At 66.7% G+C, this 55,090-nt stretch carries 52 protein-coding genes and 4 tRNA genes (2 of these 56 cut by a window edge); 34 read left to right on the top strand and 22 right to left on the bottom strand.

Annotated features, from left to right (window positions below; all coding sequences use genetic code 11):
- From AC1DP9_RS06535 to AC1DP9_RS06525, 3 genes are all read right to left on the bottom strand, one after another.
- Nucleotides 1-1,085, bottom strand: the 5' portion of a protein-coding gene (locus AC1DP9_RS06535; protein WP_092292207.1) for an ABC transporter permease. 10 nt of this gene lie to the left of the window's left edge; the window shows 1,085 of its 1,095 coding nt (coding positions 1-1,085); it begins with the start codon at nt 1,083-1,085; its stop codon lies off the left edge, out of view.
- A complete protein-coding gene (locus tag AC1DP9_RS06530; RefSeq protein ID WP_477106883.1) occupies nt 1,078-2,646 on the bottom strand; it encodes an ABC transporter ATP-binding protein in 1,569 nt (522 codons plus the stop codon). Before AC1DP9_RS06530 ends, AC1DP9_RS06535 begins: the two co-directional genes overlap by 8 nt.
- Nucleotides 2,647-2,967: 321 nt before the next feature.
- Nucleotides 2,968-3,873, bottom strand: coding sequence for a pirin family protein (locus AC1DP9_RS06525; RefSeq protein WP_441593624.1), 906 nt, complete (start codon nt 3,871-3,873; stop codon nt 2,968-2,970).
- Nucleotides 3,874-4,552: 679 nt separating this feature from the next.
- Here AC1DP9_RS06525 and AC1DP9_RS06520 point away from each other — a divergent pair.
- From AC1DP9_RS06520 to AC1DP9_RS06505, 4 genes are read left to right on the top strand one after another with little or no spacing between them, the layout of a single operon-like run.
- Complete coding sequence (locus AC1DP9_RS06520; protein WP_092292213.1) at nt 4,553-5,269, top strand: ABC transporter permease; 717 nt, start codon at nt 4,553-4,555, stop codon at nt 5,267-5,269.
- A gap of 13 nt (nt 5,270-5,282) precedes the next feature.
- On the top strand, nt 5,283-6,224 hold the full coding sequence (locus tag AC1DP9_RS06515) for a glycine betaine ABC transporter substrate-binding protein (RefSeq protein ID WP_092292215.1): 942 nt from the start codon (nt 5,283-5,285) through the stop codon (nt 6,222-6,224).
- Nucleotides 6,225-6,234: 10 nt separating this feature from the next.
- Entirely contained in the window at nt 6,235-6,888 is a 654-nt protein-coding gene (locus AC1DP9_RS06510; protein ID WP_092292217.1) for an ABC transporter permease, read from the top strand.
- Entirely contained in the window at nt 6,885-8,087 is a 1,203-nt protein-coding gene (locus tag AC1DP9_RS06505) for an osmoprotectant ABC transporter ATP-binding protein OsmV (RefSeq protein WP_092292219.1), read from the top strand. Before AC1DP9_RS06510 ends, AC1DP9_RS06505 begins: the two co-directional genes overlap by 4 nt.
- An 87-nt stretch (nt 8,088-8,174) precedes the next feature.
- Here AC1DP9_RS06505 and AC1DP9_RS06500 read toward each other — a convergent pair whose 3' ends face one another.
- Together AC1DP9_RS06500 and AC1DP9_RS06495 are read right to left on the bottom strand one after the other, a co-directional pair.
- Nucleotides 8,175-9,752 (bottom strand): aldehyde dehydrogenase (NADP(+)), encoded by a 1,578-nt coding sequence (locus AC1DP9_RS06500; RefSeq protein WP_477106882.1) that lies wholly within the window; start codon nt 9,750-9,752, stop codon nt 8,175-8,177.
- A gap of 112 nt (nt 9,753-9,864) precedes the next feature.
- Nucleotides 9,865-10,623, bottom strand: coding sequence for a FadR/GntR family transcriptional regulator (locus tag AC1DP9_RS06495; RefSeq protein ID WP_477105070.1), 759 nt, complete (start codon nt 10,621-10,623; stop codon nt 9,865-9,867).
- Between the two features lie 219 nt (nt 10,624-10,842).
- Between AC1DP9_RS06495 and gudD the strand changes: the two genes are divergently transcribed.
- Together gudD and AC1DP9_RS06485 are read left to right on the top strand one after the other, a co-directional pair.
- Nucleotides 10,843-12,195 (top strand): glucarate dehydratase, encoded by a 1,353-nt coding sequence (gene gudD, locus AC1DP9_RS06490; RefSeq protein ID WP_092292225.1) that lies wholly within the window; start codon nt 10,843-10,845, stop codon nt 12,193-12,195.
- Nucleotides 12,196-12,253: 58 nt separating this feature from the next.
- Nucleotides 12,254-13,252 carry a Bug family tripartite tricarboxylate transporter substrate binding protein gene (locus AC1DP9_RS06485; RefSeq protein ID WP_092292227.1) on the top strand — a complete coding sequence of 333 codons (999 nt, stop codon included), beginning with the start codon at nt 12,254-12,256 and terminating at the stop codon, nt 13,250-13,252.
- Between the two features lie 81 nt (nt 13,253-13,333).
- Here the strand turns inward: AC1DP9_RS06485 and AC1DP9_RS06480 are convergent.
- A tRNA-Ser gene (locus AC1DP9_RS06480) sits at nt 13,334-13,423 on the bottom strand.
- A gap of 192 nt (nt 13,424-13,615) precedes the next feature.
- Here AC1DP9_RS06480 and AC1DP9_RS06475 point away from each other — a divergent pair.
- A complete protein-coding gene (locus AC1DP9_RS06475; RefSeq protein ID WP_477106881.1) occupies nt 13,616-14,128 on the top strand; it encodes an outer membrane lipoprotein in 513 nt (170 codons plus the stop codon).
- A 76-nt stretch (nt 14,129-14,204) separates the two neighbouring features.
- On the opposite strand, the gene hemW is transcribed toward AC1DP9_RS06475, so the two are convergent.
- The 5 genes from hemW to AC1DP9_RS06450 all read right to left on the bottom strand — a co-directional run bounded on the left by hemW (nt 14,205) and on the right by AC1DP9_RS06450 (nt 18,942).
- The gene (gene hemW / locus AC1DP9_RS06470) at nt 14,205-15,473 is read right to left on the bottom strand and encodes a radical SAM family heme chaperone HemW (protein WP_477106880.1); all 1,269 of its coding nucleotides are present in this window, start codon (nt 15,471-15,473) and stop codon (nt 14,205-14,207) included.
- Nucleotides 15,470-16,084: an RdgB/HAM1 family non-canonical purine NTP pyrophosphatase gene (rdgB, locus tag AC1DP9_RS06465; RefSeq protein WP_092293271.1), complete on the bottom strand. Its 615-nt coding sequence runs from the start codon at nt 16,082-16,084 to the stop codon at nt 15,470-15,472. Before rdgB ends, hemW begins: the two co-directional genes overlap by 4 nt.
- 35 nt (nt 16,085-16,119) lie before the next feature.
- A complete protein-coding gene (gene rph, locus AC1DP9_RS06460; RefSeq protein WP_477106879.1) occupies nt 16,120-16,836 on the bottom strand; it encodes a ribonuclease PH in 717 nt (238 codons plus the stop codon).
- A gap of 85 nt (nt 16,837-16,921) precedes the next feature.
- Entirely contained in the window at nt 16,922-17,836 is a 915-nt protein-coding gene (locus tag AC1DP9_RS06455; RefSeq protein ID WP_092292235.1) for a PP2C family protein-serine/threonine phosphatase, read from the bottom strand.
- A gap of 59 nt (nt 17,837-17,895) precedes the next feature.
- Nucleotides 17,896-18,942: a serine/threonine protein kinase gene (locus AC1DP9_RS06450; protein WP_092292237.1), complete on the bottom strand. Its 1,047-nt coding sequence runs from the start codon at nt 18,940-18,942 to the stop codon at nt 17,896-17,898.
- A gap of 248 nt (nt 18,943-19,190) precedes the next feature.
- On the opposite strand from AC1DP9_RS06450, the gene AC1DP9_RS06445 reads away from it, so the two are divergent.
- The 4 genes from AC1DP9_RS06445 to AC1DP9_RS06430 all read left to right on the top strand — a co-directional run bounded on the left by AC1DP9_RS06445 (nt 19,191) and on the right by AC1DP9_RS06430 (nt 23,846).
- Nucleotides 19,191-20,126 carry a YicC/YloC family endoribonuclease gene (locus tag AC1DP9_RS06445; RefSeq protein ID WP_092292239.1) on the top strand — a complete coding sequence of 312 codons (936 nt, stop codon included), beginning with the start codon at nt 19,191-19,193 and terminating at the stop codon, nt 20,124-20,126.
- Nucleotides 20,127-20,136: 10 nt separating this feature from the next.
- Nucleotides 20,137-20,811 (top strand): guanylate kinase, encoded by a 675-nt coding sequence (gene gmk, locus AC1DP9_RS06440; protein ID WP_477106878.1) that lies wholly within the window; start codon nt 20,137-20,139, stop codon nt 20,809-20,811.
- A 97-nt stretch (nt 20,812-20,908) separates the two neighbouring features.
- Nucleotides 20,909-21,112: a DNA-directed RNA polymerase subunit omega gene (gene rpoZ / locus AC1DP9_RS06435; protein ID WP_006578656.1), complete on the top strand. Its 204-nt coding sequence runs from the start codon at nt 20,909-20,911 to the stop codon at nt 21,110-21,112.
- A gap of 316 nt (nt 21,113-21,428) precedes the next feature.
- On the top strand, nt 21,429-23,846 hold the full coding sequence (locus tag AC1DP9_RS06430) for a RelA/SpoT family protein (protein WP_477106877.1): 2,418 nt from the start codon (nt 21,429-21,431) through the stop codon (nt 23,844-23,846).
- Nucleotides 23,847-23,849: 3 nt separating this feature from the next.
- On the opposite strand, the gene greB is transcribed toward AC1DP9_RS06430, so the two are convergent.
- The gene (gene greB, locus AC1DP9_RS06425) at nt 23,850-24,419 is read right to left on the bottom strand and encodes a transcription elongation factor GreB (RefSeq protein ID WP_092292243.1); all 570 of its coding nucleotides are present in this window, start codon (nt 24,417-24,419) and stop codon (nt 23,850-23,852) included.
- Between the two features lie 125 nt (nt 24,420-24,544).
- Here greB and AC1DP9_RS06420 point away from each other — a divergent pair.
- From AC1DP9_RS06420 to AC1DP9_RS06405, 4 genes are all read left to right on the top strand, one after another.
- A tRNA-Arg gene (locus tag AC1DP9_RS06420) sits at nt 24,545-24,621 on the top strand.
- 140 nt (nt 24,622-24,761) lie between these two features.
- Nucleotides 24,762-25,040, top strand: a complete 279-nt coding sequence (locus tag AC1DP9_RS06415) for a hypothetical protein (protein ID WP_092292245.1) — start codon at nt 24,762-24,764, stop codon at nt 25,038-25,040.
- Between the two features lie 160 nt (nt 25,041-25,200).
- On the top strand, nt 25,201-25,440 hold the full coding sequence (locus tag AC1DP9_RS06410; RefSeq protein ID WP_477106876.1) for a hypothetical protein: 240 nt from the start codon (nt 25,201-25,203) through the stop codon (nt 25,438-25,440).
- 122 nt (nt 25,441-25,562) lie between these two features.
- Nucleotides 25,563-25,638 (top strand) — tRNA-Met (locus AC1DP9_RS06405).
- Between the two features lie 93 nt (nt 25,639-25,731).
- Here AC1DP9_RS06405 and AC1DP9_RS06400 read toward each other — a convergent pair.
- Nucleotides 25,732-25,995, bottom strand: a complete 264-nt coding sequence (locus AC1DP9_RS06400) for a hypothetical protein (protein WP_092292249.1) — start codon at nt 25,993-25,995, stop codon at nt 25,732-25,734.
- A 56-nt stretch (nt 25,996-26,051) separates the two neighbouring features.
- Complete coding sequence (locus AC1DP9_RS06395; protein ID WP_092292251.1) at nt 26,052-26,333, bottom strand: hypothetical protein; 282 nt, start codon at nt 26,331-26,333, stop codon at nt 26,052-26,054.
- A gap of 228 nt (nt 26,334-26,561) precedes the next feature.
- On the opposite strand from AC1DP9_RS06395, the gene AC1DP9_RS06390 reads away from it, so the two are divergent.
- The 3 genes from AC1DP9_RS06390 to lpxO all read left to right on the top strand — a co-directional run bounded on the left by AC1DP9_RS06390 (nt 26,562) and on the right by lpxO (nt 29,342).
- Nucleotides 26,562-27,977: a DUF2252 domain-containing protein gene (locus AC1DP9_RS06390; protein ID WP_477106875.1), complete on the top strand. Its 1,416-nt coding sequence runs from the start codon at nt 26,562-26,564 to the stop codon at nt 27,975-27,977.
- 39 nt (nt 27,978-28,016) lie between these two features.
- Nucleotides 28,017-28,328 carry a hypothetical protein gene (locus AC1DP9_RS06385; RefSeq protein WP_092292255.1) on the top strand — a complete coding sequence of 104 codons (312 nt, stop codon included), beginning with the start codon at nt 28,017-28,019 and terminating at the stop codon, nt 28,326-28,328.
- A gap of 111 nt (nt 28,329-28,439) precedes the next feature.
- Nucleotides 28,440-29,342, top strand: a complete 903-nt coding sequence (lpxO, locus tag AC1DP9_RS06380; RefSeq protein WP_092292257.1) for a lipid A hydroxylase LpxO — start codon at nt 28,440-28,442, stop codon at nt 29,340-29,342.
- Nucleotides 29,343-29,366: 24 nt separating this feature from the next.
- Here lpxO and AC1DP9_RS06375 read toward each other — a convergent pair whose 3' ends face one another.
- Together AC1DP9_RS06375 and AC1DP9_RS06370 are read right to left on the bottom strand one after the other, a co-directional pair.
- A complete protein-coding gene (locus AC1DP9_RS06375; protein WP_477106874.1) occupies nt 29,367-30,854 on the bottom strand; it encodes a sensor domain-containing diguanylate cyclase in 1,488 nt (495 codons plus the stop codon).
- A gap of 135 nt (nt 30,855-30,989) precedes the next feature.
- Entirely contained in the window at nt 30,990-32,438 is a 1,449-nt protein-coding gene (locus AC1DP9_RS06370) for an aminotransferase-like domain-containing protein (RefSeq protein WP_092292261.1), read from the bottom strand.
- A 176-nt stretch (nt 32,439-32,614) separates the two neighbouring features.
- Here AC1DP9_RS06370 and AC1DP9_RS06365 point away from each other — a divergent pair, with 176 nt between their 5' ends.
- Nucleotides 32,615-32,998: a hypothetical protein gene (locus AC1DP9_RS06365; protein ID WP_441591917.1), complete on the top strand. Its 384-nt coding sequence runs from the start codon at nt 32,615-32,617 to the stop codon at nt 32,996-32,998.
- A complete protein-coding gene (locus AC1DP9_RS06360) occupies nt 32,982-34,598 on the top strand; it encodes an NAD(P)/FAD-dependent oxidoreductase (RefSeq protein WP_477106873.1) in 1,617 nt (538 codons plus the stop codon). Before AC1DP9_RS06365 ends, AC1DP9_RS06360 begins: the two co-directional genes overlap by 17 nt.
- A 4-nt stretch (nt 34,599-34,602) precedes the next feature.
- On the opposite strand, the gene AC1DP9_RS06355 is transcribed toward AC1DP9_RS06360, so the two are convergent.
- On the bottom strand, nt 34,603-35,865 hold the full coding sequence (locus AC1DP9_RS06355) for a TIGR03862 family flavoprotein (RefSeq protein ID WP_477106872.1): 1,263 nt from the start codon (nt 35,863-35,865) through the stop codon (nt 34,603-34,605).
- A gap of 157 nt (nt 35,866-36,022) precedes the next feature.
- On the opposite strand from AC1DP9_RS06355, the gene AC1DP9_RS06350 reads away from it, so the two are divergent.
- Together AC1DP9_RS06350 and AC1DP9_RS06345 are read left to right on the top strand one after the other, a co-directional pair.
- Nucleotides 36,023-37,132: an acyltransferase family protein gene (locus AC1DP9_RS06350; protein WP_477106871.1), complete on the top strand. Its 1,110-nt coding sequence runs from the start codon at nt 36,023-36,025 to the stop codon at nt 37,130-37,132.
- A gap of 55 nt (nt 37,133-37,187) precedes the next feature.
- The gene (locus tag AC1DP9_RS06345; RefSeq protein WP_477106870.1) at nt 37,188-37,790 is read left to right on the top strand and encodes a DUF1415 domain-containing protein; all 603 of its coding nucleotides are present in this window, start codon (nt 37,188-37,190) and stop codon (nt 37,788-37,790) included.
- Nucleotides 37,791-37,814: 24 nt separating this feature from the next.
- On the opposite strand, the gene AC1DP9_RS06340 is transcribed toward AC1DP9_RS06345, so the two are convergent.
- The gene (locus AC1DP9_RS06340) at nt 37,815-38,657 is read right to left on the bottom strand and encodes a class I SAM-dependent methyltransferase (protein WP_092292273.1); all 843 of its coding nucleotides are present in this window, start codon (nt 38,655-38,657) and stop codon (nt 37,815-37,817) included.
- A 262-nt stretch (nt 38,658-38,919) separates the two neighbouring features.
- Here AC1DP9_RS06340 and AC1DP9_RS06335 point away from each other — a divergent pair, with 262 nt between their 5' ends.
- From AC1DP9_RS06335 to AC1DP9_RS06320, 4 genes are all read left to right on the top strand, one after another.
- Entirely contained in the window at nt 38,920-40,533 is a 1,614-nt protein-coding gene (locus tag AC1DP9_RS06335) for a DUF342 domain-containing protein (RefSeq protein ID WP_477106869.1), read from the top strand.
- Between the two features lie 196 nt (nt 40,534-40,729).
- A complete protein-coding gene (locus AC1DP9_RS06330; protein WP_477106868.1) occupies nt 40,730-41,029 on the top strand; it encodes a hypothetical protein in 300 nt (99 codons plus the stop codon).
- Nucleotides 41,030-41,408: 379 nt separating this feature from the next.
- Nucleotides 41,409-41,687 (top strand): type II toxin-antitoxin system RelE/ParE family toxin, encoded by a 279-nt coding sequence (locus AC1DP9_RS06325; protein WP_477106867.1) that lies wholly within the window; start codon nt 41,409-41,411, stop codon nt 41,685-41,687.
- A 19-nt stretch (nt 41,688-41,706) separates the two neighbouring features.
- On the top strand, nt 41,707-41,991 hold the full coding sequence (locus AC1DP9_RS06320) for a HigA family addiction module antitoxin (protein WP_369823392.1): 285 nt from the start codon (nt 41,707-41,709) through the stop codon (nt 41,989-41,991).
- 101 nt (nt 41,992-42,092) lie between these two features.
- On the opposite strand, the gene AC1DP9_RS06315 is transcribed toward AC1DP9_RS06320, so the two are convergent.
- Together AC1DP9_RS06315 and AC1DP9_RS06310 are read right to left on the bottom strand one after the other, a co-directional pair.
- Nucleotides 42,093-42,168 (bottom strand) — tRNA-Thr (locus tag AC1DP9_RS06315).
- A 179-nt stretch (nt 42,169-42,347) separates the two neighbouring features.
- Nucleotides 42,348-43,415 (bottom strand): porin, encoded by a 1,068-nt coding sequence (locus AC1DP9_RS06310; RefSeq protein ID WP_092292281.1) that lies wholly within the window; start codon nt 43,413-43,415, stop codon nt 42,348-42,350.
- A gap of 680 nt (nt 43,416-44,095) precedes the next feature.
- Between AC1DP9_RS06310 and AC1DP9_RS06305 the strand changes: the two genes are divergently transcribed.
- From AC1DP9_RS06305 to AC1DP9_RS06280, 6 genes are all read left to right on the top strand, one after another.
- Nucleotides 44,096-44,932: an NAD-dependent epimerase/dehydratase family protein gene (locus tag AC1DP9_RS06305; protein ID WP_477106866.1), complete on the top strand. Its 837-nt coding sequence runs from the start codon at nt 44,096-44,098 to the stop codon at nt 44,930-44,932.
- A 52-nt stretch (nt 44,933-44,984) separates the two neighbouring features.
- Complete coding sequence (locus AC1DP9_RS06300) at nt 44,985-45,842, top strand: SMP-30/gluconolactonase/LRE family protein (protein ID WP_441592172.1); 858 nt, start codon at nt 44,985-44,987, stop codon at nt 45,840-45,842.
- A 131-nt stretch (nt 45,843-45,973) separates the two neighbouring features.
- A complete protein-coding gene (locus AC1DP9_RS06295; RefSeq protein ID WP_369823397.1) occupies nt 45,974-46,942 on the top strand; it encodes a TRAP transporter substrate-binding protein in 969 nt (322 codons plus the stop codon).
- A 148-nt stretch (nt 46,943-47,090) separates the two neighbouring features.
- A complete protein-coding gene (locus AC1DP9_RS06290) occupies nt 47,091-47,540 on the top strand; it encodes a TRAP transporter small permease (protein WP_092293275.1) in 450 nt (149 codons plus the stop codon).
- Nucleotides 47,531-48,814 carry a TRAP transporter large permease gene (locus AC1DP9_RS06285; protein ID WP_092292289.1) on the top strand — a complete coding sequence of 428 codons (1,284 nt, stop codon included), beginning with the start codon at nt 47,531-47,533 and terminating at the stop codon, nt 48,812-48,814. Before AC1DP9_RS06290 ends, AC1DP9_RS06285 begins: the two co-directional genes overlap by 10 nt.
- Nucleotides 48,787-49,740: an aldose 1-epimerase gene (locus AC1DP9_RS06280; protein WP_477106865.1), complete on the top strand. Its 954-nt coding sequence runs from the start codon at nt 48,787-48,789 to the stop codon at nt 49,738-49,740. The genes AC1DP9_RS06285 and AC1DP9_RS06280 overlap by 28 nt, the downstream gene beginning before the upstream one ends.
- 67 nt (nt 49,741-49,807) lie before the next feature.
- On the opposite strand, the gene AC1DP9_RS06275 is transcribed toward AC1DP9_RS06280, so the two are convergent.
- A complete protein-coding gene (locus AC1DP9_RS06275) occupies nt 49,808-50,824 on the bottom strand; it encodes a class 1 fructose-bisphosphatase (protein WP_092292291.1) in 1,017 nt (338 codons plus the stop codon).
- Nucleotides 50,825-50,917: 93 nt separating this feature from the next.
- Nucleotides 50,918-53,629: an aminopeptidase N gene (pepN, locus tag AC1DP9_RS06270; RefSeq protein ID WP_477106864.1), complete on the bottom strand. Its 2,712-nt coding sequence runs from the start codon at nt 53,627-53,629 to the stop codon at nt 50,918-50,920.
- A gap of 183 nt (nt 53,630-53,812) precedes the next feature.
- Here pepN and AC1DP9_RS06265 point away from each other — a divergent pair, with 183 nt between their 5' ends.
- Both AC1DP9_RS06265 and AC1DP9_RS06260 read left to right on the top strand, forming a co-directional pair.
- Nucleotides 53,813-54,529: a DUF4136 domain-containing protein gene (locus AC1DP9_RS06265; RefSeq protein ID WP_441643855.1), complete on the top strand. Its 717-nt coding sequence runs from the start codon at nt 53,813-53,815 to the stop codon at nt 54,527-54,529.
- 183 nt (nt 54,530-54,712) lie between these two features.
- Nucleotides 54,713-55,090: the 5' end (the start) of an NADP-dependent malic enzyme gene (locus AC1DP9_RS06260; RefSeq protein ID WP_477106863.1), read on the top strand. Its footprint extends 1,944 nt past the window's final position; the window shows 378 of its 2,322 coding nt (coding positions 1-378); its start codon is at nt 54,713-54,715; its stop codon lies beyond the right edge, outside the window.

The raw sequence follows: 55,090 nt of genomic DNA, 5'->3' as shown, positions 1-55,090 counted from the left end.
CGGGCGCGCCAGCGCAGCCGGTTGTCGATCAGCGTGTCGCACGCCAGCAGGAAGAACAGCAGCATGCCCTGGAACACCCAGCCGATGGCCGAGGGCAGCCCCAGCCGCGACTGCGCCATCTCGCCGCCTATATAGAAGAGCGACATGACGATGCCGCCGAACACGGCGCCCACCGGATGCAGCCGCCCCACAAAGGCGACGATGATGGCCGTGAAGCCGTAGCCGGGCGAGATCGACGGCAGCAGCTGTCCGATCGGCCCCGTCACCTCGAACGCGCCCGCCAGCCCGGCGGTGCCGCCCGAGATCATCAGCGCACTCCACAGCGCCTTGCGCGACGAGAACCCCGCGTAGCGCGCCGCCAGCGGGGCGGTGCCGCCCACCTGGAGCCGGAAGCCGGCAAAGCTGCGGAAGACGAACACCGTCATCGCCGCCACCAGCACCAGCATGACCAGGAAGCCCACGTGCAGCCGCGAGCCGGACAGCAGGTTCGGCAGCAGGAACTCGGACGAAAACACCTTCGACTGCGGGAAATTCATCCCCGCCGGGTCCTTCAGCGGCCCGTTGACCACCCACAGCAGCAACTGCTGGGCGATGTAGGTCAGCATCAGCGAGACCAGGATCTCGTTGGCGTTGAAGCGGTCCTTGAGCAGCGCCGTGATGGCCGCCCAGGCCATGCCGCCAACGATGCCGGCCAGCCCGGCGATGACCAGCACCGCCGGCCCGGAAATGGTGTGGCCCGGTGTGTCGAAATAGAGCACGGCGGCCCCGGCGAAGATGCCGCCGAGGATCAGTTGCCCGTCCGCGCCGATATTCCAGACATTGGCCCGGTAGCAGACCGACAGCCCCAGCGCGCAGAGCACCAGCGGTACGGTCTTGAGCAGCACTTCGCCAATCGCGCGCTTGTCTTTCAGCGGATCGACCAAAAACACCTTGAGCGCGGCCACGGGGTCCTTGCCGAGCACCAGGAACAGCAGCGCGCCGAACAGCAGCGTCAGCACCAGCGCGAATAGCGGCGAGGCGTAGGCCATCGGGCGCGACGGGGCGCCGCGCGGCGCCAGCGTCAGCGGGGAGCGGAGATCAGCCATGGCTAGCCCCCTCCGTGGTGGCGTGCGGCCGTTCGCTGGCCGGCCCGCCCTCCCATAAGCCGCTCATCCACAGGCCGACCTGCTCGCGCGAGGCCGATTCCACCGGAATCGACGGCGACAGGTGTCCCTTGGCCATCACATGGAGCCGGTCGCACAGGCCGAACAGCTCGTCGAGTTCCTCGGACACCACCAGCACGGCGCAGCCGGTGGCCTTGAGCGCGAGGATTTCGTTGTGGATCTGTGCGGCGGCGCCTACGTCCACGCCCCAGGTCGGTTGCGCCACGATCAGCACTTTCGGACTACTTTCGATCTCGCGTCCTACGATGAATTTCTGGAGATTGCCGCCCGACAGGCTGCGCGCCAGCGCCGCCGGCCCGCTGGCCTTGACGCGGAAGCGGCTGATGATGCCGGCCGCCAGCCCCTCGGCCGCCTTCGGCGACACCATGCCGCCGCGCACATAGGGCGGCGTCTGGCGCGACAGCAGGGTATTGGCCGACAGGCTCATGCCCGGCACCGCGCCCCGGCCTAGCCGTTCCTCGGGCACGAAGGCGAGCCCTACGCGGCGGCGCGCGGCGGCGTCGAGCCGGCCCACCGGTTGCTGGTCGATCTGCACGCTGCCCGCCGCGCCACGCGGGTCCTCGCCGGAGAGCGCCGCCAGCAGTTCCTGCTGGCCGTTGCCGGACACCCCGGGGATGCCGACGATCTCGCCGGCATGCACATCGAGCGCAATCTGTTGCAATTCAGTGGCGAAGGCGTGGGCGCGCGGCACCGAGAGGTCGCGCACGGCCAGCCGCACCGGCCCGCGCTCGGTGGTCACGCGGGCCTCGCGCGGCGGCTCGCCGCCGATCATCAGCCGCGACAGCGACGTCGCGCTTTCCGCGCGCGGGTCGCAGACGCCCGTCACCCGGCCCATCCGCATCACGGTGGCGTGATGGCACAGCGCGCGGATCTCGTCGAGCTTGTGACTGATATAGAGGATGCTGGTGCCTTCCTCGGCCAGCTGGCGCAGCGTGACGAACAGCGTCTCCACAGCCTGCGGGGTCAGCACCGAGGTGGGCTCGTCCAGGATCAGCAGTTGCGGCCGGGCCAGCAGCGCGCGGACGATCTCCACGCGCTGGCGCTCGCCCACGGACAGCGTGTGCACGTGGCGGTTCGGTTCCAGCGGCAGGCCGTAGCGCGCCGCCGTGTCGCGGATGCGTTCGGCCAGTTGCTTCATCCCGCCGACTTCCTTCGGCGGCAGGCCGAGGGCGATGTTCTCGGTCACGGTCAGCGTGTCGAACAGCGAGAAATGCTGGAAGACCATGGCGATGCCCAGGTTGCGGGCGTCGTGCGGGCTGGCGATGGCGACCGGCGCCCCGTTGAAGTGCACCTCGCCGGCGTCCGGACGGACCGCGCCGAAGATGATCTTCATGAGGGTGGATTTGCCGGCGCCGTTCTCGCCAAGAACAGCGTGGATCTCGCCGGGGGCGACGGAGAGGCTCACGTCGTCATTGGCGGTCACGCCGGGATAGCGCTTGGTGATGTGGGCAAGCGCCAGCCTGGGGGGAAGTTGTAATGTCACTGAGGCGGCTCGGATTGTTGTGGCAGCAACGTTGAGATCAGGCACGTGACAGCGGCTGTGCGTGGCGCAGCATCGCCGCGCGGCAGGTTGTCATCATCATGGTGTCGTGATGCCCGGAATTTGCTGTGGATTATATAAGTGCGCGGGGGTTCGGCGGCCCGTTTCCGGCCGCAGGCCATGCCCCACAACGGTTACAGGCAGGTTGCAAGTCGCGTGCCGAGCACGCGGGCAAGAAAAAACCGCCGCGCTGTCACGAGGACAGGGCGGCGGTCAGCAAGGGCCTCGGCGCATGGCCGGGGCAGGGGAGGAGGTTAGCGCCGGTCAGGCATTGGCTGCCACGCCAAAACGGCCTTCGCGGAAGTCGGCCAGCGTCTGGTAGATCTGTTCCTGCGTGTTCATCACGAACGGGCCGTACTGCGCGATCGGCTCGTTCAGGGGCTGGCCGGCAATCACCAGGAACTGGGCATCCTGCGTGGCGGTCACGACCACGCCATCGGCCCCGCCGGCGTTGTCGAGCACGCCCATGCGCTGCGCTTCCACCACGGCATCGCCGATCCGCACTTCGCCCTGATGCACATAGACAAAGGCGTTATGGCCGGCCGGCACTGCCTGCGTGAAGGTCTGCCCGGCAGGCAGGTTCACGTCGAGGTAGATCGGCGCGGTGACCGGACGCGTCATGGCCCCGGCCACGCCGTGGGAGGCGCCGGCCAGCACGCGTACGGTGCCGCCGGAAGGCAGCGCCACAGTCGGGATCGACGCCGCCGGCATGTCGCGGTACCACGGCGTGGTCATCTTGTCCGCGGCGGGCAGGTTCAGCCAGAGCTGGAAGCCTTCCATGCGGCCGTCTTCCTGCTCGGGCAGTTCCGAGTGCACTACGCCGGAGCCAGCCACCATCCACTGCGCGCCGCCGCCTTCGAGCAGCCCTTCATTGCCGGCGCTGTCGCGGTGACGCATGCGGCCAGCCAGCATGTAGGTGATGGTCTCGAAGCCCCGGTGCGGGTGATCGGGGAAGCCGCCGATGTAGTCGTCCTTGTTGTCGGTGCCGAAGGCGTCGAGCATCAGGAACGGGTCCAGCCGGCGTTGCAGGTTCTGCGTCAGCACGCGGGTGAGCTTCACCCCGGCGCCATCGGACGTGGCAATGCCGCGCACCACGCGATCGACGGTGCGCGAGCGCTCAACGGTCTCCTGGGCGGTGGCCGGAACGGTGGCGAGAGTGCGGGTTTCCATGTTGTGGTTTCTCCTGTGGCGGACGGCCCTCGGCCGTCTCTGCATACCCGTAAATGTAGGGGTTTGGTGGCAAAGCGGTAGACGGCGGGCGGGCAACAGATTGTTCCAATCGTGTTGCAAATGAGTGCTCAGTCAGTGCATGGCTGCAACGGACTGGCCGGCGTTTTAGAAGCCGAAAGATCGCCGCCAGATGGCCGAAGAAGGCGTCTGAAACCATCTCGGAAAACGCGAAGATGACAGATTGACAGAAGTTGTGTAGAATAGCGCTCTCTTTGTCATCCGTTGCTGGAAATTGCTGTGATCCGGTTTGTGCCGGAATCCCCGCGATCCCTTGTCCAGCAACGGCCGATTGACCGGCGGCGCCCACCGAAGCGCGTTTCCACAACGACACCAGTCGCCGCCACTGGCCAAGCCGGATCGAACTGATCCGATTGCGCCGCTACCGGGCGATTCGCACCCACCGCTGTACCGCGCGAATCCCCTTCACAAGGCTGTCCCGCCCCTCGCGTGGCAGCCACAAGTCCGTCCGCTGGCAATCGTGCCAGTCATGGCGGCAAGGCAATCTGAACCGGGCCCCGGCGGGCACCCATCCGAACTACCGCCGGCCCTTTTGTTTTCCGCTTCCGGGAAGTGGCGCCTGATGCTCATGGTGCTGCCCCCGGCTTTGGAAAGGGGGAATATGTCGAAGCAAACCATCCGGGCATTGGCCTGGAGCGGTGTCATTGCCGCCGCGCTGGCCGGTCTGGTCGCGTGGATTGGCGTGGATGTGATCCATCAGTATCACGAGCGTCTGTTCTACGACGTAGGCGACCACCTGCGTCTGGTCGCGATCTCGATGGCGATGGCACTCGTCACCGGCGTGCCGGCGGGCATCGCGCTGAGCCGGCCCTGCATGCGCCGCTGGGCGGACCGCCTGATGCAGATCTTCAATATCGGCAATACCGTGCCGTCGCTGGCCGTGCTGGCGCTTGCGCTGGCGGTGCTCGGCATTGGCGAGCGCCCGGCGGTGCTGGCGCTGTGGCTGGCGTCGCTGCTGCCCATCGTGCGGAATACGTACGAAGGGCTGCGCAACGTCTCGCCGGCGCTGCGCGAGGCCGCGCGCGGCATTGGCATGACGCCGTGCCAGCGCCTGGTGCGCGTGGAACTGCCCAACGCGCTGCCCGTGATCCTGGCCGGGGTGCGCATCAGCCTGGTGATCAACGTGGGCACCGTGCCGCTCTCGTTCCTGATTGGCGCCAACAGCCTTGGCGAGCTGATCTTCCCGGGCATCTACCTGAACAACCAGCCGCTGCTGCTGCTGGGCGCCGCGGCCACCGCGCTGCTCGCGCTGCTGCTGGACGCGCTGTTCGCCACGGCCGGCCATATCTATCTGCGCCGCCGCGGGCTGGCGTACTGAGGAGTCGAATTACATGGGAATGCAACGAAACTGGGAGCGCCGGCTGTTCTGGCTGTTCGCCGTGGTGGGCGTGGCGGCTGCCGCCGTGCTGCTGGGCACCGCGCCCGCCCGCGCGCAACAGCCGGCCGGCGAGCCTGTGCGGGTGGGCGGCAAGAACTTCACCGAGCAGCTGATCCTGTCGTCGATGACCACGCAGTACCTGCGCGCCAAGGGCATCAACACGGAAGTCACCTCGGGCCTGGGCAGCACGCTGATGCGCCAGGCCATGGAGTCCGGCCAGCTGGACGTGGTGTGGGACTACACCGGCACCGCGCTGATCGTCTTCAACAAGGTCGAGGAAAAGCTGGACGCCGAGCAGAGCTACGCACGCGTGAAGCAGCTGGACGCCGCGAAGGGTCTGATCTGGCTGGACGCCTCCAAGGTCAACAACACCTACGCGCTGGCCATGCCGAAGGAGCGCGCCGAGCCGGGCCTGACCACGCTGTCCGCCTACGCCGCCAAGCTGCGCGAGAAGGCCGCCGATGACAAGGCCCGCCCGTTCGCCGTGGACATGGAGTTCGCCGCGCGCCCGGACGGCCTGGAGCCGCTCAAGGCCGCCTACCAGCTGCCGCTGGGCCGCAAGGACGTGATCCAGCTCGATCCCGGCCTGGTCTACACCGCGCTCAAGAACAATCAGGTCGATCTGGGCCTGGTCTACACCACCGATGGCCGTGTGAAGGGCTTCGACCTCGTGCTGCTGGAAGACGACCTGCACTTCTTCCCGCCGTATAACGCCGTGCCCGTGGTGCGCAAGGCTGTGCTCGACAAGCGGCCGGAACTGGCCGGCCTGCTCAACGCGCTGTCCGCCCAGCTGGACAACGCGGCGATGACCGACATGAACTATCAGGTCGATATCGGCCAGCAGCCGGTGGACAAGGTGGCAGGAGACTTCCTGCGCAGCCACGGACTGATTTGAGGAGCCGCCCATGGATTTGCTGACTTATCTCGCGCATAGCTGGCCGACGCTGCTGCGGCTGACCGGCGAGCATCTGGCGCTGGTGGGCTCCGCCGTGGGGCTGGCCATCCTGATCGGCGTGCCGCTCGGCATCCTGATCACGCGCCACCGCTTCCTGGCCACGCCGCTGCTGGCGCTGGCCACGGTGGTGCTGACGCTGCCGTCCATCGCGCTGTTCGGGTTGATGATCCCGATCTTCGCGCGCTTCGGCCACGCGCTCGGCTACGTGCCGGCCGTGACCGCCGTGTTCCTGTACTCGCTGTTGCCGATCATGCGTAACACCTACACGGCGCTGGCCAATGTCGATCCCGGCATCCAGGAGGCCGGCCGTGGCATCGGCATGACCACCTGGCAGCGCCTGCGGCTGGTGGACCTGCCGCTGGCCGTGCCGGTGATCCTGGGCGGCGTGCGCACGGCCGTGGTGATGAACATCGGCGTGGCCACCATTGCCGCCATCATTGGCGCCGGTGGCCTTGGGGTGCTGATCCTGCAAGCGATCAGCCAGAGCAACATGAGCAAGCTGGCCGTGGGCGCGGTCCTCGTCAGCGTGCTCGCCATTGTGGCGGACGCCGGCCTGCAAGCCCTGCAGCGCGCGCTGACGCCGAAAGGAATCCGCCAACCATGATCGAACTCGACCAACTCACCAAGTCCTTCCACCAGAAGGACGGCACGGAAGTGCGCGCCGTGGATGCCGTCTCGATGACGGTACCCAAGGGCGAGATCTGCGTCTTCCTGGGCCCCTCGGGCTGCGGCAAGACCACCACGCTCAAGATGATCAACCGGCTGATCGAGCCCACCTCGGGCACGGTCCGCATCGAGGGCGAGGACACCGCCGGTATCGACGGCGTGGCGCTGCGCCGCAAGATCGGCTATGTGATCCAGCAGATCGGCCTGTTCCCGAACATGACGATCGAGGAAAACATCATGGTCGTGCCGCGCCTGCTCGGCTGGGACAAGCGCCGCTGCCGCGAGCGCGCCCGGGAGCTGATGTCGATGGTGCAGCTCGACCCGGACAAGATGCTGGGCCGCTACCCGCGCGAGCTGTCGGGCGGCCAGCAGCAGCGCATCGGCGTGATCCGCGCGCTGGCGGCGGACGCTCCCGTGCTGCTGATGGACGAGCCGTTCGGCGCGGTGGACCCGATCAACCGGGAGAGCATCCAGAACGAGTTCTTCCAGATGCAGCGGCAGCTCGGCAAGACCGTGATCATGGTGTCGCACGACATCGACGAGGCGATCAAGCTGGGCGACAAGGTGGCCGTGTTCCGGCGCGGGCAACTGGTGCAGTTCGACCATCCGGACGCGCTGCTGGCCCACCCGGCGGACGACTTCGTGCAGGCCTTCGTCGGCCATGACAACACGCTCAAGCGCCTGCTGCTGGTGCGCGCGGGCGATGCGGCGACGATGCCGCCGAGCTGCCGTCCGGACATGTCGCTGGCCGAAGCGTTCGGCGTGATGGACGAAGCCGACGTGCGCCACCTGCCTGTGATCGATGAGGCGCAGCGCGCGCTGGGCTACGTCACGCGCCGCGACGTGCGCAACGCGCTGGCCAAGGGCGGTAGCTGCGCCGATGTGCTGCGCCCGTTCGCGGTCAGCGCCGCGTTCGACGAGCACCTGCGCATCGTGCTGTCGCGCATGTACCAGCACAACACGAGCTGGCTGCCCGTGGTGGACGGCGATGGTGTCTACCTGGGCGAAGTCACGCAGGAGTCGATTGCCGACTACCTGAGCTCGGGGCGCTCGCGCGGCAATGCGCCGGTGATTCCGCCGCCGGTGTCGTCGCCCGTCACCACGCCGAGTTCGGCGCCGATGCGGGTGGCCGCCTGATCGCCTGATCGCGGCTGGAACGCCCTCCGCCATGAAAAACGGCCGCTTGCGCGGCCGTTTTTTCGTCCATCAGAACAACGACGCGGCTCAGGCGCGGCCGAGTTCACCGTCCTTCAGGCGCCACAGGTTCAGCGGATTGCCATCCTGCACGGCGGCCGGCAGCAGGGCGGCCGGCACGTTCTGGTAGCACACCGGACGCAGGAAGCGGTCGATCGCCGAAGCGCCCACCGAGGTCGTGCGGGTGTCCGACGTGGCCGGGAACGGGCCGCCGTGCACCATCGCGAACGACACTTCCACGCCGGTCGGGTAGCCGTTGAACAGCACGCGGCCCACCTTGCGTTCCAGCGCCGGCAGCAGGCGCGCGGCCACGGCCTTATCACCGGCATCGGCCTGCACCGTGGCCGTCAGCTGGCCTTCCAGGATGCGGGTGACGGCGAGCAGCGTGTCCACGTCGCGGCAGGTGACGAGCACCGTCGACGGGCCGAACACTTCGGCATGCATGCGGTGATCGGCGATAAAGCGTTCGGCGGAGGTCTCGAAGAACGCCGGACGGGCCTGGTTCGGACCCGTGCCTGCCAGGCCGCAACCCGGGCGGGTCAGGCCTTCCACGGCGGACAGTTGCGCCACGCCACGCTCGAACGCCTGATGGATGCCCGGCGTGAGCATCGTGCCGGCGGCCTTGGCCGATACCGCTGCCACGGCGGCGGCGCGGAAGGCGTCCAGCGCCGGGCCTTCGATGGCCAGCAGCAGGCCGGGATTCGTGCAGAACTGGCCTACGCCCATCACCAGCGAATCCACCAGGTMACGTGCGATGGCTTCGCCGCGCGCGGCCAGTGCCTCGGGCAGCAGGTAGACCGGGTTGATGCTGCTCATCTCGGCGTAGACCGGAATCGGCTGCGGACGCTCGTTGGCGACCTTGACCAGCGCCATACCGCCCGTGCGCGAGCCGGTGAAGCCCACGGCCTGGATCACCGGATGGGCGACCAGCGCGGTACCGATTGCGATGCCGGCGCCCATCACGAGCGAGAACACGCCTTCCGGCAGGCCGTTATCGGCAACTGCCTTTTGAATCACACGTCCGACCAGTTCCGAGGTGCCCGGGTGCGCCGGGTGGGCCTTGACGACCACCGGGCAGCCTGCGGCCAGCGCGGAAGCGGTATCGCCACCGGCCACCGAGAACGCGAGCGGGAAGTTGCTGGCGCCGAACACGGCCACCGGACCGACGGGGATGTTCTGCATGCGCAGGTCGGGGCGCGGCGGGGTGCGCTCGGGCAGGGCGCTGTCGAGCGTGGCGTCTTGCCAGCGGCCGTCGCGCACCACACGTGCGAACAGGCGCAGCTGGCCGGCGGTACGGCCGCGCTCGCCCTGCAGGCGGGCGATCGGCAGCGCCGTCTCGGCGTGCGCGCGCTGGACCAGTTCATCGCCCAGTGCCTCGATGCCTTCGGCGATCGATTCGAGGAAGCGCGCGCGCTGCTCGGGCGTGGTCGCACGATACGTGTCGAAAGCCGCCTCGGCCAGTTGGCAGGCGCGGTCCACATCGGCGGCATTGCCACCGTGGAACGTCGGGGCCAGGGTCTCGCCCGTGGCCGGGTTGATGGCCTGGAAAGTGTCTTCGGTGCCGCGTACGGCATTCGCGCCGATCAGCATCTCGCCGGTAAGAGTCATGGTGTATCGATCCTGCGTCGTATCAGAAACATGTCATAAGACATCATATGACATCGGAAAGTCGCCCGCAACCGCGCCGCCCCCAATTACCGAAGGGGCCGCGCGCATGGCGTCAGGCGGAAGAAGCGGAGGAGCCTGCCAGGGCAGAAGCCTTGCGCAGGCGCTCGCGGCTGTTGGTCAGGTGCATGCGCATGGCGGCCTTGGCGGCCTCGGGATCACGGCGCTCGATCGCATCGTAGATGCTTTCGTGCTCGAAGTTGACGCGCTCCAGGTACTGCTCGCGCTCGGGCGTGCTGACCTGCAGGCGGCTGCGCGGAATCACCATCGTGCCGAGGTGGCCCATGATGTCCGTGAAATAGCGGTTGCCGGTGGCGCGCGCGATGGACAGGTGGAACTCGAAATCCGAGCCCACGGCGTCGCTGCCTTCGGAAGCCTTGCGTTTCATGTCGTCGAGCGCGCGGCGGATGGCCGTGAGCTGCTCGTCGCTGCGCCGCGTGGCGGCCAGGCTCGCGGCCTCGGCTTCCAGGCTGACGCGGAATTCCAGCATCGCCAGCACGTCCATGGCCGTGACCATGGCCGAGGGGTCGATGCGGAACGGCGAATGGGTCTCCACCGGGCGGGCCAGCACGAAGGTGCCGATGCCATGGCGGGTCTCGACCAGGCCGCTGGCTTGCAGGCGCGAAAGTGCCTCGCGCACCACTGTGCGGCTCACGCCGAGCGTGGCCATGATCTCGGATTCCGTTGGCAGCTTGTCGCCGGGCTTGATCTGGCCCTGCTGGATGCTCTCGGTCAGGTTACCCACTACTTCCTCGGCAAGCGTGCGGCCGCGGCGGCGCAGGGGAGCGGGCGAAGTTATCGGGACATTGGACATGGGTAGGGGAAACTGAGGTATTGACCGTCGCAAGATGCGCTCATTATACTGCGTCGTAAGTCATACGATGACAGATAACGCACAGGTTTGCGAGACCCCTTGCCATAATCGGCATCGATCTGTTGCGTATGGCGGCCAAACATCACAAGCAGGGCGCAGTCTCGATGTGGAGCGCGAACCCGGCATCACCCTGAAACGCGTTTTCGGAGACAGATCCACATGACCGCATCCCAACATGCCGCCGGCGGCGTCACGCCCGTCGTCACCGAGTTGACTGTCGTCCCCGTGGCGGGCCACGACAGCATGCTGATGAACCTGTCCGGCGCGCACGGCCCGTACTTCACCCGCAATATCGTGATCCTCAAGGACAGCGCCGGCAATACCGGCGTGGGCGAGGTGCCGGGCGGGGAGGGCATTCGCCAGACGCTGGAGGATGCGCGTCCGCTGGTGGTGGGCCAGCCGATCGGCCAGTACCAGGCCGTGCTGAACAAGGTGCGCGCGACGTTCGCCAACCGCGACGCCGGCGGCCGTGGCCTGCAGACCTTCGACCTGCGCATCACCATCCACGCCGTCACGGCGATCGAGGCGGCGATGCTCGACCTGCTCGGCAAGCACCTGCAGGTGCCCGTGGCCGCGCTGCTCGGTGAAGGCCAGCAACGCGACGCCGTGGAGATGCTCGGCTACCTGTTCTATGTAGGCGACCGCCAGAAGACCACGCTCGACTACCGCACCGAGCCCGATGGCGACAACGAATGGTTCCGCGTGCGCAATGAAGTGGCGATGGACGCCAAGGGCGTCGTCCGTCTGGCCGAGGCCGCGTACGAGCGCTACGGCTTCAACGACTTCAAGCTCAAGGGCGGCGTGCTGAGCGGCGACGAGGAGATGGAAGCCATCATCGCGCTGCACGAGCGCTTCCCCAAGGCGCGCGTGACGCTGGACCCGAACGGCGGCTGGCTGCTGGCCGACGCGATCCGCCTGTGCCGTGACAAGCACGGCATCCTGGCCTACGCCGAGGACCCCTGCGGCGCTGAAGACGGCTATTCGGGCCGCGAGATCATGGCCGAGTTCCGCACCGCCACCGGCCTGCCGACCGCCACCAACATGATTGCCACGGACTGGCGCCAGATGGGCCACGCGGTGCGCCTGCACTCGGTGGACATTCCGCTGGCCGACCCGCACTTCTGGACCATGCAGGGTTCGGTGCGCGTGGCGCAGATGTGCGCGGAGTGGGGCCTGACCTGGGGTTCGCACTCGAACAACCATTTCGATATTTCGCTGGCGATGTTCACCCACGTGGCCGCCGCCGCGCCGGGCCGCGTCACCGCCATCGACACGCACTGGATCTGGCAGGACGGCGAGCACCTGACGCGCAGCCCGCTGAAGATCGAGGGCGGCCTGGTGCAGGTACCCAAGACGCCAGGGCTGGGTGTGGAACTCGACATGGACGCGCTGGCACGCGCCAACCGTCTCTATCAGGAGAAGGGTCTGGGCGCGCGCGATGACGCCATCGCCATGCAGTTCCTGATCCCGGGGTGGAAGTTCAACAACAAGGCGCCGTGCATGGTCCGGTAACGCGTCCGATCACGGATTCAAGCATTAAAGATAAGACAGTAAGACAGGAGACAAGACAATGCTGAAACAGAAGACGCTGTTCCGCCGGATTGCCGGTGTATTCGTCGCCCTGGCCGTGGGCGCCACGGTCAGCAGTGCGGCCGTGGCGGCTGGCACGGCCTGGCCGCAGAAGGCCGTGACGATGGTGGTGCCGTTCCCGGCCGGTGGGTCGTCAGACACCATCGCCCGCGTGCTGGCGCAGCCGCTCAACGACAAGCTGGGCCAGCCGTTCGTGATCGACAATCGCCCCGGCGCCACGGGCGCGATCGGCGCGACCTTCGTCAAGCGTGCCCCGGCCGACGGCTACACCCTTCTGGTGGCCTCGATCGGCGTGTACGCGGTCAACCCGTTCCTCCAGAAGAACCTGGCCTACGACCCGGCCAAGGACTTCGACCTGCTGACGGTGGCCGTGCGCGCGCCGAACGTGCTGGTGGCCAACCCGAACTTCCCGGCCAAGAACCTGGCCGAGCTGGTTGCGCATATGAAGAAGAACCCGGGCAAGGTGAGCTTCGCTACCTCGGGCGCGGGGTCGTCTGACCACCTGACCGCGGCGCTGTTCTGGCAGAAAAGCGGTACCGATGGCCTGCACGTGCCGTACAAGGGCGGTGCGCCGGCCATCTCGGACCTGCTCGCGGGCCAGGTCGATGTCTCGTTCCAGAACCTCAACGCGGTCATCCAGCACATCCGCACGGGCAAGCTGCGCGCGCTGGCGATTACGTCGGACAAGCGCTCGGCGCTGCTGCCGGACGTGCCGACGATGGCCGAGGCCGGCGTCAAGGATGTGGAAGTCTATTCGTGGCAGGCCGTGGCCGCCCCGAAGGGCCTGCCGGCCGACGTGAAGTCGCGCCTGCACGGCGCGCTGGTCAGCGCACTCAAGGAGCCGGGGATGCAGAAGAAGCTGGGCGAGCAGGGCTTCGAGATCGTCGCCAACACGCCGGAGCAGTTCGTCCAGTTCGAGAACGAAGAACTGAAGCGCTGGAAGACCGTGATCGAGCAGGGCAAGATCACGCTGGAGTAAGCGCCAGGACCGAATCACCGTGGGGGTCAATGCTCCACTGCAGTCCTTCGCCCCGCCTGAATGGCGGGGTTTTTTATTGTCTGGCGGAAGCGGTGAGATTCGAACTCACGGATGGGTCACCCCATCGGCAGTTTTCAAGACTGCTGCCTTAAACCACTCGGCCACGCTTCCTTGGAGGGCCGCATTATACAAGGTGGCGGCGGCCCGTAGTGTGATGCCCTCGTCAATCGCCTTGTCTGCGGTGTCGGTGTTTGTCGGACACAGCGGAACCTTGTGAGCCGGTTCGCCTCATATTGGCAGGACGCGCGGCGCCTGCACACCGCGCGTTGGCATGTCAAACAAGCGATAGAGGAGGACTTATCCATGCAGCAACATCGCAGCAAATCATGGCTGGCCCTTGGCGCGCTGGCCTGTGCAGCCACCCTGGCAGGGTGCGCGCAGCCCGGCTACAACGGCTATGGCAACTACAACAACGCCCCGCCGAACACGGGCTATCAGGACCCGAACCAGAGCACCTACCAGGCTCCGGCGGGCTCGGTGTTCACGGGCCGCGTGGAGTCGATCGAGCCGATCAACTCCACGCAAGGCAGCTCGGGCCTGCTCGGCACCGTGATCGGCGGCGCGGCGGGCGGCCTGCTCGGTCACCAGATCGGCGGCGGGCGTGGCCAGACCGTGGCGACCATCGGCGGTGCCGTGGCGGGCGCCGTGGCCGGCAACCAGATCGAGAAGCGGGCGGGCAGCAATACGCAGACCGTGTATCGCGTGAACGTGCGGCTGGACGATGGCCGGATGGCCACCGTGACCCAGAGCAATCTCGGCAACCTGCGCGTGGGCGACCGGGCGCGTGTGGCCAACGATATGGCCACGCCGTACTGAGTACGTACTTCGTAGTTCTACGAAAAAAGCCACGCGACATGCGTGGCGTTTTTCATGGGGGCAGGAGGGCGCCGGCTCAGTCCTTCAGGAACATCTCCTGGAGGTCGTTCAGGAAGCGCCGGCCCAGTTCGGTCGGGCGGATCGTGGCGAGGTCGGCTTCCAGCAGGCCCTTCTTCTCGGCCTCGGCCAGCGTCTTGCTGATGGTGTGCAGCGGCAGGCCGGTGTAGTCGTGAAAGCTCGATGCCGGCACGCCGTCGGTCAGCCGCAGCGCGTTGAGCATGAACTCGAACGGCAGCTCGTCGGCGCTCACATCGCGTGATTCCTGCACGGCGTTGCCGGCCATCGCCTCGCGCATGTAGGTGGCGGGGTGTTTGTGCCGCATCTGGCGCAGTACCCGGTGCGGGAACGACAGCTTGCCGTGCGCGCCCGCCCCGATGCCGAGGTAATCGCCAAAACGCCAGTAATTGAGGTTGTGCCGCGCCTCCCGGTGCGGCTTGCCGTAGGCCGAGGTCTCGTAGTGGCGGAAGCCGGCCTCGCCGGTGCGGGCGTCGATGATGTCCTGCATCTCGTAGGCGATGTCCTCGTCCGGCAGTGCGGGCGGGTACTTGGCGAACAGCGTGTTCGGCTCCAGCGTCAGGTGGTACATCGACAGGTGCGTGGTGCCATAGGCCAGCGCCGCTTCGAGGTCGCGCACGCATTCCTCCACGGTCTGGCCCGGCAGCGCGTACATCAGGTCGAGGTTGACGTTGTCAAAGCTGGCCTGCGCGATGTCGATGGCCGCGCGCGCCTCGCGCTCGCCGTGGATGCGGCCCAGCGCCTGGAGATGCCGGTTGCTGAAGCTCTGGATGCCGATCGACAGCCGGTTGATGCCGCTCGCGCGATAGCTCGCGAACCGCTCGGCCTCGAAGGTGCCCGGATTGGCTTCCATCGTGATCTCGGCGTCGGCATCGAGCGGCAGCAGTGCGCGGATGTCCGACAGCAGCCGGTCCATGCCGGCGGCGGACAGCAGGCTCGGCGTGCCCCCGCCGATGAACACCGTATGCACGGGGCGGCCCCAGACCAGCGGCAGCGATTGTTCCAGGTCGGCGCGCAGGGCGTCGAGGTAGGCGTCTTCGGGGATGTCGTGGCTGTCTTGTCCGCCGACGGTGCCCGGCGCCGCGTGCGAGTTGAAATCGCAATACGGACACTTGCGCACGCACCACGGGATGTGGACGTAGAGCGAGAGCGGCGGGGAGCCGGGCAGGGCGATCTGGCCCGGCTTGAGCCAGAGTTGCTGGTTGTCGGCGGGAGAGACGGGAGCCGAGACAGCCGGCTTGCCGCTGCTGACGGGGTGAATCGGAATCATGCGCGAACCTTCAGGCTGGCCGCCTGGAGCCGGGCCACCAGCCCCTGGAGCGCCAGCGCGCGATGGCTGATGGCGTTTTTCTCTTCCGCGCTCAGTTCGGCGGCCGTCTTGCCGATGCGCGGGAGCAGGAAATGCGGGTCATAGCCGAAACCGCCGGCGCCGCGCGGGGCATCGACCACCTCGCCGGCCCAGGTGCCTTCGGCGATGATCGGGCGCGGGTCGTCGGCATGGCGCACCAGCACCAGCACGCAGTAGTAATGCGCGTGGCGATTGAGCTTGCCGGCCAGCTGCGAGATCAGGTGCGCGTTGTTGGCTGCGTCGGACTTCGGCTTGCCCACGCTTTGCGCGTAGCGGGCCGAGTACACGCCCGGCGCGCCGTCCAGCGCGTCCACGCAGATGCCCGAGTCGTCGGCCAGCGCCGGCATGCCGGCGAGGCGGCTGGCGTGGCGCGCCTTGGCCAGCGCGTTCTCGACGAAGGTCGGATGCGGTTCCTCGGCTTCGGGAATGCCGAGGTCGCCCTGCGGCACCACGTCGATGCCAAGCGGCATCAGCAGCGCGCCGAACTCGCTCAGCTTGCCGGGATTGTTGGAGGCCAGCACAAGGCGTTGCATCGTCATCCCCTTTTGCTTTGCACGTTTCTCGTCGCTTACAGGCCGAGCGCCAGCTTCTGGTGGCGCACGAGGTCGGCAATGCCGGCTTCGGCCAGGCGCGTCATGGCGTCCAGGTCGGCGCGGCTGAACGGCACGCCTTCGGCGGTGCCCTGTACTTCGACGAAGCCGCCGCTACCGGTCATGACCACGTTCATGTCGGTGTCGCAGCTGCTGTCCTCGGCGTAGTCCAGGTCGAGCACGGGCACGCCGTCGACCATGCCCACGGAAACCGCGGCCACGAAGTCGCGGATGGGACTTTTTGCGATCAGGCCATCGGCCAGCATCTTGCTCACGGCGTCATGGGCGGCCACGAAGGCGCCGGTGATGGCGGCCGTGCGGGTGCCGCCGTCGGCCTGGAGCACGTCGCAATCGAGATGGATGGTGTATTCGCCCAGCCCGCCGAGGTCGAACACCGTGCGCATGGCGCGGCCGATCAGGCGCTGGATCTCCTGCGTGCGGCCGGTCTGCTTGCCGCGCGCGGCCTCGCGGTCGGAGCGGGTGTGCGTGGCGCGGGGCAGCATGCCGTACTCGGCCGTGACCCAGCCTTCGCCGCTGCCTTTCTTGTGCGGCGGCACCTTGGCCAGCACGCTGGCCGTGCACAGCACCTTGGTATCGCCAAAGGCACTCAGCACGGCACCTTCCGCGTGGCGGGTGTAGTGGCGGGTCAGGGTGATGGGTCGCAGCGCATCGGCTGCGCGTCCGCTGGGTCGCATGGGGATCTTTCGTTGGAATCGGGTGAGACCGCGATTCTAACGCCGGCGGGCCATGCGTGCCCGCCGGAGTCCCGTGCGCGATACCTCAGCGCATGAAATTGGTGGTCTTGTCGATCGCGGCGCGGATCTCGGCAATCGACCGTTCGATCTCTTCCTCGGACAGCAGGTCGCTCTCGTTGCCCGTCCGTTCCAGGATCGACGTGGTGAAGGCGTTCAGCGGCAGGGTGTCGGTCAGCACGGCGTCGTCGTTCGGCACGGTGGCGTCGGCTTCCCACATCATGGCGATGGCTGTGGTGTTGTCGGCACCTTCGCCGGCGTTTTGAAGCGCCTGTTCGATCATGTCCGGGATGGCGTGCACCACCGACAGGCTGGTCACCCGGTCGACAATGACCTTCTCCTCAAGCGCGCCCCACAGGCCGTCCGAGCACAGCATCGCCACGTCGCCCGGTTCCAGGCGCACCGGGCCGCCGATGTCGATCAGCGGCAGGTTGGGCGAGCCGAGGCAGTTGTAGAGCTTGTTGCGCTCGGGATGGTTGGCGACGTCCATCGGCAGCACGCGCTCCTGCTGGAGCAGGTTTTCGATCTTCGAGTGGTCCCGGGTGCGGGTGAGCAGGGTGCCCTTGCGGATCAGGTACAGGCGCGAGTCCCCGGCGTGGGCCCAGTGGATCTGGCCGTTCTGGATCAGGCAGCAGACCACGGTGGTGCGCGGCACGTCCGCCAGGCGGTTGGCTTCGGCATAGCGATGGATCTCGCGGTGCGCCAGCATGACCGTGTCCTGGAGGAAGTCCGCCGGATTGCGGATGGCCGGGCGGGCCTGGGTCTGGAACTGGCGCGCCAGCGTCTGCAGGGCTTGCTGCGCGGCGACTTCGCCCAGCGCATGGCCACCCAGGCCGTCGGCCAGCACCATCAGCAGGGCATCGCGCGTGAAGCAGTAGCCCATGCGGTCCTGGTTGATACGGCGGCCGCCTTTCCGGCTTTCCTGGTAGACGGAGAATCGCATGTTGTCGTGAGTTCGGTCAGGGTCGGCCCGGCGGGTGCGCGGGGCCGACGCGTAGTGATTTAATCGCCGCTCTGCGTCGTGGCGGTGTCGTCGCGGCGGCGCAGCAAGGTCATGAAGCGGCTCGTCGCGTTCATGCGTTCGGTAACGGGCCCAGCAGGGTTGGCTGCCGCCGCGGCGGCCGATTGCTCGCCCAGCGCGTTGCTCTGGTCGCGCAACTCCTTCTGGAGGCGGAACACGCTTTGCGGGCGCTCGGACGGCGTGAGCCGGAGGCACCATTCGACGAGGTCCACCAGCCCGTTGGTATAGGTGGCGCGCAGCCGGGAGATCGACTCGCCCATGCGGTCTTCCTTCTCGCGCTGGTTGGCCTCCTGCGGCGGCATGCCGGCCATGCAGGCGTAGAGCGTGGCGCCCAGGCTGTAGATGTCGGTCCAGGGGCCGAGGTCGCTGTGCTTGCCGTAGAGTTCGGGTGCGGCGAAACCGGGGGTGTACATCGGCTGGAAGCGGGCGGCTTCCATGGTCAGGATCTGCCGCGCGGCGCCGAAGTCGAGCAGGATCGGCGATTCGTCCTCGCGCAGGTAGATATTGCCGGGCTTGATGTCCAGGTGCAGCAGCTTGTGGATATGGACTTCGCGCAGGCCGCTCATCAGGTCGTGGAACACCTTGCGGATGAACCGCTCGCGCAGCACCTTGGGCTTGCCCTGCTGCCGGGCCTGCAGGATATGCTCCTGCAGCGTCTTGCCCAGCTCGTAGTTCATGACCATGTAGACCGTGGAGTTCTCGCGGAAGAAATTCACCACGCGCACCACGCTCGGATGGGAAATGCGCGCCAGCGAGCGGCCTTCCTCGAAGAAATATTTCAGGCCCAGGCGAAACGAGGCCGCGTTCTCTTCCGGGACGACCGGAATCAGCTCGCCCGGGTTGCGGCGGGCCAGCGAGGACGGCAGGTATTCCTTGATGGCCACCGGGGCGCCGGTTTCATCGGTGGCGAGGTAGACGAAACTGAACCCCCCGCTGGCCAACTTCTTTACAATACGGTAGTTGGCCAGCAGCGTGCCGATGGGCAGCGGCGCACTCTTGGGTTGGTTAGCGCCCTTGGACTCTGTCATAGGATTCGGGACCTCATTTGCTCCCGGATTCTCCCGGCTAATCGATCACTTGTAAAGAAAACATTAGCGGGGACTGTTGCCAAAAATCCGCGTTTTCCAACCGGATTTTTCGTTGATTTTCTGCCCGGCCGGCGCGCTGCCGGCGCCCCCGCCCCGGTGCTGGCTTTGCGCGCCCCGGCGGGCGCGATTAACCGCTCCGATTTACCCGTATTTCGACCCTTTCCGACTCTTACGCGAGATAACCGACAATGATCCACAGCATGACAGGGTATGGCCTGGCGACGCGCCAGGCGCCGCTGACAAACGCCAAGGGCGAGCCCAGCGGCCGGACCGCATCGGTTTCGGTGGAATTCCGGACTGTCAATTCGCGTTTTCTCGACCTGTTGTTCCGCGCCCCCGAGGAATGTCGCGCGTTCGAGCCCGCCCTGCGCGAGATGCTCATGGGCGAGCTGTCGCGCGGCAAGCTGGAATGCCGTATCAACCTGCAGCGCACCGATACCGGCGGCGCCACGCTGGCGCTGAACCAGGGCTTGCTGGACCAGATCCGCGCGCTGGAGTCCACCGTGGCCGCCACCTTCAGTGGCGCCGGTTCGCTGCGCATGGGCGAGATCCTGCGCTGGCCCGGCGTGCTGGTCGAGCCGGAACTGTCGCAGGAATCCCTGCGCGAGGCCGTCACGGGTGCCGCCCGTGAGGCGCTGAACCAGTTGCTCGAAGCGCGCCGGCGCGAGGGCGAGGCCCTCAAGGCCACGCTGATGGAGCGCATCGACGCGATGCTGGCCATCGTCGAGCGCCTGACGCCGACCATCCCCCAGCTGATCGCCCATCATCAGGAAAAGCTGACCGAGCGCCTCCAGGAGGCGTTCAACCTGGCCGCGCCGTCCGGCATGCCGTCGATGAGCCGCGACGAGATCGGCGAGCGCATTCGCCAGGAAGCCACGGTGTACGGCATCCGCATCGATATTGCCGAGGAACTGTCGCGCCTGCAGGCCCACCTCAACGAAACGCGGCATATCCTGAAGAAGGGCGGGCAGGTCGGCAAGCGGCTCGACTTCATGATGCAGGAGCTGAACCGCGAGGCGAACACGCTCGGCTCGAAGGCCGCCGCCAAGGAGCTGGCCGACGCGTCGATGGAGCTCAAGCTGCTGATCGAGCAGATGCGCGAACAGATCCAGAATCTCGAATAAGTCCTAAACCATGAGTGAAACGTCCCACACCGCGTCCCAGTCCGCGCCGCACGTCGCCATCGACACCGCCTACCCCGGCAACCTGTTCATGGTGGTGGCCCCGTCTGGGGCCGGCAAGTCCACGCTGGTGAACAAGCTGCTGTCGCAGGATTTGGCCATCCGCCTGTCGATCTCGCACACCACGCGCAAGCCGCGCCCGGGCGAGCAAAACGGCCGCGAGTACCATTTCACGACCGTGGACGAGTTCCGCGTCGCGCGCGACCGGGGAGAATTCCTGGAATGGGCCGAGGTGCATGGCAATTACTACGCCACGTCCCAGGTCTGGATCGAGCAGCAGATGGCCCAGGGCAACGACGTGCTGCTCGAAATCGACTGGCAGGGCGCCCAGCAGGTGCACAAGCGGTTCTCGAACGCGGTGGAGATCTTCATCCTGCCGCCGTCGCTGACCGCGCTCGAGGAGCGGCTCAAGAAACGCGGCCAGGACGAGCCGAACGTGATCGTGCGCCGCCTGCTGGCCGCGGGCAGCGAAATGTCGCATGCGTCGGAATCGGATTACGTCATCATCAACGAGGTGTTCGATGACGCGCTGGCGCAGCTGAAAGACGTCGTCCGTGCCACCCGTCTGCGCTTTTCGTCGCAGAAGGCACGTCACAACGAGCTGTTCATCGAGCTGGGCATTCACTGACCGAAGGTCGGTGCCCAAGGGTCGGCCGGAACGTTTTCGGCCGCGTGCTGTAAAATGACGGCCTGTCGAACAGGTTTTGTCTCAAGGTGGATTCAATATGGCGCGTATTACCGTCGAAGATTGTCTGAAACACATCCCGAACCGCTTTGAGCTTGCGCTCGCCGCGACGTATCGGGCACGCCAGCTGGTGCAGGGCCACACGCCCAAGGTTGAGGCCAAGGACAAGCCCACCGTGGTGGCGCTGCGCGAGATCGCGTCCGGTCAGGTCGGCATCGAGATGCTGAAGAAGGTACCGACCTGATTGCCAGGGCGGCCTGTGGTGCATCGTTGTCTCGCGTACGTGCGGATTCAGCCGCGCATTCGTCCGGATTCCAGGGGCCGCCCCCATGTCTTCATCGTCGTCCAAGTCCGCGATCCATCCCGCGATCGTCCTGCCGGGTCCGCCCGGCGTACGGACGGACGGCGAACGGCCGGCACCGGGCCCCGTTGCCGCCGCCAGCGTGGCCCCGGGCGCCCCTTTGCCTGCCACGCCCTCCGCACTGCCGGTGTCGGTCGGCTTGCCGCCTGCGCCGCCGGGTTCACCCGGGGGTAGGCGCACCATGTCTGGCCAGATGCCGATGACCGCCCGAACCGGCGCCCCGAACCTGCCCGATCCGCTCGGCGACAACGTCGTCGGGGAACGGTCTGTCGTGCCGCCGCTGCAAGGCAAGTCACGTGCTGGGTTGGCCAACGACCTCGTGGCCGAGCCCATCGAGGGCACCCTGCCGGCCGCGCCGGCGGGCGAATTGTTCATCGACGCAGTGCTGGCGCAGTCATACCGGCACTTCTTCGGTCCGACCTCGCAGCCGGCCGTCCCGCCGCGCCAGCAGGTCATCTCCATCTCCCGGCTGATGGAGACGCTCGCCTACCTGAAGCCCGCCGATCAGGCGCTGGTGCGCGAAGCCTTCCAGTTTTCCGACGAAGCCCACCTGGGCCAGTACCGCCAGAGCGGCGAGCCGTACATCACCCACCCGGTGGCGGTGGCGGAGCTGTGCGCGGACTGGAAGCTGGACGTCCAGTCGATCATGGCCGCGCTGCTCCATGACGTGATGGAGGACCAGGGCATCACCAAGAGCGAACTGGCCGAGAAATTCGGTCCCAAGGTCGCGGAACTGGTGGATGGCCTGACCAAGTTGGACAAGCTCGAATTCCAGAGCCGCGAGCAGGCGCAGGCGGAAAGCTTCCGCAAGATGCTGCTGGCGATGGCGCGCGATGTGCGGGTGATCCTGGTCAAGCTGGCCGATCGCACGCACAACATGCGGACGCTCGATTTCGTGCCGCCCGAGAAGCGGCGCCGGATCGCGCTCGAAACCATGGAGATCTACGCGCCGATCGCGCATCGGCTGGGTCTCAACACGATTTACCGCGAGCTCCAGGAACTGTCGTTCAAGGTGGGCTCGCCGTTCCGCTACGCTACGCTCGAGAAGGCCGTCAAGGCCGCGCGCGGCAACCGGCGCGAGGTGGTCAAGCGCATCCTGGAAGCCGCCGAGCGCGCGCTGGCCGACGCCGGCATCGTGGCCGAGCTGTCCGGGCGCGAAAAGACGCTGTACAGCATCTATCGCAAGATGCACGACAAGCAGCTGTCGTTCTCGCAGGTGCTGGACGTCTACGGCTTCCGCGTGGTCGTGGAAACGCAGATGCACTGCTACATGGCGATGGGCGCGCTGCACAGCTTGTACAAGCCGATGCCGGGCAAGTTCAAGGACTACATCGCAATTCCGAAGATCAACGGCTACCAGTCGCTCCACACGACGCTGGTGGGCCCGTTCGGCACGCCGGTGGAGTTCCAGATCCGCACGCGCGGCATGCACCAGATTGCCGAGGCCGGCGTGGCTGCGCACTGGATGTACAAGCACCAGGCCGATCACGCCAACGATATCCAGCAGCAGGCACACCAGTGGCTCCAGTCACTGCTGGACATCCAGAGCCAGACCGGCGACTCGCAGGAGTTCCTGGAGCACGTCAAGATCGACCTGTTCCCGGACGCGGTCTACGTGTTCACGCCGAAGGGCCATATCCGCGCGCTGCCACGCGGCGCCACCGCGCTGGACTTCGCCTACGCGGTGCACAGCGACCTCGGCAACCAGTGCGTGGCGGTCAAGATCAACAACGAGTTGTTGCCGCTGCGTACCGAGCTGAAGAGCGGCGATATCGTCGAGGTGGTCACGGCGCCGTACTCGAAGCCGAATCCGGCGTGGCTCGCCTTCGTCCGCACGGGCAAGGCGCGCGCGGCGATCCGACATTACCTGAAGACGACCAAGCTCGACGAGGCCATCCAGCTGGGCGAACGCCTGCTGGAGCAGTCGGCGCGCCAGCTTGGCATCGAGCTCAAGGCGGTGCCGCAGGCGGTCTGGGATCGCATGATCCAGTGGACCGGCAACAAGCACAAGGAAGACATCTTCGCCGACCTGGCGCTCGGCCGCCGCGTGCCGGCGGTGGTGGCGCGGCGCATGGAGATCCTGCTGCAGGAGCTGTCCGGCGACGTCGACAGCGCGCTGCTGGCTGCCGTGCAGACCTTCGCGGGCGAGGAAGCGCCGGCCGTGCCGATTACCGGCGACGAAGGCATGTCGATGATCTTCTCGGCCTGCTGCCGGCCGATTCCCGGCGATTCGATCGTCGGCTATCTCGGCAAGGGCGAGGGGTTGCAGATCCACGTGCAGGATTGCAAGGTGGCCAAGCGGCTGCACAGCAAGGACCCGGAGCACTGGATCGAGGTCATGTGGGCCAAGAAGACGACCCGCGCCTTCGACGTGTCGATCAAGGTCATGGTGCGCAACGTGAAGGGCATCGTGGCGCGCGTGGCCGCGGACCTGACCGCCGCCGACGCCAACGTGGCCCACGTGGCCATGGAGCAGCAGCAGGGCGGCCACCAGGAAGCCACGTACATGCAGTTCGTGATCCAGGTCCAGAACCGCCTGCACCTGGCCAACGTGATGCGCGGGCTGCGGCGCAACCCGGACGTGATCCGGATCTTCCGCGACCGGAACGACGGCTGACGCCTAGTTCACCGCGCCCTTCGCCGGGTAACGGACTTCCAATATATCGATCTGTTCCATCCCGGCCGGCGTGCGCAGCGGCACGGTGTCGCCCTCGCGCGCCTTGATCAGTGCCTTGGCGATCGGCGAAATCCAGCTCACATGGTTGTTGTCGAGGTCCACCTCGTCCATGCCGACGATGGTGATTGTGGTCTCGTCGCCGGACTGGTTCGCATAGGTGACCGTGGCGCCGAAGAAGACCTGGTCGTTGTCGCCCTGCAGCGAGGGGTCGACGACTTCGGCCTTGTCGAGCCGGCGCGTGAGAAAGCGGATGCGGCGATCGATCTCGCGCAGCCGCTTCTTGCCATAGAGATAGTCGCCGTTCTCGGAGCGGTCGCCGTTGGAGGCGGCCCAGGAGACGATCTGCACCACCTCGGGACGGTCCACGTCGATCAGGTGCATCAACTCGTCGCGCAGGCGGTTGTAGCCCGTGGCGGTAATGTAGTTCTTGGTGCCGGCAGGCACCGGCGTGGCGCCCTCGGGCAGGTCGTCGTCATCATCGTCCGACGACTCTTTGACAAAAGCCTTGTTCATGGTCCGGATCACTTCTTCGGGTAGTCATTATAGGAAGTTGCGCGGCCGGAGCGCGCCGGGCGAAAAAAATGCGGCGTAGGGGGTTCACAAAATTGAAAACTTCTATATAATCTCATTTCTCGAGTGCGGCTGTAGCTCAGTTGGATAGAGTACTTGGCTACGAACCAAGGGGTCGTGGGTTCGAATCCTGCCAGCCGCACCACCTATCGAGTCAAAAAGGGCTTCCGGAAACGGAAGCCCTTTTTGCATTTCCTCCCCGCATTTCCCTTCCCCTCCCGGAACACTCCGCCCGCATACCGCTCAAACCTGCATCGGTCCTTGTCGATCGCACGGAGAACGCGCATGAACCAGGATGAATGGCGGGTAGAGGGCTATCGCGGCATGGATGCCTACGTGCTGCTGTCGTCGCATCGGCAGGCCGTGGCCGGCAGCGTGTCTGATACGGAAACGTACGGCTACGAGGTGCGCATCGCGCAGGAGGGTGTCGATCCCTCCGATACCGGCGATACGGAGATCCTCTCCAGCGGCGGCCACGAATTTGCCACGCGGCACGCTGCCGAAGTGGCGGCTTTCAGTGCCGCCTATGCACTCATCGACAAACTTTTAGGACCGGTCAGATAGACAGCAAAGTTCCTTGCGGGTAGCGCAATGACGTATGTCACGGCGTGACCTGCCTGTCGGGGCGGAACTTGATCTGGATCATTTTTGATCGGTGGGGTGGCACCTAGGCTGGATGTGGAGCGCGATGTTCGCGCCTTGCAGCAGACAGGAGGTAGCCACCATGTCCGAGTATGAAGGATTCAAGATCGTCTACGAGGTGATCCATTTGCCGAAGGGCAAGTGGGGGATCCTGATCGAGATCATCCGGCGCGTGGACGGCGAAATCCTGATGGCTCGCCACAATCCTTTTCCGAGCCATCCTTTCGATACGAAGCTCGAGGCGCTCGAGCATGTGAACCGCTACATCGCTTCGACGCTCGATGATCTCGATGACGCGCACACGGTGCGGCGGATCGCATGATCCGCATCGGTGATCCGCCAAAAGAAAACGCCCTTCGCGGGCGTGTTCTTCTTCACGGTGCAGAAAGTGGAAATAGTGTTTGCCTTATGCGGGACGATCCCCCATAATCCATCTCCTTCAGACGCGGGGTGGAGCAGTTGGCAGCTCGTCGGGCTCATAACCCGAAGGTCGCAGGTTCAAGTCCTGCCCCCGCAACCAACACCTCTGAAGCCCTCTTCAAAAACCTCTGCCGATCACGGCAGAGCGTTCCTGGCAGTACTTTCCAAAGTTCGTAATTTCAACGCCTGACGCTTACGCGTGCACCAGCGACGCCGCCTTCGCGAACGTATCGCGCACTTGCGGCTGGCCTTCGCGCTCCGCCGCCTCGGCACGATCGGTGAGGCGGCCCTTGAGCACGGCGATATTGCCGCCGCCGCCCAACTTGGTCGATGCATCGCGCATCAGTTGCGTGAGTTCCTGCGTCACGTCAGCACCATCGAAGGCGCTGACCGACAGCGCGGACACGCGCTCCAGAAAATTGTTGACCAGCGCTTCATCATGTTGCGGTTCGGGCATGGCTGCTCCTTGTCGAACGATTGAGAGAGGCGATGTGAGACGCAGGGCCGGCGCGATCAGGACCGGGGCAGTTGCGGCGTGATGCGCCGTCGGGCGGGCTTCAGCGCCCGCGTGGGCCAGAGCACGTAGTTCGTATGCGGGTCCATCGGCTTGCCGAAGTACGAGACCCACACCTGCACGCCTTGTTCGGTTTCGGAAACGATCGCGGCCACGGCACGGGCGGCGACGGAAGGGGACTTGAGCAGATCGGCCAGGGCTTCCACGCCCTGGACCACATGGTGCTTCACCCCCCTGAACCACACGTACTGACGCATGGCTGCAAGAAAATTCTTTGTCATGGACTCGACGGTTCCTTGTTGTAGTGCTGCGAGATGAGACCCAAGCTTACACGCTTAGTTGTGACACCTTTGTAGGGAGGCGTCTGATTTTCCGCAAAGGCACGGCCGAATGTGATGCATGCGACGTGCGCTGCCAAATTGACATTGGGCGACGCTTGTCTTAGCTTCGTTACATACTCTGCACATCGCTGTTTCCTGAATCGTTGTCCCGGCCCAAGGCATGGAGGCATGGTGGAACATGTAGCGGATCTGAACGAACGGCGCGCCCGTGGCAAGGCGCTGCGCCAACTGGTGCCGCGACGGACACACGCAGCGGTCGGCAACGTGGATCGGGACCCGATTCCGCTACTCGAGACCAGCAGCGCTGGCCGGGTGGAGCGGCTGGTGCCCTTGCGCTACGGGCGCATGATCCAGTCCCCGTTCACATTTTTCCGAGGCAGCGCGATCATCCAGGCGCACGACCTTGCGGGTACGCCGGCCTCGGGCATGACCATCCAGATCTGCGGCGACTGCCACCTCTCGAATTTCGGCGGGTTTGCCACGCCCGAGCGCGCGCTGCTGTTCGATGTGAACGATTTCGACGAGACCAGTCCAGGCCCGTGGGAGTGGGACCTGAAGCGGCTCACCGCCAGCATGGTCGTCGCCGCGCGCCACCTGCGTCACGGCAAGACTGCCGCCGACAATATGGTCTGCGAAGTGGTCAACAGCTACCGCGACCGCATGGCCATGTATGCGGAAATGGGCGTGCTGGAAACCTGGTACGACCGCATTACGTTCGACCGCCTGCTGGCCGAGGCACTCAACCCCACGGCCCAGAAGGAGATCCGCCGCGCGATGGAGCGTGCCGCCACGCGTACGCATGAGACCCTGCTGCCGAAGCTGAGCGCGCGCTCAGGGCACCGCTGGCGCATCCTGGACGCCCCGCCGGCCGTCTTCCATATCCGGGGCGAGCAAACGCTGTTCACGAAGGACGACGACTGGCTGAAGAAGAGCGTCGATGCCGACGTGATCGCCAAGTGCTTCAGCGATTTCACCTCCACGCTGGCCGCCGATCGCCGCGAACTGCTCTCGCATTTCATCTCCCAGGACATCGCCTTCAAGGTGGTGGGCGTGGGCAGCGTGGGCACGCGCTGCCTGATCCAGCTACTCACGGACAGCCATGACAAGCCGCTGTTCCTCCAGTTCAAGGAGGCCACGCAATCGGTGGTGGCGCGTTATTTCAAGTCCCCGGCGGTGACGCACGAGGGCCGGCGCGTGGTGGAAGGGCAGCGCCTGATGCAGGCCGCCAGCGACCTGTTCCTGGGTTGGACCAAGGGGCCGTCCGGCCGCCACTTCTACGCCCGGCAGTTGCGCGACATGAAATTCTCGGCCGAGATCGAACTGATGGATGCCGAACTGCTGACCGGCTACGGGCGCGTCTGCGGCCGGGCGCTGGCCCGCGCGCATGCCAAGGCGAGCAACCTGGCGCCGGAGATCAGCGGCTACCTGGGCACCAGCGACGCCATGGCCGAGGCGCTGGTGGGCTACGCCAACGCCTATGCCGACCAGGTGGACCGCGACTACGAGGCCTTCGCCGCAGCATGCCGGTCGGGGCGGCTCGCCGCGCGTACCGATGCCGACATGGCTGCCGATTTCCAGGTTTGATGCCCGCGTAAAATCAGAATCGTCCTAAGGAGTTTGCCGATGACCGAGGATATGCTGCTGCAACTGATGGTGGAGGTGGAGCGTGCGGACCCCATCGACTACGCCAACCTGCCGTTCGACGATGACGCGCTGCGGGCGCTCGCCTGCAAGCTGATCGCCGAACGATCGACGGAACTGGAGCTGTCGGGGATGTCGCAGGAAGCGCTGTTGGCGACACTCTGGGCGTCCACGGCCAAGCTCGTGCTCGAGAACATCGTGCTCAACGCGCGGCTGCTGACCTTGCAGGGATTGCCCGACGACGCCAAGGCGCTGATCGACCGTATCGCCCGCCAGTCGCGCGGCGGGGCGTGAATCCTCCAGCGATAAAAAGCGGCCCGTGCATCACACGATGCGCGGGGGCCGGCGTTTGGATAAAATACCGGCTTCAATCGGGCCTGGGCCTGATTCCTGGAGGTTTTACGCGTGATCAAGTGGATTATCGTCGCTGCATATCTGGGTGCCATCCTGTATGTGCATTTCCGCGGCAAGGTGCGACTGCCGTTCATGCGCCAGTTGCTCGACCACTCCGCGCTGGTGGCGCCGGTCAACTGCTTCATGTACATGTTCTCGGGCGTGCCGCGCACGCCGTACATTGGCGTCGAGCGGTTCCCGGACCTGGAGAAGCTGCGCGCTGCATGGCCGCAGATTCGTGACGAAGGCCTGGCCCTGGTCGCGATGCGCAAGATCAAGGCCGCCGACAAGAATGACGACGCCGGCTTCAACTCGTTCTTCAAGTACGGCTGGAAGCGTTTCTACCTGAAATGGTACGAGGCGCAGCACCCGTCCGCCGAGACGTTGTGCCCGAAGACCGTGGCGCTGCTGCGCGAACTGCCGACCGTGAAGGCGGCGATGTTTGCCGAGCTGCCGCCGGGCGGCAAGCTGAACCCGCACCGCGACCCGTTTGCCGGCTCGCTGCGCTATCACCTCGGGCTGTCCACGCCGAACGACGACCGCTGCTTCATCGAGGTGGACGGCGAGCGCCATAGCTGGCGCGACGGGCACGGCGTGGTGTTCGACGAAACCTACCTGCACTGGGCCGAGAACCGCAGCGACAAGGATCGCCTGATCCTGTTCTGCGACATCGAGCGTCCGATGCGCTATCGCTGGACCGCCGCGGTCAACCACTGGTTGGGCCGCAAGGTGATGACGGCCGCCAGCTCGCCGAACGAGGAATCCGACCAGACCGGCGCCATCAACAAGCTGTTCCGCTTCGTCTGGCTGGGCGGTCAGTACCGCCGCCGCTTCAAGTCCTGGAACAAGAACGTCTACTACGTGACCAAGTTCGGGCTGATCCTCGGCGGCGTCGCGCTGATCGTTTTCCTCTGATTTTTGCGATCGATTTCCCGATAGTCAGGGCTCGGCGGCACCCGTCCGCCGACGCTCGGCGCCCACGGCCTCGTAGTGCGCACGCTTGTCCTCGTACATGCGGCTGTCGGCCAGCTTGACCGTATCGGTCAGCCGGTCGCCCTGCGTGCACGTGGCGGCGCCAATCGAAAACGACAGCCGCGCACCCGGATAGAACTGGTTGTTCAGCTCCACCACCTGCTGGATCTGATCGACCACCGTGGCCGCGCCGCGTTCGTCGTTGCCGGGTAGCAAAACCATGAATTCATCGCCGCCGATGCGGGCCACGCAGGCCTGCTCGCCCACGGCTTTCTTGAGCACCTCGCCCGTGCGGCGCAGCAGCGCGTCGCCGTCGCCGTGGCCGTACTGGTCGTTGACCTGCTTCAGGCCATTGAGGTCCACCGCCACCACGCTGACCGGCCACGGCCCCTTGCGGCCCAGGCGCGCCAGTTCATCCTCGTAATACGCGCGGTTGTAGAGCTTGGTCAGCACGTCGTGCTTGCCCAGGAACTCGACGTAGGCCTCGGCCTTCTTGCGCGCGGTGATGTCGGTCAGCGACACCAGCACCTGATCCCAGTCCGCCTCCCGGCCCGGGAAGACCGACCACTGCATGAATACGTCCACCGAGCGGCCATCGAGCGCGTAGTTGATGACTTCGCGCTGCTGCCAGAGCTTTTCGTGCCAGAGGTCGATCAGCTGCTCGGCGAAGTGGATGCGCATGTCGTCGCGGAACACGTCGCCCAGCCGGGACAGCAGGATGTCCTTGCTCGGCGCGGCGAACATCGTCAGCGTCTGCTGGTTGACGTCGAGCACGCGGATCTCCTGCATGCAGCGCGAGACGAAGTCCGGGTGCACATTCAGAAAAGTCCGAAAATCGGTGATGCCGGCCGCGCGCACCTCGTCCAGCAGCATCTTCACCGCGCTGAAGTCCTCCACCCAGAGCGAGACCGGCGAGTGTTCGAACAGCCCCTGAGCGTATTGCTGGCTGCGGCGCAGGTCGCGCTCGCTGCGCACGCGCAAGGTGATGTCCTCGATCGACAACAGCACGCGCGACCAGTCCTGCTCGTGGCCCGGCATGACCGTGGCGTCGAGCCGGATGTCGAGCCGTTCGCCGTCGAGCGTGTAGTTGACGGTCTGGCTGGCGAAGTGCCGGCCGCCGTCCCAGAGCTGGCCAAGTTCCTCGACGTGCTGGTCGAACATGTCGTCACGGAACACGGTGTCGAGGTTGGCGACGAGGTCCGCCAGGTCGGCGGCGCGGAAGAGGTCGAGCGTGCGGCGATTGACGTCGAGCACGCGGATCAGGGCCGAGCAGCGCGCCACTTCGGCCGGGCGCTCGCGCAGATAGGCGCGCAGGTCGGTGACCCCGTCCGCGCGCAGTTGATCGAAGGCCAGCCGCACGGCGCTGAAGTCCTCGAGCCAGAGCGAGACAGGCGCGAGCTGAAACAGCGTTTGATAATCGTCGTCGAGCCGCAAAGCGGCGGGTGCACTGCCCAAGTTTGTTCTCCCTGGTTCTGGTAGTCGGTGTCCGCGCACAAGCATAGGCGAGGGCGCCGCCATTTTGGGACAAATCCTAGCGGAAGTCTCGCAAGAACGGTGCCGGGCGCGGGGGAGCGGGAGGGCAGGGCGGCGTCAGGGTGCCAGCCGACGCACCACACCGGCCACGGTTTCCAACGCGCGTTCGAGCGCCGGCTCGCGCGGATTGCCGCAGTTGAGCCGCAGATAGTGATCGAAGCGGTTCGAATTCGAGAACATCGAGCCAGGCATGACTCGGATGCCATGGGTCAATACCTCCTCGAAGACGGCTTCGGACGACATCCCGGCCGGCAACTCGATCCACAGGTGCAGCCCGCCGCGCGGCAGCGTGAGCCGCGTGCCGGCCGGAAAGCTGCCCGCCACAGCCTGCGCCATCCATTCGCGCTGGATGCGCAACTGCTCGCGCAGGCGGCGCAGGTGGCGTTCGAACGCGCCGGTGCCCATGAAATCGGCCACGGCGATCTGCGCGAGCATCTCGTTGGGGCGCGACAGGCCGAACTTGAGCATCTCCACGCGCGCCTGCCACTTGCCGGCGGCGATCCAGCCCAGCCGCATGCCCGGTGCCAGCACCTTGTGGAGCGAGGCGCAGTGGATCACGTTGCCCGTTGTATCCCACGTCTTGGCTGCCGCGAGCGGGGTCTCGCCCTCGTAGGTGGCGGCGCAGCTATCGTCCTCGATCAGCGTGATGCCGCGCGCCTCGCACCACGCCACCAGGCGCTGCTTGTGCGCGTCGGGCATGACGCAGCCGAGCGGGTTCTGCAGATTCGGCACCACGGCCACGGCCTTGATGTTGTCGTAGGTCTGCGCGGCCAGTTCCAGCGCCTCCAGCGAGATGCCGGTCTGCGGGCTGCACGGGATTTCGAGCGCGCGCATGCCCAGGCTTTCGAGAATCTGCAACAAACCGTAATACGTGGGCGATTCCACGGCGATGACATCGCCCGGCTTGGCCACGGCGCGCAGGGCGAGGTTCAGCGCCTCGGTGCAGCCGTGGGTGACGACGACGTCCTCAGGCGCGAGCTGGATCCGCGAGCGCAGCGCGTGCCGGGCGAGTGCGGCGCGCAGGGACGGGTGGCCGTCCGCCTCGGCTGCGGTGCCGAAGAGATCGGGATAGCGCCGCAGCGCGCGAGCCGTGGCGGTGCGCAGCGCAGCGGTGGGGTAGAGCGAGGGCGCGCCGCACGCGCCGCCAAAGTTGATCTTGATATCGCGATGCTGGCCGCGCGCGAGGATGGCCGAGATGCGCTGATGGATGCCGACGTATTGCGCCGGGTCAGGCAGGCCGGCGGCCGGTTCCTCGATCTGCGCCAGCGCCGGGCGCGACGGCGCGCGCACGAAGTAGCCCGAGCGCGGCCGCGCTTCGAGCAGGCCCGCGGTTTCCAGCTCCCGGCACGCCTGGAGCGCCGTGGACAGGCTCACCTCATGCAGCCCCATCAGCGACCGCACCGACGGCATGCGGTCGCCCACGGCCAGCGTGCCGGCGGCGATGGCCTGCCGGTAGTGGCCGGCCACCTGTTGATAAAGGGGGAGGGAGGGGTGCGTGGCAGTCATGGCGCGATCATCGCCCACGGGGCGCGGGCACAACAGATACAGATGAAGGGTGTCTGTATCGTAACAGAGCCGGACTGTGCGATCTGTTCTGGTCGCACCCGCAATCCCTTGTGCCTGTTGGCTTGGCGGGTCGCCGGATAGGCTGGAAACCTGATTCTGGACCCCGGAGCGCGATCATGTCCCAAGCGAAATTCTCGACCGAAACCTACCAGTTGGCCGCCGGTCAGTGGCTCAAGCTGCACCTGAAGCCCGGCGCCGTGGTGCACCTCGCATCCGGTCGCCTGACCGTGGCGGGCCCGCCAACCTGGCTGGCCGAGACGGTTAGCCGGCCTGCCGCCACGCTCACGCCCGGCGCGGTGTACATCGCCGGCATCGCCGGCTGGACCACGTTGGCGGCCCACGGCGCGGCAACCGTGCACATCATGCAGCCGGCGCCGCCCCCGGGATGGTGGCGACTGATAAAATCCCGCTTCGGCCGATCTGGCCTCCTGCTGGGTAACGCCCGGCCACCAGACACCAAGGCCGCTGAAATACCCGTTCCCCATGCTACGTCTAAGTGAAGTCAAACTCCCGCTCGACCATACCGAGAGCGACCTGGAGGCAGCCGTGCGCAGCCACCTCGCGCAGATCGGTGTCAAAGGCGACGGGATGGTCGCGTTCACCGTCTTCCGCCGCGCGCACGATGCCCGCAAGCGCGCCGATATCAAGCTGACCTACATCGTCGATATCGAAGTCCGCGACGAGGCCGCCGCCCTCCAGCGCATGGCCGGCAAGCCCAACTGGAGCGTGACGCCCGACATGACGTACCGCTTCGTGGCGCAGGCCCCGGCGGGCGGCCCGACGCTGCGCCCGGTGGTGATCGGCCTGGGTCCGTGCGGGCTGCTGGCCGGCCTGCTGCTGGCGCAGATGGGCTTCCGCCCGATCATCCTCGAGCGCGGCAAGGAAGTGCGCGAGCGCACCAAGGACACTTTCGGCCTGTGGCGCAAGAGCGTGCTCAATCCCGAGTCGAACGTGCAGTTTGGCGAAGGCGGCGCGGGCACGTTCTCGGACGGCAAGCTCTACAGCCAGATCAAGGACCCGCGCCACTACGGTCGCAAGGTGCTCGATGAATTTGTGCGCGCGGGCGCACCCGAGGACATCCTCTTCAAGGCGCGGCCCCACATCGGCACATTCCGGCTGGTGAGCATGGTGGAGAAGATGCGCGCCGAGATGCTGTCGCTGGGCGCCGAAATCCGCTTCGAGACGCGCGTGGACGACATCGACATCGAGAACGGCCAGGTGCGCGGGCTCAAGCTCTCCACCGGCGATTACCTCGAGTGCGACCACGTGGTGCTGGCCGTGGGCCACAGCGCGCGCGACACCTTCCACATGCTGCACGACCGCGGCGTGTTCATGGAGGCCAAGCCGTTCTCGCTGGGCTTCCGCATCGAGCATCCGCAGGGGCTGATCAACCGCAGCCGCTTCGGCAAGTTCGCTGGCAACAAGCTGCTGGGCGCGGCGGACTACAAGGTGGTGCACCACGCCAGCAACGGGCGCGCGGTGTACAGCTTCTGCATGTGCCCGGGCGGCACGGTGGTGGCGGCGGCGTCCGAGCCGGGCCGGCTGGTGACCAACGGCATGAGCCAGTACTACCGGGCCGAGCGCAACGCCAACGCCGGCATCGTGGTGGGTATCACGCCGGAGGTCGATTTCCCGGGTGGCCCGCTGGCCGGCATCGCCCTCCAGCGTCACTGGGAGGAGCGTGCCTTCGTGCTCGGCGGCAGCGACTACCGCGCGCCGGGCCAGCTGGTGGGGGATTTCATCGCGGGACGGCCGTCCACGGCGCTGGGCTCGGTCGAGCCCTCGTACAAGCCGGGCGTGACGCCGACCGACCTCAGCACGGCGCTGCCGGACTATGTGATTGACGCGATCCGCGAGGCGCTGCCGGAACTCGACAAGAAGATTGCCGGGTTTGCGATGCACGACGCCGTGCTGACCGGGGTGGAGACGCGCACGTCGTCGCCGCTGCGGATCCGGCGCAATAACGACGACTACCAGAGCATCAATGTGAAGGGGCTGTACCCGGCGGGCGAGGGCGCCGGCTATGCGGGCGGGATCTACTCGGCCGCGATCGACGGCATTGAGGTGGCCGAGGCTGTGGCGCTCGACATCGCTGGCTAGTTAGTTACATACCCATCAGATAGTTGGCCGCGCCCAGGCCGGCCATCCGCCCACTGGCGAAGCAGGCTGTCAGCAGATAGCCGCCGGTGGGCGCCTCCCAGTCCAGCATCTCCCCCGCGCAGAACACGCCCGGCATGGCGTTGAGCATCAGGTGATCGTTCATCGCCTCGAACGCGACGCCGCCGGCCGTGCTGATGACCTCGTCGATGGGCCGCGCGCGCACCAGCCGCAGCGGCAGCGCCTTGATGGCCGCCGCGAGGGCGACCGGATCGTGCATGTCGGCCTTCGACACGCCTTCATAGAGCAGTCCTGCCTTGACCCCGGTAATGCCGAGCTTGCTCTGCAGGTGGCTCGACACCGAGCGCGAGCCGCGCGGGCGGGCGATTTCGTCGGCCACACGTGCCGCGCTCATGCCGGGCGCCAGGTCCAGGCGGATCTCGGCGCTGCCATCCCGTTCGATGAGATCGCGGATCGGGGCGGACAGCGCGTAGACCAGGCTGCCTTCGATGCCGGTTGCGCTGATCACGAACTCGCCCTGACGATGCAGCGGCGTGCCGTCCGGCGTGGTGACTGCCATCGCCACGGATTTCACGGGCTGGCCGGCGTAGCGCTCGCGGAAGACATCGGACCAGTCCACGTCGAATCCGCAATTGGCGGGGCGCAGCGGGGTGATGGTCACGTCATGTTCGGCGAGCCAGGGTACCCAGGCTGCGTCCGATCCCAGTCGCGCCCAGCTGCCGCCGCCCAGCGCCAGCACCACGGCTGGCGCCGACACCGTCGATTCGCCCGCCGGCGAGGCGAAGCGGAGTTGGCCTGCATCGTCCCAGCCCAGCCAGCGATGTCGGGTGTGCACGCGCACGCCCGATTCCCGCAGCCGATGCAACCATGTGCGCAGCAGCGGCGCGGCTTTCATCTCGGTGGGGAAGACACGGCCTGAGCTGCCGACGAAGGTGTCGATGCCGAGCCCGTGCACCCAGGCGCGCAGCGCCGGGCCGTCGAACTCGGCCAGCAGTGGCGCGATGCGGTCGGCCCGCTGCCCGTAGCGCGCCAGGAAGGCCGGCGCGGGCTCGGAATGCGTGATGTTCATGCCGCCCTTGCCGGCCATCAGGAACTTGCGGCCGACCGAGGGCATGGCGTCGTAGACGTCTACCACGACGCCGCGCCCGGCCAGCGCCTCGGCCGCCATCAACCCGGCCGGCCCGCCGCCGATGACCACGGCGTGGGGCGTGCCAGACGGGGCGGATGCTGAAATGGAGGAGGCGGACATGGGCGGTTGCCAGTTGGCGGAGCAGGGGGAAGAGACGCGGGACGCCGCGCATTATAGGTGACAGCGCCCCGGCACCACGACCGTGCGCGGACGTGCGGTGGCGCACAGCGGGCGCTCCCGGCGCCGGCCAGACTCGTGCGAAACAGGGGAGGCTTCCATGAGCTCAGCACCGCGCAATCCCACCATCGACATGTGCAGGGGCATCGGCATCGCGCTGGTGGTCTTCAGCCATGCCTGGGCCTTGCCCGATCCGGTGTATCGGGCGATCTACTCGATGGCCTTTCCCGCCTTCCTGCTGCGGGCCGGGCTCGTGTTCCAGCCCTCGCGGGCGGTGGCCGCGCCGGTGTCGCACCTGTGGGGCAAGTTCATGCGGCTGGTGGTGCCGGCCTGGGGCATGGGGCTGGTGCTGGCGGTGCCTTACATCGTCGCCTGGGCGCTCGGCCGGTTTCCTCACGACGAGTTCACCATGCGCTTTGTCGGCACCATGACCGGGTCCGCCATCAACGAATGGAATTTCCTGAGCACGCCGCTGTGGTCGCTGTTCTGCCTGTTCTGGCTGGACGTGGTGGCGACCGCGCTGTCGCGGCTGGGCCCGAGCGTGGCCGGCGCACTGATGACCAGCGTCGGGCTGGTCTGGATCGTCTTCACGCAGGGTGGCGGCACGTGGTCGGACGTGAACCCGGTGGAGTGGCCGTTTTCGCTACGCAACGTGGGCTGCGCCATGGTGTTCTACGGCGCCGGGCTCTGGATGGGCGGCGGCAAGGGGCCCCGGGCAGCGGCGGTGGGGCCGATGCAGTTCACGCCGGCCTCGCTGACCATGCGGCGCGCGCTGCTGCTGGTGGTCACGCTGGCGGTCTGGGTGCTGGCCGTGCGGCATGCGCCAGATGTATTGAATGTGTCGCGCAACCGCATCGGCACCACGCCCATGGCGATGGCGATGACGTTGCTCGCAGCCTTCGCCGGCACCGCGCTGCTGTGGCAGGTGGTGGTGCTGCTGCCGACCTCCCGCGCGGTGGTCTGGCTCGGCACGCATACGCTGCCCGTGTTCGGCTTCAACTACCTCGTCAACAAGATCGTGTTCGAGACGGCCACCCGCGCTGGCGTGGAGGTGGCGCGGCTGGGCAACTGGTGGTGGGTGATGGCGCTGATCGAGCTGGGGCTGCTGTGCGCCATCGCCTGGATGCTGGATCGCATGGGGCCCATCGGCGACCTGTTCAATGGCCGGCCGCTCAAGCGGGTGGGGCGAGAAAAGGCGCGCATGGCCTGACTTGGGAGGCAGCGGCGGGGCGTAGAATGGCGCTTTGCCAGCCGCTGTCCTCGCCATGCCTGCCACGCCCGCCTTTCCTGATTCCGCCGATGCCACCGATGCCACCGATGCCCAGATCGTCGAGGCCGTGCGCCATTGGCTGTCGCGCGCCGTCATCGGCCTGAACCTGTGCCCGTTCGCCAAGAGCGTCTATGTGAAGGAACAGGTGCGCTACGTGGTCAGCCCGGCCATGGGGGCGGAAGACCTGCTCGAGGAACTTGAGGGCGAACTGCGCGGGCTGGCGGACGCCGATCCGGCACAGACCGACACCACGCTGCTGATCGTGCCGCACGCGCTGGCGGACTTCCTCACCTACAACGACTTCCTGTATTTCGCCGAGCGCCTGCTGCGCAGCCTGCGGCTGGCCGGCACACTCCAGATCGCCAGCTTCCACCCGGACTACCAGTTCGAAGGCACCGAGCCGGACGACATCGAGAACTACACCAACCGCGCGCCGTATCCGATCCTGCACCTGCTGCGGGAAGACAGCATCGCGCGCGCCGCCGAGGCGTTTCCGGACGCCGCCGATATCTACGAGCGCAACCAGGCCACCATGCGGCGGCTGGGCGTCGACGGCTATCGGCAGTGGATGTCGGAAAAATCCCAAGACGAAGGCTGACCCCAGCCTGCCCGGGCGGCCCCGTCAGGGCGCGGTGAAGAACCGCTCGCCCATTTCCTCGAGTCCCAGCGTTTCCAGCACGTTCTGGAGCCGGTCGGCCGCCCGCTTGCGCGGCAGGTCCTTGTACTGGGCGATGATCAACTCGTTTTTCATCGAATGTTCCCAGCCCACCAGTTCGGTCACGCTGACCTGGTAGCCGTGCGCCTCGAGCTGCAGGCAACGCAGCACATTGGTCACCTGACTGCCGAACTCGCGCGTGTGCAGCGGATGGCGCCAGATCTCCGTCAGCGGATTGCCGGCCAGCAGCTTGCCCTTGTGCTTGCGCAGCACGCTGGCCACCTCGGCCTGGCAGCACGGCACCAGCACGATGTGGCGCGCCTGCCGGGCCAGGGCGAAGCGGATGGCATCGTCCGTGGCGGTGTTGCACGCGTGCAGCGCGGTCACCACGTCCACCGTGGCGGGCAGGGCGGGCGAGGTGATGGATTCGGCTACCGACAGGTTCAGGAACGACATGCCCGGGAATTCCGCGCGCGCGGCCAGCTCCTGTGAGCTTTTCACCAGCTCCTCGCGGGTCTCGATACCGTAGATGTGCGAGTTCTTCCCCTGTTCCTCAGGCAGATCCTTGAAGAACAGGTCGTAGAGGATGAAGCCCAGATAGGACTTGCCGGCGCCATGGTCCACCAGCGAGACGGCGCCGCGCGCGTCCGCCACCTCGCGCAGCAGCGGCTCGATGAACTGGAACAGGTGGTAGACCTGCTTGAGCTTGCGGCGGCTGTCCTGGTTCATCTTGCCGTCGCGCGTCAGGATGTGGAGTGCCTTGAGCAGCTCGATGGACTGGCCGGGACGGACTTCGTAACTATTGGACATGGAGGGCAAAACCTGCGGCGGGGGACATCGGAGGGCGACAGTTTACCGAAATCCCGCCGCCCGGCCCGTCATCGCCCGATTTCCGGGGGGCTCAGCAGGAGTGATACCCCACTTTTGTGGGCTAAAGTTCACTCCGCCCGCTGCCGTTGATCAAAGATCGACGACAAGCAGAGTTGGCGGCAGCAAACGGCGATCCTTGCGGAAGGATCGGGGCCACGGCCCGGCCGGACTGCCATCGCCTGCCACACAGAAGCGGGGACACATGACAGCCGACGCCGGACTACGCCTGGAACTGAGCCAGCCAGGGGACCACGTACGCGCGTGCTTTGCACCGGAGCCGGGACGCCTGCCGCCCGACCGCGCCACCCTCGAAGCCAGCCTCGAGGAACATGGCTGGCGCGGCGCGCGGCTCGACCAGGGCGCGGTGAACGCCTTCCTGACCCAGTGCCAACTGGCTGACGGCGAGGTCGACGGCGTGATCGGCAGCCTGCTCGACGGGGCCTTCGAACTCGAAATCACTGCTGACAAGCTGTCCCTGCTGCTGACGCTGATGCCGCCCGAGGGCGGCCGGGCGATCAATATCGAGGACATTGCCGCCGCGGCGACCTCGATGAACGTGGTGGCGCTGCTCGACAAGGCGGCCATCGAAGTGGCGCTGGAGGCCGGCAGCTGCGAAGGGCGCGAAATCGCGCGCGGTGTGGCGCCGGTGCAGGGCCAGGCAGCGCGCTTCGACAGCCTGGTGCAGCCGCGCAAGCCCGCGCAGACCGAGAACGAGGACGACCGCTTCGACCTGCGCGACCTGGGCAGCCTGCTGCTGGTGAACCCCGGCACGGCGCTGATGCGGCGCACCCCGGCCCGCCCGGGCCAGGACGGCATGGACATCCTGGGCAAGCCGATCCCGGCCGACCCGATGATCGATACGCCGTTCGCCGCGGACCTGACCGGCGTGGCCATCGACCCCAACGACCCGCTGCTGCTGCTGGCCGTGATCGCCGGATCGCCGCGCGTGCTGCCGAGCGGCGTGATCGTGAGCCCCGTAGTGGACGTGGAGGCGGTGGACCTGCACTCCGGCAACGTCACGTTCGACGGCTCGCTGCGCGTGTCGGGCGACATTCGCACCGGCATGTCGGTCCGCGTGACCGGCGACGTGGTGGTCAGCGGCACGATCGAGGCGGCGCACGTGGAGGCCGGCGGCGACGTCATCGTCAAGGGCGGCATCATCGGCAAGGCCGAGACCGCGCACGGCGCCGATTCTGGCGAGATTGCGAGTGTGCGCAGCAAGGGCGCAGTGCACGCGCGCTATATCCAGAATGCGATTGTCGAGGCGGCTACCGAGGTCATCGTGGAAAGCGGCATCCGCCAGAGCGATGTCTCCGCGGGCGAGCGCGTCACGGTGGGCAGCCCGACCGGCCAGGGCAGCATCAGCGGCGGCCGCACACGCGCGCTGGCCAGCGTCAGCACCGCCATGCTAGGCGCGCCAGCCGGCACGGCCACGACGGTGCAGGTGGGCCTCAACCCGTTTGCCGACCAGCAGAAGGCGGAGCTGGAAGAGCAACGGCGCAAGATCCTGGAGGAGCAGGCCAAGCTCCAGCAACTGGCCGCGTTTTTCGCGAAACATCCAGAGCGCGCCGTCGGCGACATCCGCGAAAAAGCGCGCGCGACGATGTACAAGATCAACCGAGATTTGTTCGAACTGGACGCCGAGATCGCCAAGCTGACCGAGCAGATGAAGCCATCCGACGAGGCGGTGATCGCCGTGGGACGGCGCATTCATGGCGGCGTGACGATGCAGGTGGGCCACAAGATCCTCAAGGTGATGGAGGACAAGACCGGTGGCCAGGTGCGCGTGGTGGACGACCGGATCTCGGTGACCTGACCGGCGTGGTGTTACGGCGGATTGGGCGGACGTTACGGCTGTCGTAACATCGGTACGGCGCCGCCGGCGCGCTTTCCCGGCGGCGGTCTTCCCTTGTCCGGCGCACCTGCCGGACATCGGTCCCGTCCTCAGCATCGACCCGGAGGCCGTGGGGACGCTGGCGGTGGCCGACGAGCGGGTGCTGGTGGTGTACGGCATGTCGAGCGAGTCCACCGACAACTGGGCGCTGCTGCGCCGGCTGCATCGCAGGATGCCGCAGGCGCGCATCCTGCTGCTCTCCGACAACATCTGGCTGCACGTGCCGTCATCGCTACAGGTCTGCGGGGTGATGGCGCACGCGCCGAAATCGGCCTCGATCGAACGGCTGGAGGCAAGCATCCGGCACCTGCTGGGCGACACGGGCGCCATGCCCCAGCCGGCACCCCGCTCGGAAGCCTGGCAGCCGCTGCATCCACCCCACGCCATCGTCGTCCCGGCGGCGCGCCGAGCACGCTGAACGACGCCCGCTGAACCACGCTCACCATGGCGGGAAATCTGGACTAAGCTGGAAGCGTGTCCTGGGGTGCCGCAGGATCCGCGACAGCTAGTTCCGGGCAGCGAATGAAGACGCGGTCCAGCACACTGCGAAGGCGTTACGCGGAACCGGATCACGAGGCACTGGAATCAGAAAAGCCAACCTGCAAGCGGGTTGGCTTTTCTTTTTGGCGGGTCGCGAACGTGGCGATTGAGAGGAATCTGATTTTGAGGGGAGGGCGGTTGCGCGTGTGCGGGCGGTCCTAGAATCGGCCTTCCCTATTTCGATGGAAAGCACGATTGGCCGATTGCGTTACGTAACCCTAAGGGTTACACTCTCCGCCGACGATTGCCGTCTCACCATGATTCGCTTATTTGCGCACAAGGGTCTCGAACGCTTCTTCACCCCAGGCAGCACGGCGGCGATTCCCGCGATGCACGCCAAGCGGTTGCGGCTGATCCTGGCGCTGCTGGACGAGGCAGCCTCGGCGCGCGATATGGATGCGCCCGGCTTGCGACTGCACGCGCTCAAGGGCGATCGCGCGGAGCTTTGGGCCGTGACGGTGCAGGCGAACTGGCGGGTGACCTTCCGGTTCGAGAACGGGGACGCGCACATCGTCAACTACATTGACTATCACTAGTGAGAGGGGCGCCATGCGCATGCACAATCCACCGCATCCGGGCGAGTTGCTTGCGGAGCTTTGGCTCGAGCCGCTGCGGCTGACGATTACCGATACCGCCGCGGCGCTCGATGTTTCGCGGAAGACGGTTTCCGAGATCGTGAATGGCCGGGCTGGCATCACGCCGGAGATGGCGGTTCGGCTTGAACTGGCCTTCGGCAAGAGCGCCGAGTCTTGGCTCGCGCATCAGGCCGCGTACGACCTGTGGCAGGTGGACCAGTACCGCAGCGAGCTGCGCGTGCGCTCGCTCCAGCCCGCGACCTGAGCTTCGCCCCAAGTGCGCCGCCCATGAAAAAACCCGCAGCGCTTGCGCGGTGCGGGTTTTTGAAGGCGACGCGGAAAAACTGGCGTCGCCGGTAATGCTGTTGGTGCCGAAGAGAGGAATCGAACCCCCGACCTTCTCATTACGAATGAGCTGCTCTACCGACTGAGCTACTTCGGCAACACCGTTGAGTGTTTGCAGCGCCTTGCGTTGCTTGCGAAACAATCGAACTGAGCCCGCAATCTTAGCGGTGAGTTTTGGGTTTGGCAAGACCCCTGTGCAGATTTTTTGCGCGATTCTTGCTGTGGCAACGTCGCCGGAACAACACGGAAAGCCGGCGGCGCGCCACAGGCGTCACATCAGAACTTGTGGCGCAGGCCTGCCATCACGCCAACCCGGCTGCCGTGGCCGTAGAAGGGGGTCTGGAAGGTGGACTGGCCGCCCAGCGTGCGCCAGGCGTCGGTCAGGTTCGTGTAGTCGGCTTCGAGGTACACGTCCGTGCGCTTGCTGAACGCGTAGTCGAGCATCAGGGCGCCGGTGAAGCGGTTGCCGGAGTCGTCGCCGTGCTTCAGGTGGTCGTAGGTGCCGGTCGCGATCACGGACCACGCGTTGGTGAACGCGTATTGCAGGCCCAGGTAGCCGGCCTGGTTCTTGTAGCCGGCGTTGTCGACGTTGCTGTTGGTGTAGCCGAGGTAGACCGTGGCCGGGCCGACCTTGTAGGTGCCGCCCAGCGTCCAGACCTTCTGGTCGCTTACGGGTACGGCCACGCCGTAGTACGCCGCCGTGTCGCGCATGATCTGGTAGCCGCCGCCGACCATGAACGGGCCCGAGGCGTAGCTCACGCTGGCGCCCGTGGAGGACGAGTTCGAGAAGCTGCCCGCCACCTCGCCGAAGGCGTGCTGCGCCGCGATCGAGAACCCGCCGAACCGGCCCGAGTACTTGATCATGTTGTCCTGGCGCACGCCGCCGGTGTAGTTGCCGCCCTGGAAGCCGACGATGGCGAGGTTCGCCAGCGCCATCGCGTCGTAGCTGGCGATGACTTCGTGGATCACGGTGAACTGGCGGCCCAACGTGACCGTGCCGAAGTCGCCCTGCAGGCCGACGTATGCCTTGCGGCCGAACAGGCGGTTGCCTTGCAGGCTCTGGCCGGCGTCGGGCGAGAAGCCCGATTCGAGCACGAACAGCGCCTGGTAGCCGCGGCCCAGGTCTTCCAGGCCGTACATGCCCCAGCGGCTGCCGGTAAGCACGCCGTCGGTCATCTGGACCTTGCCGTTGCCGGCGGCGGATTCGTTCGAGGTGTAGCGGATCGTGGTATCGACAATGCCGTACAGCGTGACATTGGATTGCGCGTGGGCGGGCGCCGTGGCGCCCAGTGCGGCGGCGCCGAGTGCTGCGGTAGTGAAGAAGGGCGCGAGGGCTCGCTTCATGGTTTGCGTCTCCATCCTGGCTCGTTATCGGTTGTTGTTGCGGAATGGCCGGTGCCTGTTTCTTTGTGGACTTCTGCGACGTCCTTGGCTCAGGCGTTGACCTGCACCGGCGTGGCGTGAAGGCAGCCCCGGACTGGCTATCCGGGGCGCCGGGACCGCTGATTTCCGGGGTTGGGAAAGGCAACCCAGGTCGTCAGATGTCCTATGACATCGTACCTTACAGAAAAATAACATCGCAAGACATAGGACGAGACATTAGTCAGCGCGCAACACTAGAGCCGCCTGTCAGTTTTGCGGGAGGATGGTCGGATGGCAGACATTTCGGCATCTCCGCCGAGATGCCGTCGTCGATGCAGGGACGATGCACGAAAGCCAGGACGCTGCCGATGGATTTGAGCCAACCCATATGGATGGCCGATCTCCGGTCGATGGATCTCGCCGGCCCCTGTCAAAAGACACCGTTTTCAAAGCACCAAAATCATCCTAAACCCCAATACGCGCCAATCCGTTTCAGTTGTCTGCAAACTAAAACTTCTAGGGAATTCACTGACGTTGCACCGCCTTGACCGCAGGTTGACGGACGATTAGATTCCAGTCACGTTGTATGACGACAGATCAATCAACCTATCCACATATCCCGCGAGGCCCTTGGCGGGGCCACGCCAGCGCATCCCGAACCTATGTCCCTCGCCCCCAAAGATCCGCTCGACGGTGTCGTCACCCGTTGCCATCGCATCCTGCTGACCGGCGCGGCCGGCAACCTCGGCAAGGTCCTGCGTGACCGCCTGAAGCGCTATGCCGATGTGGTGCGTATCTCCGATATCGCCGACCTCGGCCCGGCAGGCGCGCAGGAAGAAGTCGTGCCCTGCGATTTGTCTGATCCCAAGGCCGTCCACGCGCTGGTGGCGGGCGTCGATGCCATCGTCCATCTGGGTGGCGTGTCGGTGGAGCGTCCGTTCGAGGAGATCCTGCCGGCCAATATCCAGGGCACCTACCACCTCTACGAGGCGGCGCGGCGCCATGGCGTGCGGCGCATCGTGTTCGCCAGCTCCAATCACGTGATTGGCTTCTACAAGCAGGGCGAGGTGCTCGACGCCGATTCGCCGCCGCGCCCGGACGGCTATTACGGCGTGAGCAAGGCGTTCGGCGAGCAGCTGGGCAGCTTCTATTTCGACCGCTACGGCATCGAGACGGTGGCGCTGCGCATCGGCTCGTCGTTCCCGGAAGCGAAGGACCGCCGCATGCTGGTCACCTGGCTCGGCTACGACGACCTGGAGCAGCTGATCAAGCGCGCAGTCTTCGTGCMGGAAGTGGGCTTCACGATCGTCTACGGCGCCTCGGCCAACCGCGATAGCTGGTGGGACAACAGCAAGGCGGCGCGGCTCGGTTTCCGGCCGGTGGAGTCGTCGGAGCAGTTCCGGGCCAAGGTGGAATCGGTGCCGCCGCTGCCGGCGGATGATTCGGCGGGCTGGTACCAGGGCGGCGCCTTCGTCAAGGCCGGCCCGTTCGGGGGCTGACGCCGTGAGCGACCAAGTTTCGCAAGTCACCCCGATCGAACGCATCGGCGACATGCGCTGCGGCGTGGGCGAGAGCCCCGTCTGGCACGCCGCCGAGGCCGCGCTGTACTGGACCGATATTCCCGGCCGCACGCTGTGGCGATACGACCCGGCCAGCGGGCAGACCGACCACTGGAGCCTGCCCGAGATGGCCGGCTGCATGGCGATGACGCCGGACGGCGGCTGGCTGCTGGCGATGGAGACCGGGCTGTTCCGTGTGGCCCGGCTGGTGCCGGGGCAGGCCACACCGTCGCTGCAACGCGTGGCCACGGTGGCGCATGCGCGCGCCGGCATGCGTTTCAACGATGGCCGCTGTGACCGCCAAGGCCGCTTCTGGGCCGGCACGATGGTCATGGACATGTCGCTGGCCGCGCCCGACGGCAAGCTCTATCGCCATGACCCCGCCACCGGCGCACTGGACGTCATGCGTGACGAATTGATCACCCCCAACGGGCTCGCCTTCAGCCCCGATGGCCGCACGATGTATCTGTCCGATTCGCACCCCGCGCGGCAGGCCGTGTGGGCGTACGACTACGACACCGACACCGGCACGCCGACCAACCCGCGCCTGTTCATCGACATGAACCGCTACCCGGGCCGCCCCGACGGCGCCGCCGTGGATGCCGAGGGCGGCTACTGGATCTGCGGCAACGACGCCGGGCAGGTCCACCGTTTCACGCCCGATGGCCGGCTGGACCGGTCGCTGGCGGTGCCCGTGGCCAAGCCGGCGATGTGCGCGTTTGGCGGGGCCGGGCTGGACACCCTCTATGTCACGTCGATCCGCACCGATGACACCGATCCGCTCTCGGGCGCGGTGTTCGCGCTGCAACCGGGCGTGCGCGGCCTCGAGGAGCCCACGCTGCGCGCCTGACACCCGTATTGCCGTATCACCGCATTGCTTGCCCGCAAGCCCCAAGTCTTGAAGTCTTGATCGAAAAACTACAAATCCGGAGGCACTTCATGTTTTCTACCCAACGCCCGCGCGTCCGCCTGGGCGCCCTGATGGCCGCCATGGCCGCCGCTGCTGCCACCTTGGCCACCGTGGCGATGCCGATGGCCGCGCAGGCCGCGGACATGCGCTCGGCTGACATCCACCCCGAGGACTACCCGACCGTGCAGGCCGTGCGCCACATGGGCGAGTTGCTCAAGCAGCGTTCCAATGGCCGGCTGACGGTCAAGGTGTTCGCGCAGGGTTCGCTTGGCAGCGAGAAGGATGCGATCGAGCAGACCAAGATCGGCGCGCTCTCGATGGTCCGCGTGAACTCGGCGGCCATGAACAACATCTGCGAGGCGACCATCGTCCCGACGATGCCGTTCCTGTTCCGCTCTACCGACCACATGCGCCACGTGCTGGACGGCCCGATCGGCGACGACATCCTGAAGTCGTGCGAGAAGAACGGCTTTATCGGCCTGGCCTGGTATGACAGCGGCTCGCGCTCGATGTACACCACCAAGCGCCCGATCCGCACGCTGGCCGATGCCAAGGGCATGAAGATCCGCGTGCAGCAGTCGGACCTCTGGGTCTCGCTGCTGGAGGCGATGCACGCCAACGCCACGCCGATGCCGTGGGGCGAGGTCTACACCGCGCTGAAGACCGGCCTGGTCGATGGCGCCGAGAACAACTGGCCCAGCTACGAAAGCTCGCGCCAGTTCGAGGTCGCCAAGTACTACTCGCTGACCGAGCACTCCATGGCGCCCGAGATGCTGCTGTTCTCGAAGGTGATGTGGGACCGCATGTCCAAGGATGACCAGGCGATGGTCCGCCAGGCCGCCAAGGACTCGGTGCCGTACATGCGCAAGCTGTGGGACGAGCGCGAGCTGAAGTCGCGCAAGATGGTGGAGGCCGCCGGCGTGCAGATCATCAGCGTCGACAAGACCTCGTTCCAGGCCGCGATGAAGCCCGTCTACGACCGCTTCATCACCAGCGCCCAGATGAAGGACCTCGTGCGCCGCGCGCAGGATACGAAGTAAGGGCCCCATCATGCTTTCGTCTTCCCCCACCCCGGCCACGCCGGTGGACGGCACGCCGGGGCCCGCTCCGGCGCCTGTCACCAGCCCCGCTGGCCCCGCCGGCGTCAACTTCTACACCCGCTTCTGCGCCACGCTGGCCCGCGCCTGCATGGCGCTGGGCGTGACCGGGCTCGTGCTGCTGGTCCTTGCCGTGCTTACGCAGGTGTTCGGCCGCTACGTGCTGAACGACACGCCCACCTGGGCCGAAACCATCGCCATGCTGCTCGTGCTCTACGTGACGATGCTCGGTACGGCCGTGGGCGTGCGCGACGCCGGCCACATCGGCCTGGAGTCCCTGCTGGTGCTGCTGCCCGAACGCATCCGTACCAAGATCGAGCTGCTGATCCACGTGCTGGTCGGCACGTTCGGCGCGGTCATGGCCTACAACTGCGCGCTGCTGGCGCTGTCCGTGGCGGACTACAAGCTGCCCACCCTCGGCATCTCCGAGGGCTGGCGCTATCTGCCGCCGGTGATCGCCGGCGCGCTGATCGTGCTGTTTTCGATCGAACACATCATTGCGGTGCTGAAAGGCACGGAAGTGGAGCCGGCATGGCACTGATCATTCTCTCCATCAGCTTCTTCGGCCTGCTGGTCCTTGGCGTGCCGGTGGCGTTCTCGATCGGGCTGTCGGCGGTCATCACCATCCTGTACGAGGGCCTGCCGCTGGCCGTGGTGTTCCAGCAGATGACCTCGGGCATGAACGCGTTCTCGTTCCTGGCCATCCCGTTCTTCATTTTCGCCGGCGAGCTGATGCTGTACGGCGGCATCGCGGACCGCATCGTCAACTTCGCCAAGTCGATGGCCGGCCATGTGCGCGGCGGGCTGGGCATGTCGAACGTGCTGGCGTGCACGCTGTTCGGGGGCGTCTCCGGCTCGCCGGTGGCCGATGTGTCGGCCATGGGCGCGGTGATGATCCCGATGATGAAGCGCGAGGGCTACCACGCCGACTACGCGGTCAACGTGACCACGCACGCGGCGCTGGTCGGCGCGCTGATGCCGACCAGCCACAACATGATCATCTACACGCTGGCGGCGGGCGGGAAGGTGTCGATTGCCGCGCTGATCCTGGCCGGCGTGCTGCCGGCGCTGATCCTGACGATCTGCAACCTGGCCGCCGCCTACTTCGTGGCGCGCAGCCGGGGCTATCCGGCCGGCAAGTTCCCGGGCTGGGACATCGTCGGCCACTCGCTGGCGGCGGCGCTGCCCGGGCTGTTCGTGGTGGTGCTGATCCTGGTGGGCATCCTGTCGGGCGTGTTCACGGCGACGGAATCGGCGGCGGTGGCGGTGCTCTACGCGCTGGCGCTGACTGTGCTGGTCTACCGCTCGCTGACGCGCGAGCAGTTCGTCAAGGCCGCGGCCAAGGCGGTCAAGACCACCGGCGTGGTGCTGCTGCTGATCGGCATTTCCGGCACCTTCGGCTACCTGATCAGCCTCTATGGCGTGGCCGAGCTGACCGGGCAGTTCCTGAGTTCGCTGTCCACCAGTCCGTGGATGATCTTCCTGATGGTGAACGTGATGCTGTTCATCCTCGGCACCTTCCTGGACATGGCCGCGACCATCCTGATCTGCACGCCGATCTTCCTGCCGATCTGCCAGCACTTCGGCATGGGGCCGGTGCAGTTCGGCATGATGATGCTGATCAACTGCGCGCTGGGGCTGAACACACCGCCCGTGGGCACCACGCAGTTCGTTGGCTGCGCCATCGGCGGGGTGTCGGTGGGGCAGGTGATGAAGACGATCTGGCCGTTCTACGGGGCGCTGCTGGCGGCCCTGCTGATGGTCACCTACGTGCCGGCGTTCTCGATGTGGCTGCCGGACCTGCTGCTGAAGTGAGCGGCTGGCTGACCCCCGGCGCACTGCACACCGTGCGCGCGGGCGCCCACGTCCTGACCGTGGCGCCCGCCGCCGGTGGCCGCATGGCCGCGCTGACCACCACGCGCGCCGATGGCACCGCCATCGACTGGCTCGCACCCATGCCGGCCGAGGCGCTGTGCGAGGGCTTCGAGGCCCGCGCCTGGCCCAAGGCCGGCAGCTATCCGCTGCTGCCGTACTCGAACCGCATCCGCGATGGCCGCTTCCGCTGGCAGGGGCGCGAGGTCCAGTTGCCGCCGCATCCGGGCCAGCCGCACGCGATGCATGGCTTCGGGCACGTCCGGCCGTGGCAGGTGGTGGAATCTCAAGAAAATGCGATCACGCTGGCGCTCCAGCATCCGCCCGGCACCGACTGGCCCTGGGCCGTGCTGGCGCGGCAGTCGCTGGTGCTGGACGAGGCGGGCCTCGCCGCCGCGCTCGACATCCGAAACGTGGGGGATACGCCGATGCCGGTGGGCGGCGGCTTCCATCCGTTCTTCGCTCGCCCGCCCGGCATGCGCATCCAGTTCGATGCGGCCCACGTCTGGCCGGCGGACGGCGGTGGGGTGGCCACCGGGCGCGCAGCCATCGGGCGGCGCGAGGCCTTCCTGCGCGAGCGCCATCTGCCCGACTCGGACCTCTCCGTCTACTACAGCGGCTGGAAGCGCCAGGCCACGCTGCGGCATGCGGATGGCGCCACGCTGACCCTGCGCGCCGCCGAGCCGCTCGAGCACCTGATCCTCCACGCGCCCGGCGGGTGCGACTTCGTCTGCCTGGAGCCGGTCTCGCACGTGGCTGACGCCGTCAACCTGTGCGCCCGGGGCTGGGAGGGCACCGGCCTGCGCGCGCTGGCGCCCGGGGAGTCGGTCACGTTCCGCATGCAGTGGCTCATCGAGGTGCCGCGCTGATATGCAAACAGGGCGCCGGAGCGCCCTGTCTTGTCCTGCATCCCCCTATATATAGAGAGGGACTGGCTTACGCCTTGCCTTCGGCTTCCCGGTGGGCGCGCGTGATGCGGTCCACCTCGTTCTTCGAGCCGAGCACCACCGACACGCGCTGGTGCAGCTGCGTCGGCTGCACGTCCAGGATGCGGTCGTGGCCGTTCGTGGCCGCGCCGCCGGCCTGTTCGACCAGGAACGCCATCGGGTTGGCCTCGTACATCAGACGCAGCTTGCCCGGCTTCTCCGGCTCGCGCTTGTCCCACGGATAGAGGAACACGCCGCCGCGGGTCAGGATGCGGTGCACATCGGCCACCATCGACGCCACCCAGCGCATGTTGAAGTTCTTGCCGCGCGGGCCTTCCTCGCCGGCCAGGCATTCGTCGATGTACTCGCGCACGGGCGGGGCCCAGTGACGCATGTTCGACATATTGATCGCAAATTCCTTGGTGTCTTCGGGAATCTGCACGTCCGACTGGGTCAGCACGAAGCTGCCAGCCTCGCGGTCCAGCGTGAACATGTGCACGCCGTTGCCGACCGTCAGCACCAGCGTGGTCTGCGGGCCGTACACGGCATAGCCGGCCGCCACCTGATGCGTGCCCGGCTGCAGGAAGTCCTGCTCGGTCACGGTCTGGCCCGGCTTGGGCATGTGCAGTACCGAGAAGATCGTGCCGATCGACACGTTCACGTCGATATTCGACGAGCCGTCGAGCGGATCGAACAGCAGCAGGTACTCACCCTTCGGATAGCGGTTCGGGATCTCGTAGAACGAGTCCATTTCCTCCGAGGCCATCGCCGCCAGGTGGCCGCCCCACTCGTTGGCGTCGAGCAGCACTTCATTGGCGATGACGTCCAGCTTCTGCTGGGTCTCGCCCTGCACGTTGCCGGTGCCGGCCGAGCCGAGCACGCCCGCGAGGGCGCCCTTGCTCACGGCGTTGGAAATGGCCTTGCAGGCGCGCGCCACCACCTCGATCAGCAGCCGGAGCTCCGGCTGGATCGTGTTGTGCTTGCGCTGCTCCTCGACCAGATAGCGGGTGAGGCTGATGCGTGTCATGTGGTTCTCCTTCGATGGCCGCAATTCTACATGTCTGCCGCTACGGACATGGCAGTTTTACGAATGGTTGCCGCTCCGTCCTCACCCCCGGGGTCAGGCAGCCAGCGACTTGCCGACGATCTCCCGCACGTCGCGCGAGAGCGTCTGGCACGCCGCCACGCGCTCCAGCGCGGCGCGCATGCGGTCCCGCAGCGGCAGCGCGTATTTCTGCCAGCGATCCATCACCCGCGCCAGCCGGGCGGCCACCTGCGGGTTGATGGCGTCCAGCGCCAGCACCTGATCGGCCCAGAATTCGTAGCCGGAGCCGTCCTCGGCATGGAACTGCGCCGGGTTACCCGAGCAGAAGCTGAAGATCAGCGAGCGCGCCCGGTTCGGGTTGCGCAGGTTGAAGGCGGGATGGTCCATCAGCGCGCGCACGGTGTCGATGGTGCGCTTGCCGGCGTGCGGGCCCACGTCGCCACGCTGCATGCCCTGGAGCGAGAACCATTTGTCGATGACCAGCGCATCCTGCTCGAAGCGCTGGTAGAAGTCCGCCAGCGCGTGCTCGCGGCCCGGCGCGAAGCTGTTGACCAGCGCCGAGAGCGCCGCGGCGCGGTCGGTCATGTTGTCGGCCTGCTGGTAGTGGGTGTCGGCCAGCGCCTGCATGGCGGCGTCGCCGCTGTCGGCCAGATAGCCAAGCGCGAGGTTGCGCAGCGCGCGGCGGGCCATCGCGTCCGCGTCGGGGCTGTACGGCCCCGGAGTGGCGTTGGCTTCATATGCGGCCAGCCACTCGCGTTGCAGCGCGCTGGCCAGGCCCTCGCGCATGAACAGGCGGGCATGGTGAATCGCGGCCGGGTCGGCCACGCCCATCCGCTCGGCCAGATAGGCTTCGGCGGGCAGCATCAACGCCTGCTCGCGGAACGCCGGGCTCAGCGAGCCGTCCGTCAGCACAGCGCGGAAGGCGGCCACCAGCGCCGGATCGAGCTTCAGTTCGCGGCCGGCCTGCACCTCGCCCACCAGTTTCAGCAGCGCGCGCGTGGCCAGGCGCTGGCCGGCTTCCCAGCGGTTGAAGGCGTCGCTGTCGTGGGCCAGCAGGAAGGTCAGTTCGGCATCGGAATATTCATAGTCGACGATGACCGGCGCCGAGAAGTCGCGCAGCAGCGAGGGCAGGGGCGCCTTGTCGCCGCGCGGCAGCCCGGTGAAGCGGAAGGTCTGCTCGGCCTGCGTGAAGTCGAGCACGCGGGTGGTGCCACGCTGGGTGGCTTCCCCGGCGGACTCGCCTTCGAGGTGCAGCGGCAGGTCGGCGCCATCGGCACCGATCAGGCCCACCGCGAACGGGACGTGGAACGGCTGCTTCTCGGGCGTGCCCGCGCGGGTCTCGATGCCGACCTTGGGGCAGCGCTGGGTCAGCGTCAGCGCCAGCGTGCCGGCGGCGCCGTCCCACGCGGTCTTCACGCTGACCACCGGCGTGCCGGCCTGGCTGTACCAGAGCCCGAACTGGGTCAGGTCGCGGCCGTTGGCGTCGGCCATGGCGGCGCGGAAGTCGTCGCAGGCCACGGCCTGGCCGTCATGGCGCTGGAAGTACAGGTCCATGCCCTTGCGGAAGCCGTCGCGGCCCAGCAGGGTCTGGTACATCCGCACGACTTCGGCGCCTTTCTCGTAGACCGTGACGGTGTAGAAGTTGTTGATTTCCTCGTAGCTGTCCGGGCGCACCGGGTGGGCCATCGGGCCGGCATCCTCGGGGAACTGCACCTGGCGCAGCACGCGGACGTCCTCGATCCGCTTCACCGCGCGGCCGGACTCGGAGCCCATCATGTCCGCCGAGAACTCCTGGTCGCGGAACACCGTCAACCCTTCCTTGAGCGAGAGCTGGAACCAGTCGCGGCAGGTCACGCGGTTGCCGGTCCAGTTGTGGAAGTACTCATGCCCCACCACCGACTCGATATTGGCGAAGTCCACGTCCGTGGCCGTCTGCGCATTGGCGAGCACGTACTTCGTATTGAAGATGTTCAGGCCCTTGTTCTCCATCGCGCCCATGTTGAAGTCGCTCACGGCGACGATCATGAAGCGGTCGAGATCGAGTTCCAGGCCGAAGCGGCGCTCGTCCCAGCGGATGGCATGGATCAGGGAGTCCATGGCGTGGCGGGTCTTGTCGAGGTCCTGCGGCTCCACCCAGACCTGCAGCAGCTTTTCCTTGCCCGATGCGGAGGTGATGCGTTCCTCGATGCAGGCCAGCTTGCCGGCCACCAGCGCGAACAGGTAGGACGGCTTGCGGAACGGGTCTTCCCAGACGGCCTCGTGGCGGCCATCGGGCAAGGCGCGCTCGGACAGCAGGTTGCCGTTGGAGAGCAGCACCGGACTGGCGGCGCGGTCGGCGCGCAGCGTGACGCGGTAGGTCGCCATCACGTCGGGGCGATCGAGGAAATAGGTGATGCGGCGGAAGCCTTCGGCTTCGCACTGGGTGAAGAAGTTGCCGTTGGAGACGTAGAGGCCGGACAGCGTGGTGTTCGCCGCCGGATTGCAGGCAGTGGTAATGACGAGCGTGCCTTGCGCCGGCAGGCCGGTCAGCGTGAGCGTGCCGGCGTCTTCCTTCGTGCTGGCGAACGGCTGGCCGTCGAGGGTCACGCCGAGCAGCTCCAGCGCTTCGCCGACCATGACCAGCGGGGCGTCGCCGGCCGCGCCGGGCGCGCGCTGGAAGGTCAGCGTGCTGGCGACGACGGTGCGTTGCGGGTCCAACTCCAGCACCAGGTCGACGTGGTCGATGGCGAAGGCGGGCGGAGTATAGTCCTTGCGATAGACGGTAACGGGCGTATCGGTGCGCAGCATGGGGAATCCTGTCTTCGGAGTGACCGGGGGCGGGCGCCACGGCGGGTGGCGGTGCGGAGGTTCCGCGGAAGTCCCCATTGTAGCCAAGGGCGGCGGGGAATTCCGGGAGAGCGCCCGTGTCTGAAGTCTGGTAGGACGAACGAACAAGAACGAGGTATCGCGATGTGGAATGCCGTGGCAGGGATGGGTCGACGGGCCGTGGTGGCGCTTGGAGCGCTGGGGGTATTGGGTTTGGCTGGCTGCGCCAGCACGGTGACCACCGAGGTCACCGCCTTCCGGCAGGCCGGGTGGCAGAACGACGCGCCGCGCACCTACGCCTTCGAGCGTGCGCCGATGCCGGCGCCGGCCGGGCAGGCCGGGCAACCCGCCGCCCAGCAGCCGCAGGCCCAGCAGTTCTCCGCGCAGGACTCCCAGCTCGAATATGAGACCTACCAGGCGTGGCTGGCCGACGCGCTGGCCGGCGTGGGCTTCGAGCAGAAGCCGCCGGCGCAGGCGCGCTACCTCGTCAGCATGGACTACGGCGCCGTGCCCGGCATGGTGCGCGTGGCCGAAACCTACTATTCCGATCCCTGGTACGGCCCGTGGGGACCGTACTGGGGCCCGTACGGCGGCTACTACCGGCCCTACGGCCCGTGGGGCTGGGGGCCGGGTTATCCGGGCTACTGGCCGCCGCAGACCGTGGTGCGCGACGTGCCGGTGACGTTCTCCAGCCTGCGCATCTTCTTCAAGGACGCCGCGAGCGGCAAGCGCGTGTACCAGATCACGGCGCGCAACACCACCGAGGGCGGCAGCCTGGCGGGCGTGATGCCGTACATGATCCGCAGCGCGCTGACCGAATTCCCGTCCGAGAGCGGCCGGCCCCGGCGCGTGACGCTGGAAGTCGACAAGGACAAGAAGTAATCCCCGGCGCGGCGCATGGGACGCGCGCTGGTTCATCCATAAGACAAGGCGATTGCCTACCGTGCGGTAAAAGGAGTTTTGCGCGTGAATCGCGCAAAAACCCCCGCCAGCACGCGGCAAAGCGCAACCAGCCGCGAAATGGCTGGGCTAGAATGGCTCCTCGATTTTTTCCGGTACGAGCAAATGAGCAGCAAGACAAGCGGTGATGCACCGCAACATGCCCCCAATAGCCCTGAAGCGCAGTTGCGTCTCGCCGCGCTGGAATATCACCGCAGCCCGACCAAGGGCAAGATCCAGGTAACCGCCACCAAGGCGCTGTCCAACCAGCGCGACCTGTCGCTGGCCTACTCGCCGGGCGTGGCCTACGCCTGCGAGGAGATCGCCAAGGATCCGTCGATGGCCGCCGAGTACACCTCGCGCGCCAACCTCGTGGCCGTGATCACCAACGGTACCGCCGTGCTGGGCCTGGGCGACATCGGCCCGCTGGCCGGCAAGCCGGTGATGGAAGGCAAGGGCTGCCTGTTCAAGAAGTTCGCCGGCATCGACGTGTTCGACATCGAA

Source organism: Cupriavidus sp. 01L43 (assembly GCF_056399925.1).
Note: the sequence above shows the minus strand (reverse complement) of the source record. Positions and strands in the feature narration are given on the sequence as shown.

What these genes read in the sequence shown, in the direction of transcription:
- AC1DP9_RS06445 (WP_092292239.1), top strand. Translation starts at nt 19,191, where the DNA reads ATGATCCACAGCATGACAGGGTATGGCCTGGCGACGCGCCAGGCGCCG.
- AC1DP9_RS06450 (WP_092292237.1), bottom strand. Translation starts at nt 18,942, where the DNA reads ATGACAGAGTCCAAGGGCGCTAACCAACCCAAGAGTGCGCCGCTGCCC.
- AC1DP9_RS06455 (WP_092292235.1), bottom strand. Translation starts at nt 17,836, where the DNA reads ATGCGATTCTCCGTCTACCAGGAAAGCCGGAAAGGCGGCCGCCGTATC.
- AC1DP9_RS06360 (WP_477106873.1), top strand. Translation starts at nt 32,982, where the DNA reads ATGCTACGTCTAAGTGAAGTCAAACTCCCGCTCGACCATACCGAGAGC.
- AC1DP9_RS06390 (WP_477106875.1), top strand. Translation starts at nt 26,562, where the DNA reads ATGGTGGAACATGTAGCGGATCTGAACGAACGGCGCGCCCGTGGCAAG.
- AC1DP9_RS06415 (WP_092292245.1), top strand. Translation starts at nt 24,762, where the DNA reads ATGAACCAGGATGAATGGCGGGTAGAGGGCTATCGCGGCATGGATGCC.
- AC1DP9_RS06325 (WP_477106867.1), top strand. Translation starts at nt 41,409, where the DNA reads ATGATTCGCTTATTTGCGCACAAGGGTCTCGAACGCTTCTTCACCCCA.
- pepN (WP_477106864.1), bottom strand. Translation starts at nt 53,629, where the DNA reads ATGCTGCGCACCGATACGCCCGTTACCGTCTATCGCAAGGACTATACT.
- AC1DP9_RS06385 (WP_092292255.1), top strand. Translation starts at nt 28,017, where the DNA reads ATGACCGAGGATATGCTGCTGCAACTGATGGTGGAGGTGGAGCGTGCG.
- AC1DP9_RS06320 (WP_369823392.1), top strand. Translation starts at nt 41,707, where the DNA reads ATGCACAATCCACCGCATCCGGGCGAGTTGCTTGCGGAGCTTTGGCTC.
- AC1DP9_RS06285 (WP_092292289.1), top strand. Translation starts at nt 47,531, where the DNA reads ATGGCACTGATCATTCTCTCCATCAGCTTCTTCGGCCTGCTGGTCCTT.
- AC1DP9_RS06370 (WP_092292261.1), bottom strand. Translation starts at nt 32,438, where the DNA reads ATGACTGCCACGCACCCCTCCCTCCCCCTTTATCAACAGGTGGCCGGC.
- AC1DP9_RS06495 (WP_477105070.1), bottom strand. Translation starts at nt 10,623, where the DNA reads ATGTCCAATGTCCCGATAACTTCGCCCGCTCCCCTGCGCCGCCGCGGC.
- AC1DP9_RS06340 (WP_092292273.1), bottom strand. Translation starts at nt 38,657, where the DNA reads ATGTCCAATAGTTACGAAGTCCGTCCCGGCCAGTCCATCGAGCTGCTC.
- AC1DP9_RS06505 (WP_092292219.1), top strand. Translation starts at nt 6,885, where the DNA reads ATGATCGAACTCGACCAACTCACCAAGTCCTTCCACCAGAAGGACGGC.
- AC1DP9_RS06485 (WP_092292227.1), top strand. Translation starts at nt 12,254, where the DNA reads ATGCTGAAACAGAAGACGCTGTTCCGCCGGATTGCCGGTGTATTCGTC.
- AC1DP9_RS06310 (WP_092292281.1), bottom strand. Translation starts at nt 43,415, where the DNA reads ATGAAGCGAGCCCTCGCGCCCTTCTTCACTACCGCAGCACTCGGCGCC.
- AC1DP9_RS06295 (WP_369823397.1), top strand. Translation starts at nt 45,974, where the DNA reads ATGGCCGCCATGGCCGCCGCTGCTGCCACCTTGGCCACCGTGGCGATG.
- AC1DP9_RS06400 (WP_092292249.1), bottom strand. Translation starts at nt 25,995, where the DNA reads ATGCCCGAACCGCAACATGATGAAGCGCTGGTCAACAATTTTCTGGAG.
- AC1DP9_RS06275 (WP_092292291.1), bottom strand. Translation starts at nt 50,824, where the DNA reads ATGACACGCATCAGCCTCACCCGCTATCTGGTCGAGGAGCAGCGCAAG.
- AC1DP9_RS06300 (WP_441592172.1), top strand. Translation starts at nt 44,985, where the DNA reads ATGCGCTGCGGCGTGGGCGAGAGCCCCGTCTGGCACGCCGCCGAGGCC.
- AC1DP9_RS06365 (WP_441591917.1), top strand. Translation starts at nt 32,615, where the DNA reads ATGTCCCAAGCGAAATTCTCGACCGAAACCTACCAGTTGGCCGCCGGT.
- rpoZ (WP_006578656.1), top strand. Translation starts at nt 20,909, where the DNA reads ATGGCGCGTATTACCGTCGAAGATTGTCTGAAACACATCCCGAACCGC.
- AC1DP9_RS06475 (WP_477106881.1), top strand. Translation starts at nt 13,616, where the DNA reads ATGCAGCAACATCGCAGCAAATCATGGCTGGCCCTTGGCGCGCTGGCC.
- AC1DP9_RS06350 (WP_477106871.1), top strand. Translation starts at nt 36,023, where the DNA reads ATGAGCTCAGCACCGCGCAATCCCACCATCGACATGTGCAGGGGCATC.
- AC1DP9_RS06410 (WP_477106876.1), top strand. Translation starts at nt 25,201, where the DNA reads ATGTCCGAGTATGAAGGATTCAAGATCGTCTACGAGGTGATCCATTTG.
- rph (WP_477106879.1), bottom strand. Translation starts at nt 16,836, where the DNA reads ATGCGACCCAGCGGACGCGCAGCCGATGCGCTGCGACCCATCACCCTG.
- AC1DP9_RS06290 (WP_092293275.1), top strand. Translation starts at nt 47,091, where the DNA reads ATGGCGCTGGGCGTGACCGGGCTCGTGCTGCTGGTCCTTGCCGTGCTT.
- AC1DP9_RS06345 (WP_477106870.1), top strand. Translation starts at nt 37,188, where the DNA reads ATGCCTGCCACGCCCGCCTTTCCTGATTCCGCCGATGCCACCGATGCC.
- AC1DP9_RS06355 (WP_477106872.1), bottom strand. Translation starts at nt 35,865, where the DNA reads ATGTCCGCCTCCTCCATTTCAGCATCCGCCCCGTCTGGCACGCCCCAC.
- AC1DP9_RS06330 (WP_477106868.1), top strand. Translation starts at nt 40,730, where the DNA reads ATGTCGAGCGAGTCCACCGACAACTGGGCGCTGCTGCGCCGGCTGCAT.
- hemW (WP_477106880.1), bottom strand. Translation starts at nt 15,473, where the DNA reads ATGATTCCGATTCACCCCGTCAGCAGCGGCAAGCCGGCTGTCTCGGCT.
- greB (WP_092292243.1), bottom strand. Translation starts at nt 24,419, where the DNA reads ATGAACAAGGCTTTTGTCAAAGAGTCGTCGGACGATGATGACGACGAC.
- AC1DP9_RS06335 (WP_477106869.1), top strand. Translation starts at nt 38,920, where the DNA reads ATGACAGCCGACGCCGGACTACGCCTGGAACTGAGCCAGCCAGGGGAC.
- gudD (WP_092292225.1), top strand. Translation starts at nt 10,843, where the DNA reads ATGACCGCATCCCAACATGCCGCCGGCGGCGTCACGCCCGTCGTCACC.
- gmk (WP_477106878.1), top strand. Translation starts at nt 20,137, where the DNA reads ATGAGTGAAACGTCCCACACCGCGTCCCAGTCCGCGCCGCACGTCGCC.
- AC1DP9_RS06520 (WP_092292213.1), top strand. Translation starts at nt 4,553, where the DNA reads ATGTCGAAGCAAACCATCCGGGCATTGGCCTGGAGCGGTGTCATTGCC.
- AC1DP9_RS06430 (WP_477106877.1), top strand. Translation starts at nt 21,429, where the DNA reads ATGACCGCCCGAACCGGCGCCCCGAACCTGCCCGATCCGCTCGGCGAC.
- rdgB (WP_092293271.1), bottom strand. Translation starts at nt 16,084, where the DNA reads ATGCAACGCCTTGTGCTGGCCTCCAACAATCCCGGCAAGCTGAGCGAG.
- AC1DP9_RS06515 (WP_092292215.1), top strand. Translation starts at nt 5,283, where the DNA reads ATGGGAATGCAACGAAACTGGGAGCGCCGGCTGTTCTGGCTGTTCGCC.
- AC1DP9_RS06265 (WP_441643855.1), top strand. Translation starts at nt 53,813, where the DNA reads ATGGGTCGACGGGCCGTGGTGGCGCTTGGAGCGCTGGGGGTATTGGGT.
- AC1DP9_RS06395 (WP_092292251.1), bottom strand. Translation starts at nt 26,333, where the DNA reads ATGACAAAGAATTTTCTTGCAGCCATGCGTCAGTACGTGTGGTTCAGG.
- AC1DP9_RS06510 (WP_092292217.1), top strand. Translation starts at nt 6,235, where the DNA reads ATGGATTTGCTGACTTATCTCGCGCATAGCTGGCCGACGCTGCTGCGG.
- AC1DP9_RS06525 (WP_441593624.1), bottom strand. Translation starts at nt 3,873, where the DNA reads ATGGAAACCCGCACTCTCGCCACCGTTCCGGCCACCGCCCAGGAGACC.